Origin of the sequence: Cupriavidus mimosae (assembly GCF_023952485.1) — a bacterium.
Classification (GTDB): domain Bacteria; phylum Pseudomonadota; class Gammaproteobacteria; order Burkholderiales; family Burkholderiaceae; genus Cupriavidus; species Cupriavidus taiwanensis_C.
Window position 1 is genome coordinate 57,028 of sequence record NZ_JALHRY010000020.1, and the last position, 40,674, is coordinate 97,701.

The following is a 40,674-nucleotide window of genomic DNA, read 5'->3' on the forward strand; positions in this document are numbered from 1 at the left end:
GCGGCCGCAGCGGCGGCTGGTACAGCACGAAGTCGCCGTAGCGCTGCACCAGGTAATCCTTGATGGCGGCGTCGCTGGCGCCATCACGCAGCTGCGCGCGGATCTGTCGGCGCAGGTCCACCGCCAGCTCGGCATTGGAGTCGGCCAGGGTCTGGTTCTGGCAGACCAGGCAGCGCAGTTCGCCGGAGAGCGCATGCACGCGCGCATCGAGCTCGGCTTCGCTCAGCGCCGCCGCGTGCATCGTCACGCCGCAGAGCGTTACGGCGAGCAAGCAGCGCGCGTGGCTACGCATGGCCATCTCCCTGCCGCTGCAGTTGCTCGATCAGCGGGACCAGCTTGCGCTCCAGCACCTCGCGCGTGACCGGCCCGACCTGGCGGTAGCGCACCACGCCATGCTGGTCGATGACGAAGGTCTCCGGCACGCCGTAGACGCCGTAGTCGATGCCGACCCGGCCATCGGCGTCGACCAGCGACGCGGCATAGGGATCGCCCAGCCGCCGCAGCCAGTCGCGCGCGGCGCCAGCCTCGTCCTTGTAGTTGAGACCGTACAACGGCACCGGCGCGCGCGCGGCAAAGTCCACCAGCAGCGGATGCTCGGTGCGGCAGGCGGCGCACCACGAGGCCCATACGTTGAGCAGCCAGACCTTGCCGCGCAGGTCGGCGCTGGCGAGCGTGCGGCCTTCGGGCGCCAGCAGCGGCAGGTGGAACGCTGGCGCGGCCTTGCCCACCAGCGGCGACGGCAGCTCGCGCGGATCGTGGCGCAGGCCTGCGGCCAGCGCCACGGCGAGGGCGAGGAAGGCGGCCAGTGGCAGCAGGAAGCGCGTCATGCCGGGGTCTCCTCGCGGACCGAGCTCAGTGCCGGCACCGCCGGTGCATCGGCAGGGGCCGGTGCGTTGAGCGGGCCGGCGGCGCGGCGCCGCAGCCGGTAGCGCTTGTCGCAGACCGCCAGCAGGCCGCCCAGCGCCATCAGCACGCAGCCGGCCCAGATCCAGCCGACAAAGGGCTTGACGTGGATGCGCACGGCCCAGGCGCTGCCGTCGGCGTCGTTGCCGACATGCTCGCCCAGCGCCACGTAGAGGTCGCGCGTCGCGCCGCTGTCGATCGCCGCCTCGGTGGTGGGCATGTCCTGGCTGCGGTAGATGCGGCGCTCGGGATGGAGCACCGCCACGCGCCGGCCGTCGCGCGAGGCCACCAGCGTGCCGCGCAACGCGTCGTAATTGGGGCCGCCGGCTTGCGTCACGCCGGCAAAGCGGAAGTCGTAACCGCCCACGCTGACGCTGTCGCCGGCGCGCATCGGCAGCTCGCGCAGGCTTTCCTGGCCGGACACCAGCGTCACGCCGGCGATAAAGACGCCCACGCCGGCGTGCGCCAGCAGCATGCCCCAGTAGCCGGGCGTAAACTGGCGCAGCCCCGCCAGCCGGCGGCCGCGCTGGTGCTGCAGCCGCGCCGCTACGCTAGCCACTGCGCTCAGCACGCTCCAGGCCGCCAGCAGCAGCCCCAGCCCGCTCAGCGCCGAGGCATTGCGCAGCGCCAGCAGCAGCCCCGCGCCGAGCGCGGCGCTGGCAACCGCGGCCCAGCGTAGCCGGCGCGCCATGCCGGGCAGGTCGCCGTGGCGCCAGCGCGCCAGCGGCGCCGCGCCCATCAGCAGCACCGCGGGCGCCATCAAGGGCACGAACACCTGCTCGAAATAGGCCGGACCGACCGAGATCTTGCCCAGTCCGAGCACATCGACCAGCAGCGGGTAGAGCGTGCCCAGCAGCACCGTGGCGGCGGCCACCGCCAGCAGCACGTTGTTGGCCAGCAGCATCGACTCGCGCGACACCGCCGCAAACTCCACGCGGCGCGCCAGCGCCGGCGCGCGCCAGGCATACAGCGCCAGCGCCAGCCCGGTCACCAGCCCCAGCAGCGCCAGGATGAAAATGCCGCGCTTCGGGTCCACGGCGAAGGCGTGGACCGAGGTCAGCACGCCCGAGCGGACCAGGAAGGTGCCGAGCAGGCTCAGCGAGAAGGTGAAGATCGCCAGCAGCACGGTCCACGCGCGAAACGCGCCGCGCTTTTCGGTGACCGCCAGCGAATGCATCAGCGCGGTGCCGGCCAGCCAGGGCATGAACGAGGCGTTCTCGACCGGGTCCCAGAACCACCAGCCGCCCCAGCCCAGCTCGTAGTAGGCCCAGGCGCTGCCGAGCATGATGCCCAGCGTCAGGAAGGTCCAAGCCACCGTGGTCCACGGCCGCGACCAGCGCGCCCAGGCCGCGTCGACACGCCCGGCCAGCAGCGCCGCCACGGCAAAGGCAAAGGTCACCGAGAAGCCGACGTAGCCCATGTACAGCAGCGGCGGGTGGAACACCATGCCGGGATCCTGCAGCAGCGGGTTGAGGTCGCGGCCCTCCATCGCCGGCGGCAGCAACCGCACGAACGGGTTGGAGGCAAACAGCAGGAACGCCAGGAAGCCGGCGCTGATCGCGCCCATCACCGCCAGCACGCGGGCCACCGCGGCCAGCGGCAACTGCCGGCTCCATACCGACACCGCCAGCGACCACAGCGCCAGCATCAGCGTCCACAGCAGCATCGAGCCCTCGTGTCCGCCCCACACCGCGGCGATGCGGTAGGCCAGCGGCAGTGCGCTGTTGGCGTTGGCGGCGACGTAGCGCACGCTGAAGTCGTGGTCGACGAAAGACCAGGTCAGCGCGGCAAACGACAGTGCCACCAGCCCGCATTGCACGCGCGCGGCGGGGCGCGCCAGCGCCATCCATGCGAGCCGGCCGCGCGCCGCGCCGGCCAGCGGCACCACCGCCTGCACCAGCGCCACCAGCAGCGCGACGATCAGCGTGAAGTGGCCCAGTTCGGCGATCACCGGCGCACCTCCTGCGTGGCCTTGGTGCCGGCCACGCGCGGGTTCGCCTGACCGGCCTGCTTCAATGCATCGGCGGCCTCGGGCGGCATGTAGTTTTCGTCGTGCTTGGCCAGCACCTCGCTGGCGATGAAAGTGCCGTCCGCGCGCAGCTGGCCGCGCGCGACCACGCCCTTGCCTTCGCGGAACAGGTCGGGCAGCAGGCCGCGATACTGCACTGGCACCTCGCGCGCGGTATCGGTCACGACGAAGCGCACCGTCATGCCGTCGCCCTCGCGCCGGATCGACCCTGGCGCGACCAGTCCGCCCAGCCGGAAGCTGCGCGCCACCGGCGCCTCTTGCGCGGCGACCTGGCTCGGGCTGAAGAAGAACACCAGGTTGGCGCGGAAGGCATTGAGCACCAGCGCCGCCGCGATGCCGCAGCAGGCCATGCCCGCGGCCAGCAGCCCGAGGCGGCGCTGGCGCGGCGTCATCGCTCGGCTTCCCGATCCCGCTGCCGGCGCGTGGCCCGGCTGCGGCGCGCCAGCAGCGCCAGCTCCAGCCCCAGCAGCAGCGCACTCACGCCGAACGCACCGGCGATGAAGGTGCCGTGGCGCCCATCGGTCAGCAGCGCGGGCAGCATAGAGGCCAGGGTCATGCGCGGTCTCCGTCAGCCATGGCCGGGCCGTGCGGCACCTCGCCATGTTCGCGCAGGATGCAGCGCACGCGCACCAGCGCCACCGCCACCGTGTACAGCCAGCACGCCAGCGTCATCAGCAGCATGCCGGCCAGCATGGTGGCGGCCATCGACGGCGCCGCGGTCAGGCTGACCGAGGCCCCCTGGTGCAGCGTGTTCCACCACTGCACCGAGAAATAGATCACCGGTATGTTGACCACACCCACCAGCGCGAGCACCGCGCAGGCGCGCTCCGCGCGGCGCGGCTCGTCGATGGCGGCTTCCAGCGCGATAAAGCCCAGGTACAGGAACAGCAGGATCAGCTCGGAGGTGAGCCGCGCGTCCCACACCCACCACGTGCCCCAGGTGGGCTGGCCCCACAGCGCGCCGGTCCACAGCGCCAGCACGGTGAAGAGCGCGCCGGTCGGCGCCAGCGCCGACGCCATCATCGACGACAGCCGCGTGCGCAGCACCAGCGCCAGCGCGCAGTAGCCCGCCATGACCAGGTAGATCAACATCGACATCCATGCCGCCGGCACATGGATGAAGATGATGCGGTAGACCTCGCCCTGCTGCGCGTCGGTGGGCGCGACGCCGAAGCCGACATACAAGCCGGCGAGCGCGAATGCCGCCGCCGTGGCGAAGCACCACGGTGCCATGCGTCCGGCCAGCGGATAAAAGCGCACCGGCGCGGCATAGGCCAGCCAGCCGAGGCGTGCGCGCGCCTGTGGCGGGATGCGCCGTGGCGCGGATGGCACGGATGGCAGCGGCTGGCTCATGCCGGGGTCTCCATGGCAATGCGCAGGCCGGCGGCGGCGGCCAGCGGGCACAGGAACAGCGACAACGCCAGGCACGCGCCCAGCAGCGAGAACTGCGCCGTCACGTCGAGCCCGGCATCGGCGGCAGCCGCGGCGCCGGCGCCGAACACCAGCACCGGCACGCACAGCGGCAGCACCAGGATGCACAGCAGCACCGCGCCGCCGCGCAGGCCCAGCGTCAGCGCCGCGCCCACTGCGCCGATCAGGCTCAGCGCCGGCGTGCCGACCAGCAGCGATGCGGCCAGCAATAGCGTGGTGCCAAACGGCAACCCGTATTGCTGCGCCAGCAGCGGCGTCAGCACCAGCAGCGGCAGCCCGCTGGTGAGCCAGTGCGCGGCGATCTTGGCCAGCACCAGCAGCGCCAGCGGATGCGGTGACAGCAGCAGCTGGTCCAGGCTGCCGTCGGCATGCTCCTGCGCGAACAGGCGCGACAGCGACAGCATCGAGGCCAGCAGCGCCGTCACCCACAGGATGCCCGGCGCCAGCGCGCGCAGCTGCTGCGGCTCCGGCCCGAGCGCCAGCGGGAACAGGCTCGCGGCCATGACAAAGAACACCACGCCGCCGAGCATGCTGCCGCGCCGCCGCCACGACAGCGAGACATCGTGCGCGACGATGGCGGCGAAGGTGCCCGGCATGCCGGTCATGCCCATCATGCACCCGCTCCGTCCAGGCGCAGCACCGCGCCGCCGCCGGGCAGCAACTGGTGCGTGGCGATCACGGCCATGCCGCCAGCGGCCAGATGCGCGTCCAGCTGGCGCTGGAAGCGCGCGCAGCTGTCCGCATCCAGCGCGGTCACCGGTTCATCCAGCAGCCACAGCGTGCGCGGCGCCAGCGCCAGCCGCGCCAGCGCTACGCGGCGCCGCTGGCCTTGCGACAGCGTGCGCACCGGCACGTGCGCGACGCGCTCCAGCCCCTGCGCCGCCAGGGCGCGCGCGACGCTGGCGGCGCGCTCGCCGGCGTCGGCATGGCGGCCAGCATGGTGGCCAACGAGGCGGGCAGCAAAGCGCAGGTTCTCGGCCGGGGTCAGGTCGATGTCGATGCCGTTGGCGTGGCCGAGGTAGGCCATCGCCTGCTGGAACTCCGGGTCGGCGGCGCGCAGCGGGCGGCCATGCCATTGCAGCGTGCCGGCATCGGCGCTGGCCAGGCCGCACAGCACGCGCAGCAGCGTGGTCTTGCCGCTGCCGTTGGCGCCCAGCACCTGCAGCAGCCCGCCCGGCGCCAGGCCGAAGTCGATCCCTTGCAGGACCGTGCGGCCGGCACGCGACACCGCCAGGCCGCTGGCGCTGAGCACGGGCGCGGCGGCAAGCGTCATTTCGCCTCGGCCTTCGACATGTCCGGAAGTTGGTGGGCGATGCCCTTGTGGCAGTCGATGCAGGTCTTCTCCTTGTTGGCCAGGTAGGTCGAATGCATGGCCTGCGCGCGCGGGCTCTGCCGGGTGAAGTCCATCGACTGGTAATCGTGGCAGTTGCGGCATTCCAGCGAATCGTTGGCCTTGAAGCGGGCCCACTCGTGCTGCGCCAGCGTGAGCCGGTGCGCCTGGAATTTCTCGCGCGTGTCGACGGTGCCGAAGATCTTGGCCCAGACCTCCTTGGACGCCTGCATCTTGCGCGCCATCTTGGTGGTCCAGTTGTGCGGCACATGGCAGTCAGAGCACTTGGCACGCACGCCGCTGCGGTTAGTGAAATGGATGGTGCCCTGCAGCTCCTGGTAGACGTTGTCGCGCATCTCGTGGCAGCCGGTGCAGAACTGCTCGGTGTTGGTCAGCTCCAGCGCGGTGTTGAACGCGCCCCAGAACACCACGCCGGCGATAAAGCCGCCCAGCGTCAGGAAGCCCAGGCTGAAGTAGGCGCTGGGCCGGTTGATGGTTCGCCAGTAACGCTTGATCAGGTCGAGCATGGCGCGCATCCGCTAGTTGGGCGAGCCCTTGGCGCCGGGCTTGCGCTTGAGCATCTGCTCGACATCGATGAAGCTGTTGCCCACCAGCGGCTTGGCGTCCGCCTGCGGCACGTGGCACTGCGTGCAGAAATAGCGGCGCGGCGACACTTCGGCCAGCACGTTGTTGTCGCGGTCCATGTAGTGCGTAATGCTGACCGGGATCGCCTGGGTCTCTTCGGTGCGGGTGCGCGCATGGCAGAACATGCAGCGGTTGAAGTCCTTGTCGACCTGGTAGCCGTCGATCTTGTGCGGGATGGTCGGCGGCTGCATGGTGTAGTTGCGGTTGCGGCGGATGTCCTTGTTCTCGGTCGGGTACAGGATCGGGGCCTTGGTCTCGTTGCCGATGGGCGTGTTGCCGCGCATGGCATCGACCAGCCCTTGCTGCTGCTGTTGCTGCTGCTGTGCGCGCGCCGGCAGCGGCAATGCCGCCAGAGCCGCCAGCAGCAGCGTGAGCAAGGCCAGCAGTGGCACCCAGGATCGACTCGGTTTCATGGCGTCTCCTGTTGTATCGGCCGCGCTAGACCTTGACGATCTTGACCGCGCACTTCTTGAAGTCGGTCTGCAGCGAGATCGGGCAGGTCGCGTCGAGCGTGACCTTGTTGATCAGCTGGCTGGCGTCGAACCACGGCACGAACACCAGCCCGCGCGGCGGCGCATCGCGCCCGCGGGTCTCCAGGCGCGAGCGCATGCTCCCGCGCCGCGACACCACTTCCACTTCCACGCCGCGGCGCAGGCCCATGGCCCTGGCGTCCTCCGGGTGCATGAATACCACCGCGTTGGGGAAGGCGCGGTACAGCTCGGGCACGCGGCGCGTCATCGAGCCGGAATGCCAGTGCTCCAGCACGCGCCCCGTGACCAGCCAGTATGGATACTCCTTGTCGGGCGATTCGGGGGGCGGCTCGTAGGGCAGGGCGAAGATCACCGCCTTGCCGTCGGGGTTGCCGTAGAACTGGTAGCCGGTGCCGGCCTTCACGTAGGGATCGCTGCCTTCGCGGTAGCGCCAGCGGGTTTCCTTGCCGTTGACCACCGGCCAGCGCAGGCCGCGCGCCTCATGGTAGGCGTCGAACGGCGCCAGGTCGTGGCCATGGCCGCGGCCAAAGGTGGCGTATTCCTCGAACAGCCCCTTCTGCACGTAGAAGCCAAAGGCCTTGGCCTCGGCGTTGTTGTACTCGGTGCTGACTTCCTTGAGCGGGAACTTGTCGACCTGCCCGTTGCGGTAGAGCACGTCGAACAGGGTCTTGCCGCGGTATTCGGGCTTCTTCGCGATCAGGTCGGCGGGCCAGACGTCCTCGACCTTGAAGCGCTTGGAAAACTCCATCAGCTGCCACAGGTCGGAGCGCGCCTCGCCCGGCGCATCGACCAGCTGGTGCCAGAACTGCGTGCGGCGCTCGGCATTGCCGTAGGCGCCTTCCTTCTCGACCCACATCGCGCTCGGCAGGATCAGGTCGGCCGCGAGCGCGGTGACGGTGGGGTAGGCGTCAGACACCACGATGAAGTTGGCGGGATTGCGGTAGCCCGGCAAGCCCTCTTCCATCAGGTTGGCCGCCGCCTGCATGTTGTTGTTGACCTGCACCCAGTACGCATTGAGCTTGCCGTCCTTGAGCATGCGGTTCTGCAGCACGGCGTGGTAGCCCGGCTTGTCGGGAATGGTGCCCGCCGGCAGCTTCCAGATGCGCTCGGCTTCTTCGCGGTGCTTGGGATTGGTCACCACCATGTCCGCCGGCAGCCGGTGCGAGAAGGTGCCGACCTCGCGCGCGGTGCCGCAGGCTGACGGCTGCCCGGTCAGCGAGAACGGGCTGTTGCCGGGCGTGGCGATCTTGCCGGTCAGCAGGTGCAGGTTGTAGACCATGTTGTTGGCCCAGCTGCCGCGCGTATGCTGGTTGAAGCCCATGGTCCACAGCGACATCACCTTGATGTTGGGGTCGGCATAGAGCTCGGCCAGCTGGTCGAGCTTGGCCTTGGGCACGCCCGACAGCTTGCTGACGGTATCTGCATCGTACTTGGCCACGAAGCGCGCGAAGTCGTCGAACGTGATCGGGCGCGAGGCGCCGGGATCGGCGGCGTTCTTGGCCGCCTTCTGCAGCGGATGCTCGGGACGCAGGCCATAGCCGATGTTGGTCACGCCTTCCTTGAACACCGTGTGCTTGTTGACGAAGTCCTTGTTGACCTTGTTGTTCTTGATGATGTAGTGGGCGATGTAGTTCATCATCGCCAGGTCGGTCTGCGGCTTGAAGATGATGGGGATGTCGGCCAGGTCGAAGGAGCGGTGGGTGAAGGTCGACAGCACCGCCACGCGGGTCTTGGGATGGCTCAGGCGCCTGTCGGTGATGCGGGTCCACAGGATGGGATGCATCTCGGCCATGTTCGAGCCCCACAGCACGAAGGCATCGGCAGCCTCGAAATCGTCATAGCAGCCCATCGGCTCGTCCATGCCGAAGGTGCGCATGAAGCCCTGCACCGCTGACGCCATGCAATGCCGTGCATTGGGATCGATGTTGTTGGAGCGGAAGCCGGCCTTGTACAGCTTGGACGCGGCATAGCCTTCCCACACGGTCCACTGGCCCGAGCCGAACATGCCCACCGCGGTCGGGCCTTTCTCTTTCAGCACGCGCTTGAACTGGCGCTCCATCTCGTCGAAGGCGCGCTCCCACGTGACCGGCGCGAATTCGCCGTTCTTGTCGTACTGGCCGTTCTTCATGCGCAGCAGCGGCCTGGTCAGCCGGTCCTGGCCGTACATGATCTTCGACAGGAAGTAGCCCTTGACGCAGTTCAGTCCCTTGTTGACCTCGGCCTGGGGGTCGCCGTTGGTGGCAACCACCTTGTTGTCCTTGACCGCCACCGTGACGCCGCAGCCGGTGCCGCAGAAGCGGCACGGCGCCTTGGACCACTTCAGCTTTGTGACCTCGCTGTCCGTGACAAAGTTGGCGGCTCCGGCCGGCAGCGTGACGCCGGCCACCGATGCCGTTGCGGCGACAGCGGTCTGCTTGATGAAATCGCGGCGGGAGAGGGTCATATGCCTGCCTCCTCGTTCATTGCTGGGTTCACGGCCTGGTGCATGGCCTCGGCATCTTCGTTGTGCTGGTAGACGAGCGCGGCCGACAGCACGCCGTCGAGCTGATGCAGAAAGGTCAGATGCGCGGCGATGGCGCGCGAGGTAGGCGCTTCGATGGTGACCACCAGCTTGCCGCTGTCGCTGGCGGCATGGATCTCGGCGCCGGCGATGGCGTCGATCGCCGCACGCACCTGCGGCAGCCTGGCGGGAAGTGCATGGACCACGATGCCGGCGATATGCCACTCTGCGTCCGTCGGCAGCGGCTGGATGGGGATGGCACGTCTTGCAGCGGGCATGCGCAAGCTCCGGTTCGATGCCGTTTCAGTCTGTGCTGCAGCTTGTTTTTATCAATTCAATGCCCCGGTGTCGCCGCTTGCGCAACACCAGCCTGCGTGGGCCGCCTAGTGGGACGGCGGTCCGCTGATCAACTGGGTCATCCAGACAATGAACCCATAGCCCGCGACGATGATGACGGACAGCACCGGCACCATGACCGCGGTCAGGAAAAGGAAACTGCGCAGTTCTTCTTGCTTGCGTTGGGGATCTTGGGTTTCACCGGTATCCATCGTCGTTGACGTCCTCGTCAAAAGGGATCAGGCGCGGCCCGATGTGTTACACCATTAAAGGAAGCGCAGGGCAAGGTGTCAAGACTGCACTTGCCCGCGCCAGCGCGCGCCGGCGCGAGATGCGGCATAGGCCGCGGCGCCGGCTGTGCGATGACCCGATTGCGGTAGCACGGGCCGGGCGCAGTGCCGGCCGGATATGTCGTCTAGTGATAGGTCACCACGACCAGGTAGGCGGGCGCCGCCCCTCGGCGGGCGGCGCGGGCGGGTTCCACGTTGAGCCTGGCGATGCCGATGCGCGCGGGTCCGGCCTGCCGCGGCGGGGTCACAGTGACCGGGGCCGAGAGCATCTGCCCGGACGGCTGCTGGCAACTGGCCTGCACCATGCCGGCGGAGGGCCGCAGTGCACAGGATGGATTGGTGATAGCCCCCAGAAACGTAATGGTGCCGGTTTGCGCTGCGGCGCTGCCAATCCCGGCGCTCCCCAGCAACGCGGCCGCGGCCAGCCGGCCGGTCAGGGCGGCGGCCTTCCTGCTCCGTTCAAGCGACATGTCTGACCTCACGATTGTTGGTGCGGCGCCGACGCGGGCCGCCTTTGTCATCGCGTTCCGTGCAGGCCCACCAATGCGCGTGTGGGCTGCATTCAGCATAGTCTCGCGTTCAGAGCTTGGTCAGCATTTAAGACAGTTTGGTGAAGTTGCCGCAGGGTCCGGCGATGGCCCCGTGACTACGCCGCGCCGCGCAGGAGCAGCCGCGAGCGGGCGAAGCCGGCATGGGTCCGCAGCGCCTGCATCAGCTGCTCGGACGGCGCGCGGTCCAGGTCAGTCACCACATAGCCGGTGTGGCCACGCGTCTGCAGGTGCTGGCCGGTAATGTTCACGCCTTCCTGCGCCAGCAGCGTGTTCAGCGCCGCCAGCGCGCCGGGCGCGTTGCCGTGCACGTTGAGCAGGCGCGCCGGCGCATGCAGCGGGCCGGGATCGACCTCGGGAAAGTTGACCGCGCCGATGGTGCCGCCGGTGGCCAGAAAGTGTGCGAGCTTGGCCGCGACCTCGGTGCCGATGTTCTCCTGCGCTTCTTCGGTGCTGCCGCCGACGTGCGGGGTCAGCAGCACGTTGGGCAGGTTCTGCAGTTCGCTGGTGAACGGGTCCTGGTTGGTCTTGGGCTCTTCCGGGAACACGTCGATGGCCGCGCCGCCCAGGCGCTTCTCGCGCAGCGCCGCGGCCAGCGCGGCGATGTCGACCACGCTGCCGCGCGAGGCATTGATCAGGATCGCGCCCGGCTTGAACGCCGCGAGGATGTTGGCATCGATCATGTTGCGCGTGCGCGGCGTGGCCGGCACGTGCAGCGTCACCACCTCGGCCTGCGACACCGCTTCTTCGAGCGAGCCCGCGGCGCGGGCCGACCCGTGCGAGAGCCGCGCCAGCACATCGTAGTAGACCACGCGCATGCCCATCGATTCGGCCAGCACGCCTACCTGCGAGCCGATATTGCCGTAGCCGACGATGGCGATGGTCTTGCCGCGCGTCTCGAACGCGCCTGCGGCGCCCTTGGCCCATTTGCCGGCATGCGCGAGCGTGTTCTTCTCGGGGATCCGGCGCAGCAGCATCACCGCTTCGGCAACTACCAGTTCGGCCACCGAACGGGTGTTGGAAAAGGGCGCGTTGAAGACCGGAATGCCGGCGGCGGTGGCCGCGTCCAGGTCGACCTGCGAGGTGCCGATGCAGAAGCAGCCGATCGAGAGCAGTCCGGGCGCGCTGCGGATATCGTCCGCGCGCAGGTGGGTGGCGGAGCGGATGCCGACCACGTCGTGGCTGGCCAGCACCTGGCGCAATTCGGCTCCGGCCAGCGCGCCGGTGCGGCGCTCGACCTGCAGCCCGGCTTCGGCCAGCCGGGCGTTGGCGCTCTGGTGGATGTTCTCGAGCAGGATGGCTGTGGTCACGTTGGTTTTCCGCATGGAGGGTTGGCGGACATTGCCGCATCGCCTCCATTCTGCGCGCAAAACGGTGGCGGGGCCGGGGAGCCCCTGCTGCCGGCATTGGCACCGGACGCGGCTTCCGCGTCAGCCGTCAGCGCGCGCGGCGCGCGTCGCCGCCAAGCGGATCGACGATGATCATGGTCTGGCGCAGCACGCCGGCGTTGTCGAAGTAGCAGCTGAAGTGCGCCGTCTGCAGGCCGTCCTTATACATGCGCCAGGACCAGGCTTCACGCTGCATCAGCGGGTAATACTGCACCGGCTCGCGCGGCAGGCCGAAGTGCTGCTGCACGTCCTGCTTGGTCCAGACCCCGACCTGGGCGCGATAGATCTCGGCTTCGGTCAGCATCTGGCGGTAGCGGGTCAGCCGGCCCGCGGCATCGAAATCTGCAGCGTAGACCTCATGGCCGAAGGGTTGCCGCGACCACAGCCAGCGGGTGGTGCCATCGGCCAGGCGGTGGGTTTCGGTGGGTGGTCCGAAAGTCTGGCGCACGGCGCTTTCTGGGCTGCCGATCATCTGCTGGCCGGTCTGCTCCGGCTGCAGCGTGGCACAGGCGCCGAGCAGGGTGGCGGCTATGCAAAAGAGGCTGAGGTGACGGCGGGGCAGGGACCGGGGTGGCATGGCGCGCTCCTGCAAGAAGGGGTATCCGCAGCCGCCATTGTCCGGCTGCCGGCCCGCCCGGCGCAACCGGCTCAGCCCGCACAACCTGGGCAACAACCCGGCCGGCACGCGGGGGCCGGCACGCGCCGGCTTAGCAGCGGCCCTTCTTGGCCTGGCCCGGCGGGCAGAACGACTCGTTGCCGTACGGGTCGATGCGGCAGTTGCCTTTCTTGGCCTGCCCCGGCGGGCAGCCCTGCGGGCCGCCGCCGTAGGTGTCATATGGGGCTACCACGCAGCCGCCGAGCAGCGCGCTGCACGCGACCAGAAGGGCCAGGACGGATTTCATTGCATTCTCCTTGTTGTGGGGGATTCCATTTGCGACAGGAGAATAGATTGTGCCAGCGGCATTGTCTGTAAGGAATCGTGAAGACCGGTGGCGCTACATCCGGAACACCACCCCCAGCCAGACGCTGCGCGGCGCCCCCGGCGCCACAAACAGCGCGCTGGCGGCGTCGCCCGGCGCCACGTGCGGCCGCACCAGGCTGCCGCCGGGAAAGACGTCGTTGGCGATCTGGCCATAGGTCTCGTAGCGCCGGTCGAGCAGGTTGGCCACGCGCGCGTAGATCTCGAAGCGCTTGCTGACCTGATACGCCGCGCGCAGGTTGATGGTGGCGTAGCCCGGCGTGCTCCAGTCGGCGGCCTGTGGCGCTGCGCCCGCCTGCGGGTCGCTGCGCAGGCCGTCCTCGTTGCCGCTGGAGACGGAGCCCGACACCGCCACCACGTCGGCGCCCAGCACCAGCCCGGGCAGCGCCTGCCAGTCCGCGCCCAGCTTGAGCGTATGGCGCGGCAGTCCCGCCATGCGCATGCCCGGGCGGATCTCGATGGTGCGTTCGCCGGCGGCCAGCGCGCCGGCGGACTGGTAGGTGGCCTGCAGGTAGCTGTAGGCCAGCCGCAGCGTGACCGGGCCGAGGCGGTGGCGCGCGCTCAGGTCGAGCCCCTGATTGCGGGTGCGGTCGAAGTTGGCGAAGTAGCCGAGTTGCGTGTTCGGCGCGCGCACGAACAGGATGTCGTCGTGGTTGTCGATGCGGTAGAGCGACGCCGTGAGCTCGGTGTGCGGGCGCGGGTGCCAGCGCACGCCGGCCTCGAACGAATGCGACACCACCTGCTTCAGGTAGGGATCGGCCTGCAGGCCCGCCGGGAGCCGGCAGGGCCGTTCCGGGTCGGCGCAGCCGAGCTCGAGCACGGTCGGCACCCGGTTGTTCTGCGCATAGCCGCCGAACACCGTGACGCCGCCGCCCAGCTTCTGCGCCAGCCCCAGCGCCGGGTTCAGGCGGCGATAGGTGAAGCTTTCGCGCGGCTGCTCGCTGCCGTCGCTGTTGCGCAGCGTATTGCTGACGGTGACATGGTTCCAGCGCGCCGACGCGGTCAGGAAGGTGGTGGGCGTCAGCGACCAGGTATCGGACAGGTACAGGCCCAGCGTGCGCGCGTTGCCGCTGAGGCCTGAGAACAGGGCGTTGGCCGCGGCAGGGTCGGCGACCACGCCGCGGTCGTCGGTGAAGCTGCCGGGCTGGGCGTATTGCGAATAGGTGAGGCGACTGCGGTCGAGCGTCAGGCCGGCATTGAGCACGTGATGTTCGCTCTCCCGCGCCAGGCTCAGCGCCATGCCGGCGGTCTGCTGCCGCATATGGCTGGTGTTGAGCACCGCCGGGTGCAGCGCCGCGCCTTCGGCGCGGGTCATGCCGCAGTCGCCGCCGCGCGGGCTGCCGTCGGCGTCGAAGCCATCCTCGCAGTCTTCGGCATAGGCCTCGTAGTCGGGGTTGACGTCGCCGTTGGCGGTGTCGCGGCGGCTGTTGCGCACATAGGCCATGGCCGCGGCGCTGGTCTTGTCGTCGAACCAGTGGCGGCCGTTGAGCGCGGCCTGCGTGACCTGGTTGCGGGTCTGGTCGGGATAGGTGTAGACCGCGCGCCGGTTGGCCTGGTACAGCTCGGGCAGCGTGCCGCCGTCAGCCGCGCGATAGCTGGGCACCAGGCCGTTGCCGGTCAGCGTGCTGCGCCCGTGCAGCACGGACACGTCCCAGCTGCTGGTGGCGCCGGCGTAGCCCGCCTTGGCAAAGACATTGCCGAGCCGGCCCTCGGAATGGTCGCGCCAGCCGTGCTCCTGGAACAGCGTGCCGGCGGCGAACGCGTGCCAGCCGCCGTCGCTGCGCACGCCGGCGGAGAGGTCGGCGCGCTTGCGGGCATGGCTGCCGTAGGACAGGTCGGCAGTGAAGCCGGGCGAGTCCAGCCCCGAACGCGTGGTCATCGCCAGCGCGCCGCCGAGGGTGTTGAGGCCATAGGCGGGATTGGCGCTCGACACCAGCGACGCGCTCGCCAGCGCCGCTTCCGGAATCATGTCCCAGCTCACCACGTCGCCGAACGGCTCGTTGACGCGGATGCCGTCCAGGTACACCGACAGCCCCTGCGGCACGCCGGGGATCGATGACGCGCGGAAACCGCGGTAGGTGATGTCGGTCTGGAACGGGCTGCCCTGGATGTCGTTGACGTTGACGCCGGCGAGGTGGCGGTTCATGTAGTCGGCCAGGTTGCCGGCGCGCGCGCCGCCAAGCTCGCTGCCGCGCACGGTCTGCACGGTATAGGGCACCAGGTCGCTGGCGACGCCGATGCCGGGCAGCGGCGCGGCGGCCACCACCAGCACTTCGGGCAGCAGCGTACTGTCCTGGTTTGGCGCAACAGTGTCCTGTTGCGCCACAGCGGCACGCTGGCACAGCAGCGTGATCAGCGCGGACAGCACCGCGGCGCGGCGGCACGGGCGGGCTGCGACGGCGCGCGGAAGTCGGGGTGGCCGCTGTCCTGGCGGTGCAGGGCGCGGGATGGCTGGCATGGTCGGTCTCCTCGGGATAGCGGCGCATGCCTGCATCGGGCCGCGCCTGTGGGCAGGGCTTCAGCAGTTTTCGTACCGGCCAGCAGCGTTGGCCTGCGCCCTGTCACAAAACAGGACAAGGGGGCGTAGCCATCAGCGGGACAGTGTTCCATCACGGCACAGTGCTGCGCGGCGCATCGCAGCACGCGTCGCTGCGAGGCGGCGGCCGGCAGCCGTGCAGCGCCGGCCCGGCAAGGTCCGCGGGGATGCGGCATGCCGTGTTGCATCGCACATGGTATCGGCCTTGCTCTGTCACACCGCATCCAACCCGGTCCGGTGCTTTGCCATGTTCCGTTGCCTTGCCTGCCTGCTGTCGATGTGCCTCGGCCTGTTGCCGGCGGGCTTCGCGCGGGCCGAGGGCGCAGCCGCCTATCCGTCGCGTCCGGTCACGCTGGTGGTGCCGTGGCCCGCGGGCGGCGCCACCGATATCTCGATGCGCATCCTGGCCGAGCTGGCCGGGCGCGAACTGGGGCAGCCGATCGTGGTGGAGAACCGGCCCGGCGCCGGCGGCACGCTGGTGGGCGGCCTGCTTGCCGCCGCGCGCCCGGACGGCTACACCATCGGCCAGCTGCCGCTGACGGTGTACCGGTTCCCGCACCAGCAGAAGACCGCATGGCAGCCGCTGCGCGACATCCAGCCGGTGCTGATGATCTCGGGCTATACCTTCGGCATCGTGGTGCCCGCCGACAGCCCGTGGCGCTCGCTGCGCGAGCTGATCGCCTGGGGCCGGGCGCACCCGGGCCAGCTGACCGTGGGTTCCACCGGCATCGGCACCACCGCCCACCTGGCGATGGAGGACGTGCTCGGCCGCAGCGGCGTGCGCTACCTGCATGTGCCGTACCACGGCACCGCCGACCAGATGCTGGCGGTGGCCAACGGCTCGCTGATGGCGGGCGTCAATTCGACCGGCTTCGCTCCCTTCGTCGAGGCCGGCAAGCTGCGCCTCTTGGCGGTGTTCAGCGCGCAGCGTTCGGCGCGCTGGCCCGAAGTGCCGACCGTGGCCGAGCTGGGCTTTGCCGATGCGGTCCACAACTCGCCCTACGGCATCGGCGTGCCGCGCGGTACCGATGCCGCCATCGTCAGGCGCCTGCACGACGCGTTCCGCGCCGCCATGCAGCAGCCGCGCCATCTTGCCGAGCTGGCCCGCTACGACCAGGAACTGACCTACCTTGGTACCGCGCAATATGAAGCCTTCCTGCGCCAGGCCTGGGAGACCGAACGGACCTTTGCCGTGCGCGCGGGCACGGCGCGGGCGAAGGAGCAGCTATGAGCGCGCTGCCAATCCAGCAAGCGCCGGCGCTTGCTTGCGACGCGGTGCGCAAGGCGTTCGGCGGGCGCGTCGCGCTCGACGGGGTTTCGCTGTGCGTGCGGCGCGGCGAGTTCGTGGCGCTGCTGGGGCCCAACGGCGCGGGCAAGACCACGCTGTTCCAGATCCTCAGCGGCCTGTTCATCGCCGATGCCGGGCAGGTCATGGTGATGGGCTGCGACATGCGGCGCGACCCGGTGCGCGCGCTGGCGCAGCTGGGCATCGTGTTCCAGCAGCCCGCCATCGACCTGGACCTGCCGGTGCTGGCCAACCTGCGCTTCCATGCCGACCTGCATGGCCTGCCGCGGCGCGAGGCGACGCAGCGGATCGCGCGCCTGCTGCAGGCCTTCGGCCTGGCGCCGCGCGCGCAAGCGCCGGTGCGCGAGCTGTCGGGCGGCAGCCGGCGCAAGGTCGAACTGGCGCGCGCCTTGCTGCATGAGCCGGCCATGCTGCTGCTCGACGAGCCGACGGTGGGACTCGACCCGGCCTCGCGCGTGCAGCTGCTGGCCGAGACCCGGCGGCTGGCGCGGCACGCCGGCGCCGGCGTGCTGTGGGCGACCCACCTGGTGCAGGAGGTGGAGCAGGCCGACCGCGTGATCGTGCTGGACCGTGGCGCGGTGCGCTTCGACGGCACCCCGGCCGCGCTGCTGGGCGTCACCGCGGCCGCGACGCTGGAAGCCGCTTTCCTCGCCATGACGCCGTCGGTCAGCCGCGCGGCGCAAACGGAGCTCACCACATGAAGCCGATGCCATCCCCCGCCTGGCTTGCCGGCGCCTGGCTGCTCGCCACCGCGTTGCTGGTTGCCGCCGGCCTGGCCGAGGGCGCGCAGGGCGGCCAGGGTGGCCCCGGGCGCGCCGCCACCGGCCAGGTCTTTGTCTCCAGCGAAAAGGACGACGCGCTGACCGCCTACGCTGCCGCCAGCGGCCAGCAGCTGGCGTCGTGGCGCCAGTGCCGGCGGCCGCGCCACCTGCAGCTGTCGCCGGACCGCGCGCGGCTGTACGTGGCCTGCAGCGACGACCACCGCGTCGACGTGGTCGACGTCGGCACGCGCAAGACCGTGGCGTCGCTGCCCGTGGGCGACGACCCCGAGCTGTTCGATCTCAGCCAGGACGGCCGCACGCTCTACGTGTCGAATGAAGAGAACGCGCTGCTGTCGGCCTACGACACCGGCTCCGGCAAGCGCGTGTTCGCGGTCGCGGTGGGGGAGGAACCGGAGGGCGTCAGGGTCAGCGCGGACGGACGGCAGGTGTACGTGGCTTCCGAGGTGGCTAACCTGGTCCACGTGGTCGACGTCGCCACGCGCAAGGTGGTGCGCAATATCCGCGTCGGCAACCGGCCGCGCCGGCTGCTGCTGGTGCGCGGCGGCAAGGAGCTGTGGGTCTCCAACGAGCTGTCGGCCAGCGTCAGCGTGATCCGCACCGATACGCTGGAGGTGGTGCAGACCATTGCCTTCGCGCCGCGCGGCATGCGCGCCGAAGACGTGACCCCGGTCGGGATGGCGGCGCGCAGCGACGGCAGCCACGCCTATATCGGGCTGGGCCGCGCCAACCATGTCGCGGTGGTGGAGGTAGCGTCGCGCCGCGTGCAGGACTACGTGCTGGTGGGACGGCGCGCATGGGGGCTGGCGCTGAGCCGCGACAACGCCCGGCTCTACGTCGCCAACGGGCTGTCCGACGATGTCAGCGTGGTCGACACCGCCAGCCGCAAGGCGGTGGCCACGCTCAAGGCGGGCCGCGTGCCGCATTCGGTGGCGATCGATGACTGAGCGGGCGCTGGCCGCGCTGGCCTTTACGCTTGCGGCGGCGCTGGCGTCGCCGCTGCATGGCGCGGAGGTGCGCGTGGCGGTGGTGTCGCTGGCCGACGATGCCCGCCACGCGCCGCGGCGGCTGGCGCAGCGCTATCCCGACCAGCCGCAGGGCAGCGCGCTCGACGCCGCCCAGGTGGCCGCGGCGGAAGCGCGCTTTGCGCTGGAGGCCGCGGGCCAGTCGCTCCGGGTCGAGGCGCAGCAGGCGCGCACCGAAGCCGAGGTGGCCACGCTGGTCGCGGCGCTGGCGCGACAGGGCACGCGCTACATCGTGCTCGACCTGCCGGCGGCCGCGGTCCGGGCCGCGGTGGGCGCGGTCAGGCCGGGCGAGGCCCTGCTGTTCAATGTCTCGGCCGACGACGATGCGCTGCGCGGCTCAGGCTGCGCGCCGGTGCTGCTGCATACGCTGCCCAGCCTGCGCATGCGCGCCGATGCCCTGATGCAATACCTGGCCGCGCGCAAGTGGCGCCGCGCCTTGCTGCTGAGCGGCCCGTCCCCGGCCGACGCCGCGCAGCGAGAGGCGCTGCTGGGCGCGGCGCGGCGCTTCGGCATCGCCTGGAGCGCGCAGCGCGCATTCCGGCTGTCCAACGATCCGCGCGAGCGCGACCAGGCCAATGTCAGGCTGCTGACCGGTGGCGCGGACTACGACGTGGTGGTGGTGGCCGACGCCGACGGCGAGTTCGCGCGCGGCCTGCCCTACGCCACGCAGCTGCCGCGCCCGGTGGTTGGCGCCAGCGGGCTGGGCGCGCAAGCCTGGCACTGGACCTGGGAGCGCAACGGCGGGCCGCAGCTCAACCGGCGCTTCGCCCGCGCCGCGGGCCGGCCGATGACCGGCTACGACTGGGCTGCCTGGGTCGCGGTCAAGGCCATTGCCGAAAGCGTGGTGCGGCAGCCCGCTGGCTTCGCCGCGCAGGCGCAGGCGCTGGCCGCGGGGCAGGTGGTGGTGGACGGCTTCAAGGGCCCGCCGCTGTCGTTCCGGCGCTGGGACCGCCAGCTGCGCCAGCCGCTGATGCTGGCGCACCCGGACGGCGTGACCGGCACCGCGCCGGTCGAAGGCGTGCTGCATCCGAAGAACAACCTCGACACCCTGGGCGCCGACGAAGCCGACACCGCGTGCCGCGCGCCGACCTGACCCCATGACCATGCCCACCACCCTGCCACCGTCGATGCGCCATCGCTGGCGCGCACTGCGCGCGGTCTGCGGCCGCGAACTGCGCAAGTACCTGCGCCAGCCCGGGCGGCTGTTGTCGTCGCTGGTGCGGCCGCTGCTGTGGCTGCTGGTGTTCGCCGCAGGCTTCCAGAACGCGCTGGGGGTCGCGATCGCACCGCCGTACGACAGCTACATCGAATACCAGGTCTATGTCGCGCCCGGGCTGCTGGGCATGATCGCGCTGTTCAACGGCATGCAGTCGTCGCTGGCGATGGTGTACGACCGCGAGATGGGCGTGATGCGGCTGCTGCTGACCGCGCCGCTGCCGCGCGGCTGGCTGCTGGGCTGCAAGCTGGCGGCGGGCACGCTGCTGTCGCTGCTGCAGATGGCGGCGTTCCTGCTGGTGGCGGCGGGCTTCGGCATCCGTTTCGCGCCGCTGCACCTGCTGGCCGGGCTGGGCGCGATGACGCTGGCGGCGCTGATGCTGGGCGCGCTCGGCCTGCTGCTGTCGGTCCATGTGCGCCAGCTGGAGAATTTTGCCGGCACCATGAACTTCGTCATCTTCCCGATGTTCTTCATCAGCTCGGCGCTGTATCCGCTGTGGCGCCTGCAGGAGTCAGGCGCCGAGGCGGTGTACCAGCTGGCGCGGCTGAACCCCTTCACGCATGCGGTCGAGGCGATCCGCTTTGCGCTGTACGGGCAGCTGGCGCCGCACAGCGTGGCCATCGTCGCGGCCAGCGCGGTGGTGTTTTTCGCGCTGGCGCTGCGCGGCTACGACCCGCAGCGCGGCATGGCGCGCCGCGCGCAACCGGCATGACCGGCCACCGGCAGGGCCTGGCGTTGCTGGCGCTGGCATGGCTGGCGCTGTCTGTTGCGACGGTGTCAGCTGCACCGGGCGCCGGTGCCGGCATCGTGCACAGCGATCCGATGCAGTCGCCGCAATGGGCCTGGATCCACAAGGAGCTGCTGCAGCAGGGCCCGGTGGTGTTCGACAGCCGCGTGCGCGTGACCGGGCCGGCCTTTGCCGAAGACCCGATGCGCGTGCCGATTGCCTTCGACGCGTCGGCGCTGGGCGAGGTCGAGCGCATCGTGGTGGCGGTGGACCGCAACCCGATCCGCCCGGTGCTGGCGTTCGAGCCGCTGCGGGTGCGGCCGTCGCTGTCGTTCCGCTTCAAGCTGGAGCAGGCCTCGCCGGTGCGGGTGGCGGCGCGCACGCGCGACGGCACCTGGCATGTCGGCAGCGCGTGGGTCGACGCCGGCGGCGGTGGCTGCACCGTGCCGGGCGCGACCCGCCGCGATGGCAGCTGGAGCCGCACCCTCAACCGGGTCGAGGCGCGCGTGTTCCCTGGCCTGGGTCACGGCCAGGACCAGGCCGGCGCGCGCGTGCGCCTGCGCGTGATGCACCCGATGGACACCGGCCTGGTCGCCGGCATCCCGGCGTTCCATCTCGAGACCCTGGTGCTGGCCGACGCGGCGCGGCAGCCGCTGTTGCGGCTGACCCTGCACGAGCCCGTGGCGGAGAACCCGATCTTCTCGTTCGACCTGCGCGAGGCGGTGGTGCCCGGCATGACCGTGGCCGGCCACGACAACAACGGCAACCGCATCGCGGCGCGGGTGTCGCCATGAAGCGCGTATTGCCGTCGCTGCTGCTGTGGCTGGCCACTGCTGCGGTCTCCGCGGCGCCGGCGCAGCCGCCCGACTACCGCCTGGCCCCGCGCGAGATCGCCGCCGGCGTGTGGCTGCTGGAAGGCGCCAATGCCGACTTCGCGCCGGCCAATGGCTGCAACATCATCAATACCGCCTTCATCGACACCGGCGACGGCGTGGTGGTGATCAACACCGGCCCCTCGCGCGAGTACGGCGAGCAGCAGCGCCGCGCCATCGCCGCGCTGACCGGCGCGCCGGTACGGCTGGTGCTGAACCTGAACCTGCATCCCGACTACTTCTTCGGCAACCAGGCCTATGCCGACGTGGGTGCCAGCGCGCTGCCCGCCACCATCGACGGCGCGCGCCGCGAGGGGGCGGCCTATGCCGACAACCTCTACCGCCTGTGCGGCGACTGGATGCGCGGCACCGAGCCCGCGCCGCCGCTGCACGCGCTGGAGGCCGGCACACGGACGATCGGGCGCCGCACGCTGGAACTGATCCGCCTGGAAGGCCATACCGACGCGGACCTGGTGCTGCTGGACCGCGCCGCCGGCATCGTCTTTGCCGGCGGGCTGGTGTTCCGCGAGCGCATTCCGACCACGCCGCACGCGCATATCGGGCGCTGGCTCGACAGCCTGGCGCGGCTGCAGGCGCTGATGGCGCACAGCGGGGCGCGCCTGCTGGTTCCGAGCCACGGCCCCGCGCTGGGCGGCACGGAAGCCATCGCGCAGACGCGCGCCTACCTGCAATGGCTCGACGCGCGCCTGCGCGAGGCCGCGGCGCAGGGACGCGACCTGGCCGAGGTCATGGCCATGCCGGTGCCCGAGCCCTATGCGCGCTGGGGCGCGCTGCCGGCCGAGTACCTGCGCAACGTGATCCATCTCTACCCGGCGCACGAAGAAGCCGCGCTGGGCCAGTGACGGGACCAACGGTGTCTGTTCAATTCTGGCGCAGCTGCAACGCAGTGTTGCACGCTGGCGCGGGCCGCAGCCGTGCGGCGGGCTTGCAGGGCGCGTGATCGGGCCCCGCGCCACTGGCATGGGATTTGCCATTTGCGTGCTGGTGTGTGGCGCAGTGGCGCACCAGCGAAATCGAAAACAAGAGAGGAGATGGCAATGAGGACCTTACGAGTAGGGCTGGCAATTGCGACAACCGCGGCGGCAATCGCGGCCGCCGCGGCGAGCGTTGCCGCGCAGGCGGCGGTAAGCGACGCCATGATCGAGAACGATGCGAAGTCCCCCGGCGACGTGCTGTCGTGGGGCATGGGCCCGCAGGGGCAGCGCTATTCCACGCTGGCGCGCATCAATACCAAGAACGTGGGCCGGCTGGTGCCGGCGTGGTCGTTCTCGTTCGGCGGCGAAAAGCAGCGCGGGCAGGAATCGCAGCCGCTGATTCACGACGGCAAGATGTTCGTCACCGCGTCGTATTCGCGCATCTATGCGCTCGACGTGAAGACCGGGCGCAAGCTGTGGAAGTACGAGCACCGCCTGCCCGAAGGCATCATGCCGTGCTGCGACGTGGTTAACCGCGGTGCGGCGCTGTACGACAACCTGGTGATCTTCGGCACGCTCGACGCGCAGCTGGTGGCGCTGGACCAGAACAGCGGCAAGGTGGTGTGGAAGGAAAAGCTGGAAGACTACGCGGCCGGCTACTCGTATACGGCCGCGCCGCTGGTGGCCAAGGGCCTGGTGCTGACCGGCATCTCGGGCGGCGAATTCGGCGTGGTCGGCCGCGTCGAGGCGCGCGATGCCAAGACCGGGCAGCTGGTGTGGTCGCGGCCGGTGGTCGAAGGCCACATGGGCTACAAGTACGACAAGGACGGCAACAAGACCGAGATCGGCATGACCGGCACCCAGAACGCCAGCTGGCCCGGCGAGACCTGGAAGACCGGCGGCGCGGCCACCTGGCTGGGCGGCACCTATGACCCGGCCACCGGCCTGGCCTACTTTGGCACCGGCAACCCGGGCCCGTGGAACAGCCATATCCGCAAGGGCGACAACCTCTACTCTGCCTCGACCGTGGCGCTCGATCCCGCCACCGGCAAGATCGTCTGGCACTACCAGAACACGCCCAACGACGGCTGGGATTTCGACGGCGTGAACGAGTTCGTCACCTTCGACCTGGACGGCAAGCGCATGGGCGGCAAGGCCGACCGCAACGGCTTCTTCTACGTCAACGATGCCACCAGCGGCAAGCTGGTCAATGCCTTCCCGTTCGTGAACAAGATCACCTGGGCCAGCGGCATCGACCTGAAGAGCGGCCGCCCCAACTACGTCGCCGAGGGCCGTCCCGGCGACCCGGCCGCCGCCAACGGCGAGAAGAAGGGCAAGTCGGTGTTCGCGGCACCGGGCTTCCTGGGCGGCAAGAACCAGCAGCCGATGGCCTACAGCCCGCAGACCGGCCTGTTCTACGTGCCCGCCAACGAGTGGGGCATGGACATCTGGAACGAGCCCATCAGCTACAAGAAGGGTGCCGCCTTCCTGGGCGCGGGCTTCACCATCCAGCCGCTCAACGAGGACTACATCGGCTCGCTGCGCGCGATCAACCCCAAGACCGGCAAGATCGTCTGGGAGGTCAAGAACGGCGCGCCGCTGTGGGGCGGCGCCATGACCACCGCCGGCGGGCTGGTGTTCTGGGGCACGCCCGAAGGCTACCTGAAGGCCGCCGACGCCAAGACCGGCAAGGAGCTCTGGCAGTTCCAGACCGGCAGCGGCGTGGTCGCGCCGCCGGTCACGTGGGAAGAGAACGGCGAGCAGTTCGTCGCCGTGGTCTCCGGCTGGGGCGGCGCGGTGCCGCTGTGGGGCGGCGAGGTGGCCAAGCGCGTGAATTTCCTCGAGCAGGGCGGCTCGGTGTGGGTGTTCAAACTGCACAAGAGCTGAGGGAATCAACGGTGATTCAGCTCCGCGTACATGGCATCGCAGCGGCGATGCATGGCGTGCGCGGGGCTCGGTCGCCACGGTATCGGGATACAGGTATGAAGAAAGAATGGATGGCGCTGGCTGCGGTTGGCGCGATGTTGCCGGGCGCGGCGCTGGCCGCCACGGCAGCGGAGATGCAGGCGCTGGCGGACAAGAGCGGTTGCTTTTCCTGCCATGGCATGCAGTCGAAGCTGGTGGGGCCGGGGTTTGCCGAGGTGGCGGCGCGGTACAAGGGCGACAGCCAGGCGGCCGCTTCGCTGGCGAAGAAGATCCGGGAGGGCGGCAAGGGGGCATGGGGCCGGATCCCGATGCCGCCGCATGGAAATCTGGGAGAGGACGATGCGAAGAAGCTGGCGGAGTGGGTGCTTGGGGTCGGTTGAGCGGGGGCGGGGCGTGGGCGGCGGACGCTGCGTCGGACGCGGGGCCGTCGCGACCGTGGGCGGCCGGCGCAAGATTCGCCTGCGGCGGCGCCGGCGCTGACTCAGGGGCGGTTGGTTGGTTTGTCGTGCTTGGCGGGCGTGGCTGTTTCGCCGGCGCAGCCGGCGACCTACTTCTTGGCCGAGCGCCAAGAAGTAGGCAAGAAACGCGTCGCCTGTGCGGCTGGCAATCAATTCCGCGGCGTTGGTGGTTCGGGCGGTGGTGATTTCCGTTTGGCGTGGGTGCCCGTTCGAACCTGCTAACGCTATGTGAGTCAGGGACAACGCCTTCGATCCCCCACTTTTGAACGATCCCAACAGGGTGTAGGCAACCTGCTGCGGGCGCTATTGGTGGGACGCCTTCGGCTGCGCTGCGCGCGCTCCCAATCTTAGGTCTACTGCTCGGGCACGGAGTGCGTCGCTGCGCTGGCACGCGTTGTCGCGGGCGATACCTCAGGCCTTTCGTGCCCGCTTGTCCGCGATGAGCCCAATCTCAACGAGTTGGCATCGCTGCGAAACACCATCGGATACTCGCGCGCTTGCGCCACCGCCAGCCGCCCCTCCAACGCGATCTCGCGCAGCCGCCCATGCCCGGGCGCCTTGGCGCAGGCGGGGTCGGTCGCGGCGGCATCGCCGGTGACCAGGAAGGCCTGACAGCGGCAGCCGCCAAGATCTGCTTCGCTGTGTTCGCACGAGCGGCACGGCTGCGGCATCCATTGCGTGCCGCGAAAGCGGCGGAAGGCGTCGCTGTGGTGCCAGATGTCGTGAAGGGTTTCGGTCCTGACATCGGGCAGGACCAGGTCCGGCAGCATGCGGGCCGCGTGGCACGGCAGCGCGGTGCCGTCCGGCGCCACGCCCAGGAAGGTGGTGCCCCAGCCGTTCATGCATTTCTTCGGCCGTTCCTCGAAATAGTCCGGCACCACGAACAGGATCTGGCATTGCCGGCCGATGCGCGCGCGGTACTGCCGCACCACGGCCTCGGCCTCGATCAGCTGTTCCCGGGTCGGCATCAGCGCCAGCCGGTTCTCCCAGGCCCAGCCGTAGTACTGCGTATTGGCCAGCTCCAGGTACTCGGCGCCCAGCTGCAAGGCCAGCTCGATGATGGTGCCGACATGCGGCAGGTTATGCCGGTGCAGCACGCAGTTCATCACCATCGGATAGCCGTGCGCCTTGATCAGCCTGGCCACGCGCTGCTTAAGCTCGAACGTGCGCGTGCTCGACAGGAAATCATTGAGCTCGCGCGTGGAGTCCTGGAACGACAGCTGGATATGGTCCAGGCCCGCCTCGCGCAGCGCCGCCAGGCGGGCATCGGTCAGGCCCACGCCGGAGGTGATCAGGTTGGTGTAGAAGCCCAGGCCGCGCGCATGGCGCACCAGCGTCTCCAGGTCCTTGCGCAGCAGCGGCTCGCCGCCGGACAGGCCCAGCTGCACCGCGCCCAGCGCGCGCGCCTGGGTGAACACGTCGCACCACTGCGCGGTATCCAGTTCCTGCGCATGGCGGGCATAGTCGACCGGATTGGAGCAGAACGCGCAGTGCAGCGGGCAGCGGTAGGTCAGCTCTGCCAGCAGCCACAGCGGCGGGCCGGGCGGCGCGGGCTCAGACCAGCCAGCCGCGTTCGGTGGCATGTTTGACAAAGGCATGGACCTCCGGCGCGATGCCCTGCACGCCAAAGGCGGCCTGCAGGTCGTCGATCAGCATGTCAAGGGTATGGTTGCCGTCGCAGCGCTGCAGGATCGCGGCGGCGCTGTCGTTGAGCGTGACCATCCCCTCCGGATACAGCAGCACCCAGCTTTGCTGCGAGTCTTCCCACTGCAGGCGGAAGGTGCGGTGCAGGGTCGGGGTGGCGAGGTCTTGCGTGCCGGCGGTCATGGCTGGGCCTGCTGGATGGCATCGAGCATCGACCACAGCACGTCGAGCTTGAACTGCAGGATGTCGAGGGCGCGCTGCTGCTGCGCGGCGCTGCGGAAATGGTCCAGCGTCACGCGCAGTCCGTGGTCGACGTCGCGCTGCGCCAGCGGGATGCGCGAGCGGAAATAGTCCAGTCCGCCGGCCTCGATCCACGGGTAATGCGTGGGCCAGCCGGCCAGCCGCTCCTGGTGGATCTTGGGCGCGAACATCTCGGTCAGCGACGAGCACACCGCTTCCTGCCACGGCGCGCGGCGCGCGAAATTGACATAGGCGTCGACGGCGAAGCGCACGCCGGGCAGCACCTGCTGGTGGCGCAGCAGCGCGTCGCGTTCCAGGCCGACGGCCTGGCCCAGCCGCAGCCAGGCCTCGATGCCGCCGGGCTGGGTCTCGGTGCCGTCGTGGTCGAGAATGCGCACCACCCACTCGCGGCGCGTGGCGCGGTCGGGGCAGTTGGACAGGATCGCGGCATCCTTGAGCGGGATGCTGGCCTGGTAGTAGAAGCGGTTGGCCACCCAGGTGCGGATCTGCGCGGGCGTGCATTGGCCGGCCGCCATGCGCTGGTTGAACGGATGGTGGATGTGGTAGCCGCTTTCGCGGGCGCGCAGGCGCGCCTCGAATTCGGCCGGGGTCCAGGCAACGGTTGCTGTCATAGCGCGATTTCCATGCCGTCGTAGGCCAGCTCGATGCCGTGCCGGGCCAGCTCGGCACGCTCCGGCGAGTCTTCCGCCAGCACCGGATTGGTGTTGTTGATGTGGATAAGGATCTTGCGGCGGGCGGGCAGGCGGTCCAGCACTTCGATCATCCCGCCCGGCCCGGACAGGGCCAGGTGGCCCATGTCGGCGCCGCTGCGCGCCGAGAAGCCCAGCATCTGCATTTCATCGTCGCGCCAGAAGGTGCCGTCGACCAGCACCACGTCGGCGCGGCGCAGCTGCGCGAACACATGGTCGTCGACCTGGCCCAGCCCCGGCGCATAGAAGGCGCTGCGGCCGCTGCGGCGGTCTTCGATGCGCAGGCCGATGTTGTCGCCGGGCTGCGGCGCGTGGCGCCTGGGCGAGTAGGGCGGGGCCTTGCTTTGCAGCGGGACCGCGGTCAGCGCCACGCCATCCAGCGGCGGCACCGAGAACGCGGTGCCGTCGCAGGGCAGCGCGTGGCACTGCAGCCCGCAGTAGTGCGACAGGACGCGCGTCAGCGGGAACGCCCCGGCCAGGTCTTCGAGCACGCTGGCGCTGGCATAGAGCGGCAGCGCGCGGCGGTGCTCGCGCAGCATCAGCAGGCCGGTGACGTGGTCGATCTGCGCGTCCATCAGCAGCACCGCGGCAATCGCGGTGTCGCGCCCGGCGCGGGCAGGTTGCAGCGCGGGGGTCTGGCGCAGCTGCTGCAGGATGTCGGGCGAGGCATTGACCAGGATCGCATCCGGGCCATCGCCGCACAGCGCGATCGACGATTGCGTGCGCGGGGTGGCGCGCACGGTGCCGCGGCGCACGCCGTCGCAGTTGCGGCAATTGCAGTTCCATTGCGGGAAGCCGCCGCCGGCGGCCGATCCCAGTACCCGGATGGTTGTCATGGCGCGAGCGCTCGAGGTTGGATCACGGCTGCCCCGCGCACAGGCGCCATACCGGCAACCACCGGCGGCGCCCGCCCGCGGAACGTCGCGGCCGGTCAGCGGTTGGCGATATACATGGTGATTTCAAAGCCGAGCCGCAACTCGGTGTAGGCGGGGGTGGTCCAGGTCATGTCGGTCTCCTTGGGTGGCATGGTTAGTGATTAGCGTCGCGGCATGGCAGCGTGTCTGCCGCAATGCCCGGAAAGGCAACAACCATGCCCGACGCAACCCTGGACCACACCGTCTTCCACCTGCGCACGCCCGACGCGCAGCGCCTGCATGTGCGGCTGGGCGGCCCGCCGCACGGCGAGCCCTGGCTGGTCCTGCACGGCGGGCCGGGCAGCGGCTGCGCCGCGTCGATGGCGGCATGGTTCGACCCGCAACGGCACCGCGTGGTGATGCCTGACCAGCGCGGCGCCGGCCGCTCGACTCCGGCCGGCGGCGTGCGGCGCAACAACGTCGGCGCGCTGCTGGCGGATCTGGAGCAGCTGCGCGCGGCCCTTGGCATCGCGCGCTGGGGCGTGGTGGGCGGATCGTGGGGCGCGGCGCTGGCGCTGGCCTACGCCGCGCGCTATCCGCATGCGGTCGCGGCGCTGGTGTTGCGCGGCGCCTTCCTGACCGGGCGCGACGACGTGCTGGGCCTGTTTGCGCCGCGCCCCGGCGCCGGCCTGCTGCGCCGCGCCGCGCCGGCGGGCGAGCGGCTGCCCGAGGCGCGCGCCCGGCTGCTGACGGTGTCCCGACTGTTGCAAAGTGGGACGGCTGTTCAAAAACGGGACACCGCGGCGGCGTGGCGCCGGCTCGAGCTGGACCGGCTCGGCCTGCGCGGCGTAGCACAGGGACGCCGGCAGTCTGCGCGCGAGCGGCTGGCCACGGTACGCAAGTACCGCATCCAGGCGCACTACCTGCGCCACCGCGCCGGGCTGGGCAAGCCCGCCTTGCTGCGCGCGGCGCGCGACATCGCCGCGCATGGCCTGCCGGTGACGCTGCTGCATGGCCGCGCCGACGCGGTCTGCCGGCCCGCCAATGCCCTGCGGCTGCAGCACGCCATGCCGGCCGCGCGGCTGGCATGGGTCGACGCCGGGCACCTGGCCGACGGCGCCATGCGCGATGCGCTCGCGGACGCGATCCGCGCCAGCGCCTGGCAGCGCTGATGATTGCCACCCGGCGCGATTTCCTCGGGGCCACGCTGGCGCTGGCCGTCGATGCCTGGCGGCCGGCCGCCGCGGCCAGCGCACGGGTGATGCTGGACCCGCTGCACCGGGGCGTCTACGTCGCCCGCGCCGCCAATGCCGAAGCCATGCGCGCCAACGCGGGTGCGGTGGTGCCCAGCCTGGTCCATGTCACGCGCGCGGGGGTGCTGGTGGTCGATCCCGGGCCGCAGGGGGCGTGGGGCAGGGCGCTGCTCGGCGCGATCCACGCGCTGACGCGGCAGCCGGTGCGCTGGGTGGTCAACAGCCACGCCCATCCCGAGAACGTGCTGGCCAATGCCGCCTTTGCCGGGCTGCGGCCGCGGCCGCAGTTCCTGGCTTCGGCGGCCACCGCCGCGTTGATGCGGCAACGATGCACCGACTGCCTGGCCCGGCTGGGCGCGCAGCTCGGGCACGCGGCCATGCGCGGCACCGCGATCGTGTTGCCGGAGCCAGTGCTGCAGCACGGCGCCTGGCTGCACACCGGCGATACGGCGTGGCAGGTCCAGGTGCATGCGCCGGCCCACAGCGCCTCGGATACCGTGCTGTACGCGCCGCAGTTGCGGCTGCTATGCGCGGGCGGGCTGGCGTACCGGGATCGGGTGCCGGAGATGCAGGAGGCGTCGCTGCAAGGCTGGCGCCAGGCGCTGCGGGAACTGATCGCGCTGCCGGCGGACACCGTCGTCGCCACCGCAACCGGCACGCCCGCGCAGACACTGGCGCCGACGCTGGCCTATCTCGATGCGCTGGCGCACGGCATTGGCGCCGCGCTGGCCGCGGGGCGCGATGCATCGCAAGCGGCCGACGCCGTGGCGGCGGCGCCGTTCCGCCACTGGCGCCATTTCCCGACGCGCCATCCGCTGAACCTGCAGCGCGCCTGGCGCCAGCTCGAAGACGCGTGGATGCAGGGCGAGCCGCCGGCCTGAACCGGCGGCCTGGCGCGCGGGCGCGAGTCAGCCGCCCTGGTGCGGCAGCCCGCGCGCTTCCTCCATCTTGCGGTAGACCGTGTTGCGCGAGATCCCCAGCGCCTTTGCGGCCGCCGAGATATTGCCGTTGTGCGCCTTGACCGTGGCCACGATCGCCATCGCCTCGACCTCGGCCAGCCGCGTGGGCTGCGTGCCGTGCGCCATCGCCACGGCCGGCGCGGCCGCGGGCACGGGTGGCTGCGCCTCGCGCAGGTCGTCGAGGAAGTCGTCGGGCAGGTGCTCCTCGGTGATCTCGGCTTCGCCCTCGGCCATCAGCCGCGCGGTGCGCAGCAGGTTGCACAGCTGGCGGATATTGCCCGGCCAGTGGTAGCGGCGGAACAGCGCCATCACCGCGTCGCTGATGCGGGGCGCGTTATCGTCCGCACCGTCCGCACCGGCCGCGCCGCCGCCGTGGCCCTGGCGCAGCAGCTTGCCGGCGACCACGTCGAGGTCGCTGCGCTCGCGCAGCGCCGGCAGCCGCACCACCAGCCCGTTGAGGCGGTAGTACAGGTCTTCGCGAAACTGGCCGCTGGCAACCAGGTCGCGCAGGTTGCGGTTGGTGGCGCACACCACCGAGACGTCGATGTGGATCACCTTGCTGCTGCCCAGCGGCGATACCGCGCGCTCCTGCAGCGCGCGCAGCAGGCGGCCCTGCAGGTGCAGCGGCATGTCGCCGATCTCGTCGAGAAACAGCGTGCCGCCGTTGGCCAGCAGCATCTTGCCGATGCCGCCCTTCTTGCGCGCGCCGGTGAAGGCGCCTTCCTCGTAGCCGAACAGCTCCGACTCGATCAGGTTTTCCGGGATCGAGGCGCAGTTGACCGCGATGAAGGGGCCGGTGCGGCGCCCGCTGTCGGCATGGATGGCGCGCGCCATCAGCTCCTTGCCGGTGCCGGTTTCGCCCAGAACCATCACCGGGATGTCCTTGCCGATGACCTTGCGCAGCTTGCCGATCACGGCGCGGATCTGGGCGTCGCCGGTGTCCAGCTCATCCAGCCCCGGCGAGGGCGCGGGGCCCGCCGCCAGGCTGCGCGGCACGCCGGTGGCGCCCATGCCTGCATGGCGCGCCTCGGTGCCGCCGGGCAGCGCCGTGGCCGGGGTTTTCCATTCCACGCGCGCGCTGACCTTGACGCCGCTGGGCAGGTGCAAGGGGACGATGCCCGCGTGCGCCGCGCGCGCCGCGTCGAACAGCTGCGACATCGACAGCCCGAACAGCGACGAGAAGGTATGCGCCTGCAGCGCGCCGATGGACAGCCCCAGCTGGAACTGCCCGCTGCGGTTGGCCGACAGGAAGCGCCCGCCCGGCGTGAACGAGACGATGCCCTCCACCAGCGTGCCGAGGAACTCGGCGCGCGAATGGAAGCGGATGCACACCATGTCGCGGAAGGCGTTGCCGAACAGCTGGTTCTCGATCATCTGCGCCGACATCCGCACCAGCGCCATGGTGTGCTTGTGGAAGCCACGCTGGTCGCCGGTCACGTCCAGCGCCCCCACGGTCTTGCCGTAAGGGTCCAGGATCGGCATGCACGAGCAGGTCAGGAACTGGTTGGCCTCCAGGTAATGGTCGGCGCCGTGGACCAGCGTGGCGCGGTTCTCGGCCAGCGCCGTGCCGATGGCGTTGGTGCCGCGGCGCGCCTCCGACCACTCCGAGCCCGGGCGCAGCGAGATCTTGTCGGCACGGGCAAGGAAGTCGTCGTCGCCCATGGCGTGCAGGATCAGGCCGTCGGCGTCGGTCAGCACGATCATGCTCTGGGTGTCGACGATCTGGTCGTGCAGCGTCTCCATCACCGGCAGGGCATAGGTGAACAGCGACTGGCTGCGTTCGATGCGGGTCTTCAGCTCGCTCTGCAGCACCGGGCAGAAATCGGGCGATTCATAGGGGCGCAGGCCATAAGACTCCGAGCGCTGGTGGGCCTGGGCAATCAGCTCGGCACGCTCGTGCTGCCCGGTATCACCGGGGGCGTCCGCGCGCGGATGCGGATCCGGCTGGATGGTCATGTCTCGGTCTCCTTGTGGAAAATCCGCCCGCGATCTTTGCGCGGGTCGCCGCCGGCCGCCCAAGGGCGGGCTCGACAGTGTTGCGTGGTGAAGCAAAACACTTGCCAGGGTGTGGCATTCCGGGACACCGCTGCCGCGCGGCGGCGTTGCCCGGGCGGATTTTGCCCGGCAAATGCGGCACTTCGACGGTATTTGTGCCGCGCCGCCGCGTTGGTATGGCTCTTGCGGAAACGGGACAAACAAAACCCAGCCCCATCACTGTAGGAGACATCCATGAAAACGCAGCGCCGCCTGCTCGCCTTGCTCGCGCTTTGCGCGTCCCTGACCGCTTTTTCCGCCGGCCCGGTGCTGGCCCACGGCGATGTCACGCCCCAGGCCGTCGACACTAAAGCGTTACCACAGCTGGGCGACGAATGGCGTCCGGACAATCCCTACCGCACCGGCGATGCGCACAAAGAGGCGCTGCGCATCGGCTCGTCGGCGTACAACCAGAACTGCGCGCGCTGCCACGGGCTCGAGGCCGTGTCGGGCGGCATTGCCCCCGACCTGCGCAAGCTGGACGGCGACTGCGTCGCCCTGGCCGACGCCAAAAAGAAGCAGGCCTGCCTGAGCGAGATCTCGCAGTTCTACACCACTACCGTGCGCAAGGGCCGCACCCGCGACGGCCGCGTCTACATGCCGCCGTTCGACGGCGTGCTGAGCCAGGAGGCGGTCTGGGCCATCAAGACCTACCTGGAATCGCGCCACGAGTAAGCGCCGCGCCAACGCCATCGATGCCCGCCGGTCCCCTTCGTCCAACTGGAGCAATGCCATGCCTGACAGCCCTGTCCGCGGCCCACGGCTTACCTTTTCCGTCCTGCCGGCGCCGTCGGCGCGGATGCTGCGCTGGCTCGGCTGCATCCTGCTGTCTGCCGCCGGCTTGCTCGGCGTGTCGCCGGCGCATGCCGACCTGGCCCGGATCCGCCAGGCCGGCACGCTGAAGGTGGCGGTGTACAAGGGCCTGCCGCCGTTCTCGTCGCTGGCCGGCAGCCAGTACGCCGGCATCGACGTGGCGCTGGCGCAGGCGCTGGGCAAGGCGCTGGGCCTGTCGGTGGCGCTGTTGCCGTTCGATGCCGACGAGAACATGGCCGACGACCTGCGCGCGATGGTCTGGCGCGGCCATTACCTGGGCTACGGACCGGCCGACGTGATGCTGCACGTGCCGGTCGACCGCGCCTTCATGCGCGCCAACGACAAGGCGCTGATCGTCGCCCCCTACTACCGCGAGAGCTTCGTGCTGGTGCGGGACCGCGAACGCGTGCCGGAAGTGCGCGGCCTGGAAGACCTGGCCGGCCACCCCACCGGCGCGGCCGCGGGCTCGGCCGGGGCCAATGCGCTGTTGTCCGCCGGCGGCGGCGCGCTGCGTGACCGGGTCAGGATCTACCCCGAGCCCGGGCTGGCACTGCACGCGCTGTTCTCGGGCGAGATCGCCGCGGCGCTGGTGACACGCGCGCAGTATGAAAGCGCGCTCAAGGCGGGCGGCCACGCCGGCGGCCGCTATGCCGCCAGCGACATCAGCGCGCCGCTGCTGCCGCCGCGCGGCTGGGCCGTCGGCATGGCGGTCAAGGCCGGCGAGCGCGAGCTGGCCGAGGCGCTGCAGTCGGCGCTGGACACGTTGCGCGGTAACGGCGAGCTGGCCCGCATCTTCGGCGGCTACGGGGTGTCGATGCAGGCGCCGTGAAGCGGACGTTGTAAAGAATGCATGCGATCCGGCCTCGCAGGGTCGCCATGCTGGCGTGGGTCTGATGCGCCTACGGCTGCCTGGTGCGGCGCCAGTAGCGCCCTGGCGGCCCCATGGCGCCGCGCCTGCCATCGCCGCAGCACATGAGCGCAGCACACGGCCGCGGGCAGGAACGGGAATTGCGGGGGCAGGGCAGTATCACGACTGGGGATCGAGCGATGCCTTCCATTTCGTCGGTTCTGCTGTCCTCGCCCCGCGCGCTCTATGGGCTGCTGCGGGATACCGTCAACGCCTGGGTGGAAGACTACGCCCCCAGCATGGGCGCGGCGCTGGCCTACTACACGGTGTTCTCGATCGCGCCGCTGCTGCTGATCGTGATCTCGGTGGCGGGCGTGGTGTTCGGCCACGACGCCGCGCGCGGCGAAGTGGTGGCGCAGTTGCAGGGGCTGCTCGGCCCGGAAGGCGCCAAGACCGTCGAAGCCATGCTGCTCGCGGTCAGCAAGCCCGCGGCGAGCGCGCTGACCGCGGTGGTCGGCGTGGTGGTGCTGCTGGTCGGCGCGACCACGGTGTTCGCCGAGCTGCAGTCCGCGCTCGACCGGATCTGGGAGGTGCCCGAGCGGCGCAAGAGCTCCGGCCTGTTCGCACTGCTGCGGGCGCGGCTGCTGTCGTTCGGCATGATCCTGGGCATCGGCTTCCTGCTGGTGGTGTCGCTGCTGCTGAGCGCGGGGATCTCCGCGCTCAACCGCCTGTGGGGGCCCCTGTTCGGTGCCGAGGAGCTGATCGCCCATGTGCTCGACACCGTGGTCAGCCTGGTGCTGATCACGGTGGTGTTCGCCATGATCTACAAGATCATGCCGCGCGCCAAGGTGCGCTGGCCCGACGTCTGGCTGGGCGCGGCGGTGACGGCGCTGCTGTTCACGCTGGGCAAGTTCCTGATCGGCCTGTATATCGGCAAGAGCGGCGTCGCCAACGGCTACGGCGCCGCCGGGTCGCTGGTGGTGCTGCTGCTGTGGGTGTATTACTCCGCGCAGATCTTCCTGCTGGGGGCCGAGTTCACCTGGCAGTACGCACGCCGCTACGGTTCGCGCCGCCATGAGGCCGCGGCCGAACGCGAGCGCGAACTCGAACGCGCCAGGTCCCAGTCTCAGCCGCCGCCGAGCGCCACCGCGAACAGCGCCGAGATCAACGGGCGCTCCTTGCGCACCGCCAGGCAGCACAGGGAATAGTCGATCGACAGCAGCGGCTCGTCCACCGGCACCACCTGCAGCCCCGGCAACGGGATGCATTCGATCTCGGTGACGAAGCTCAGCCCCATGCCGCTCGCCACCGCATGCAGGATGGCCTCGCGGCTGTTGATCTCCATCACGCAATGCAGCGCCACGCCATGCTGCGCGCAGGCGCGTTCGACGCGGTCGCGCGTTTTCGAGCCGGCTTCACGCAGGATCACGGGTTCGCCGGCGAGGTCCCGCAGCGTGACCGTCGTGCGCCCGGCCAGCGCATGGCCCGCCGGCACTACCGCGACGATGCGTTCCCTGCGATAGGGCACGACATGCAGTCCCGCCACCGGGTCGGGTTCGGCGAGGATGCCGGCGTCGATGTCGAAGTCCTGCAGGCCACGCAGCACCGAGGCTTCCGAGCCGATGGTGACGGTCAGCTCCAGCGCCGCATGCGCGCTGCGGAAACTGCGCGCCAGCCCCAGCGCGATCGGCGGTGACACCGCGCCCACCCGCACCAGCCCGGTCTTGAGCTTGTGCGCGCTGTGCAGGAACTGCATGGCTTCCTCTTCCTGCCCGAACAGCCCCTGCGTGATCGCATAGAGTCGCTCGCCGGTATCGGTCAGGCGCACGCTGCGCCCGCTGCGCAGGAACAGCTCCACGCCGAAGCGCGTCTCCAGCGCCTTGACCTGGTCGGTTACGGTAGGTTGCCCGATATGCAGGTAATGCGCCGCGGCGGTGAAGCCGCCGGTGCGCGCCACCGCGTGGAAGCAGCGGATCGACTTGTAGTACTGGTGGAACATGGATCGGATTTGGGGGCTGGCCGCCGCGCAGGCGGCGTGTCCGGCGAGTCTCCCACAGCCGTGCGCCGATGCGTACAGGGTTTCCCCGAGGCCGGCGCGGCGCCGCGGCGATCCATCGGTTTTGGCGCACCCGGGCGTCAAAGATGCGATTGGACCGGGGCTTTGGCGTCTCCCACACTTCTGGCAACCAGGCGCGCGGTGCCGACCGCTGCCAACGCAACCCAGAGCCAGAACCGAGGAGACCCCATGACCCATGCCTACCACAACCCCGTGTCGATCCATTGCGGTGCCGGCGCGCTCGACCAGTTGCCGGCCTTGCTCCACGGCCGGCGCGCCGTGGTCGTGACCTTCCCGGAAGCGCGCGCGCTGGGACTGGTGGCGCGGCTCGAAGCATTGCTGGGCGCTGACCTGGCCGGGCTGATCGAAGACGTGCAGCCCAACCCCGACGTGGCGCATCTGTCCGGCCTGTACAACCGCTTCTGGGAACACGCTGACCGCTGCGATGCCATCGTCGCGGTCGGCGGCGGCAGCGCCATCGATACCGCCAAGGCGCTGATGGTCGGCACCCGCTCGGGCCGCTTCGACTCGCTGGTCAGCCTGCTGGCGAGCGGCAAGTCGTTCACGCCGGCGCAGGTCAAGCCGCTGATCGCGGTGCCGACCACCGCCGGCACCGGCAGCGAAGTCACGCCGTGGGCCACCATCTGGGATGCGGCGAACCAGAAGAAATACTCGCTGCACCTGCCGCAGACCTGGCCCGAGGCGGCCATCGTCGATGCGCAGCTGATGCTGTCGGTGCCGCGCGGCACCACCATTGCCACCGGCCTCGATGCGCTGTCCCATGCGCTCGAATCGATCTGGAACGTCAACGCCAACCCGATCTCCGACACCTTTGCGGTGTCGGCGGTCGAGGACATCTTCGAGACCCTGCCGCAACTGGTCCAGGAGCTGGACGACCTGTCGCTGCGCGAGCGCATGGCGCTGGCCGCACTCAAGGCCGGGCTGGCGTTCTCCAACACCAAGACCGCGCTGGCGCATTCGATCTCTTACGAAATGACGCTGCGCCACGGCCTGCCGCACGGCATTGCGTGCTCGTTCACGCTGCCGCTGGTGCTGGAAAAGGCGTGGGCGCGCCGCCCCGACCGCGACCGCACGCTGCAGCGGCTGTTCGGGCCGTCGCTGGCCGACGGGCAGCAGCGCCTGCGCGCCTTGCTGCAAGGGCTGGGCGTGAAGACTGAGTTTGCCGACTACGGCGTCAGCGATGACGAGGCCGGCGCCATGATCGCGCGTGCGCTGGACGGCGCCCGCGGCAAGAACTTTATCGGCGCCGTGCCTGCCTAGCTGTTCCCCCCGGGCCGGTGTTTACCCGGCCACACGAGCCCGACAGACGGGCCGACAATATAAAAGGAGACAACCATGGAAACAGCCGACCGCATCCAGGTGGGAGCGTTCGTCGCCCCGGCTGAGCAATCGTTCCGGCGCGCGCAGTGGCGGATGCTGCTGGCCGCGATGTTCTGCTATTTCTTTTTTTACACCGGGCGCCAGACCTTCGGCTTTGCCATCCCGGGGATCCAGCAGGAATTCGGCCTGTCCAAGGAGGTGCTGGGCTGGGCCTCGACCTGCCTGTTGTGGTGCTACGCGATCGGCCAGGCGATCAACGGCAACCTCGGCGACAAGTTCGGCGGACGCCGCGTGATGACTGCCGGCGCGATCCTGTCGTGCGCGGCCAACTGGGTGGTGAGCTTCGCCGTCGGCTTCAAGAGCCTGGCGATCCCATGGGGCATCAACGGCTACTTCCAGGCATTGGGCTGGGCCCCTGGCAGCCGGCTGCTGTCGAACTGGTGGGGCGCCGGCGAGCGCGGCAAGGTCTACGGCTTCTATGTGTTTGCCGCGGGCTGCGCTTCGGTGCTGTCGTTCGTGACCTCCATCCTGGTGGTCAATATCCTGCATCTGGACTGGCGCTGGATCTTCCGGCTGCCGGTGCTGCTGATGCTGCTGGGCGGCATCACCTTCTACCTGATCGTGCGCGAGCGGCCGGAGGAGTTGGGTTTCAAGTCGCCTGACACGGGCGCCGCCAATGCAGACGGTGCCGCCCGCGCTGCGCATGCCGAGACCGACGCGGATGAAAGCTCGTGGTCGCGCTACAAGGCGGTGCTGCGCAACCCGCGCCTGCTGATTGCCGGCCTGTCGATCGGCTTCCAGAACGCCGCACGCTATGGCCTGATCGTATGGGTGCCGGTGCACTTCCTGGGCAAGGACTGGAAGCATACCGACACGCTGATCGATCCCGCCTGGATCTCGGTGGCGCTGCCGGTGGGCATGGCGTTGGGAGCGCTCTCAAACGGGTGGATTTCCGACCGCCTGTTCGGCTCCAGCCGCAGCAAGGCCATCATGCTCTACATGGTCCTCGGTGCTGTCGCCTCGATGGTCATGTTCAAGCTGCCCACTGGCATGGGCGCCATCGTCGCGCTGTTCCTCGCCGGCTTCTTCGTCTACGGTCCGGCCTCGTCCTTCTGGGCACTGTGTCCGGACCTGGTCGGCGCGAAGCGGGCGGGTACCGCCACCGGCATCCTCAACTTCTTCTCCTACCTGCTCGCCGGCCTGGGCGAACCCCTGATCGGCCGCATGCTGGATCACTCGGGCAATACCTCGCTGGTGTTCCCGATCGTGGCGGCCAGCTGCATGATCAGCGCCGTGATCGCGGCCTTCATCCGCCGCTGAGCACGCCGGGCCGGCAAGGCGCCGGCCCGCCTGCAACGGCTGCTTCCTCTTCCATACATCGCATGAGACCCGCGAGGGCAAGACCAATGACCGCATTGCAACACATCCCCGAAATCCGCCACGAGGCGCTGCTTATCGCCGGCGAGAAGATCTACCGCGAAGACGTGATCGAGGTGACCTATCCCTACACTGGGGAAGTCATCGCCACCGTGCCCAGGGCCACGCTTGACGACGTGCGTCGCGCCTACCGTATCGCGCGCGACTATCAGCCCACGCTGACGCGCTACGAGCGCTACAAGATCCTGATGCGCGCCGGCGAGATCATTGCCTCGCGGCTGGACGAGATCTCTCGCACCATCACGCTGGAGTCCGGCCTGTGCCGCAAGGACTCGCTGTACGAAGTCGGGCGCGCCTCGGACGTGCTGCTGTTCGCCGCCAACCAGGCGCTGGTCGACGACGGCCAGGTGTTCTCGTGCGACCTGACCCACCACGGCAAGAGCCGCAAGGTCTATACGCTGCGCGAGCCGCTGCTGGGCGTGATCACCGCGATCACGCCGTTCAACCACCCGCTCAACCAGGTGATTCACAAAGTCGCGCCGGCGGTCGCCACCAACAACCGCATGGTGCTCAAGCCCAGCGAGAAGACCCCGCTGGCGGCCTACCTGCTGGCCGACATCCTGTACGAAGCGGGGCTGCCGCCACAGATGCTGTCGGTCATCACCGGCGACCCGCGCGAAATCGCCGACGAGATGCTGACGCACCCCGACGTCGACCTGGTCACCTTCACCGGCGGCGTGCCGATCGGCAAGTACATCGCGGCCACCGCCACCTACAAGCGGCAAGTGCTGGAGCTGGGCGGCAACGATCCCATCATCGTGATGGAAGATGCCGACCTGGAGGAAGCCGCCACGCTGGCGGCGAGCGGCTCGTACAAGAATTCCGGGCAGCGCTGCACGGCGATCAAGCGCATGCTGGTGCATGAGTCGGTGGCGGAGCGCTTTGTCGACCTGCTGGTGGCGAAGACCGAAGCACTCAACTACGGCGACCCGATGGACCCGAAGGTCGACATGGGCACCGTCATCGACGAAGCCGCGGCGATCCAGTTCGAGGCGGTGGTCAATGAAGCGATTGCCGCCGGGGCCACGCTGCGCTACGGCAATATCCGCCGCGGCGCGCTGTATTCGCCCACCGTGGTCGACCATGTGGATCCGGAGATGACGGTGGTGAAGCATGAAACCTTTGGGCCCGTGTCGCCGGTGATCCGTTTCAAGGATATTGATGATGCCATCCGGATTTCCAACGGCACCGCCTACGGGCTGTCGTCATCGGTCTGCACCAACCGGCTCGACTACATCACGCGCTTCGTGCGCGAGCTGAAGGTCGGCAGCGTCAATGTGCGCGAAGTGCCGGGCTATCGGCTGGAGCTGACGCCGTTCGGTGGCATCAAGGATTCCGGCCTGGGCTACAAGGAGGGCGTGCTGGAGGCGATGAAGACCTTCTGCAACACCAAGACCTACTCGCTGCCCTGGTAAGCAGCGCGCGCCGGCGGGGCAGTTCGTCCCTGCGCCGCCGGTACGTGGCGAGCGCCTCTACTGTGTCTCCGGGTAGTCGGGGCCCCGGCGTACTCCAGCACTGTCGTCCCCGGATTCTGGCCGCCCCATGGCGGCTTTTTTTTCCATCGGCGCCGCGTCCATTGCGCCATGACCGCACCATCCATGACTTCCCTCCAATCCATCCTGCACGAAGCCAGGCTGTTTCCGCCTGCCCCGCAAGCCAGCGCCAAAGCCGCCATTCCCAGCATGGAGGCCTACCAGACGCTGTGCGACGAAGCCGGGCGCGACTACGAAGGCTTCTGGGCCCGCCACGCGCGCGAGCTGCTGCACTGGAACAAGCCCTTCACCAAGGTGCTGGACGAAAGCAACGCGCCGTTCTACCAATGGTTCGAGGACGGCG

General features: G+C 69.9%; 43 protein-coding genes (1 of these 43 only partly in view). 18 read left to right on the top strand and 25 right to left on the bottom strand.

Annotated features, from left to right (window positions below; translation table 11 throughout):
- The 18 genes from MKD50_RS26980 to MKD50_RS27065 all read right to left on the bottom strand — a co-directional run.
- On the bottom strand, positions 1-292 hold the 5' portion of the coding sequence (locus tag MKD50_RS26980; RefSeq protein ID WP_305882095.1) for a cytochrome c-type biogenesis protein. It extends 182 nt beyond the left edge of the window; 292 of the gene's 474 nt are visible here — the first part of the coding sequence; it begins with the start codon at positions 290-292; its stop codon lies off the left edge, out of view.
- Entirely contained in the window at positions 285-827 is a 543-nt protein-coding gene (locus tag MKD50_RS26985; protein WP_252669441.1) for a DsbE family thiol:disulfide interchange protein, read from the bottom strand. Before MKD50_RS26985 ends, MKD50_RS26980 begins: the two co-directional genes overlap by 8 nt.
- On the bottom strand, positions 824-2,854 hold the full coding sequence (locus tag MKD50_RS26990) for a heme lyase CcmF/NrfE family subunit (RefSeq protein ID WP_252669443.1): 2,031 nt from the start codon (positions 2,852-2,854) through the stop codon (positions 824-826). The genes MKD50_RS26985 and MKD50_RS26990 overlap by 4 nt, the downstream gene beginning before the upstream one ends.
- The gene (ccmE, locus tag MKD50_RS26995) at positions 2,851-3,324 is read right to left on the bottom strand and encodes a cytochrome c maturation protein CcmE (RefSeq protein WP_115699967.1); all 474 of its coding nucleotides are present in this window, start codon (positions 3,322-3,324) and stop codon (positions 2,851-2,853) included. Before ccmE ends, MKD50_RS26990 begins: the two co-directional genes overlap by 4 nt.
- Positions 3,321-3,488 (bottom strand): heme exporter protein CcmD, encoded by a 168-nt coding sequence (gene ccmD, locus MKD50_RS27000; protein WP_252669445.1) that lies wholly within the window; start codon positions 3,486-3,488, stop codon positions 3,321-3,323. The genes ccmE and ccmD overlap by 4 nt, the downstream gene beginning before the upstream one ends.
- Positions 3,485-4,285 carry a heme ABC transporter permease gene (locus MKD50_RS27005; protein WP_115699968.1) on the bottom strand — a complete coding sequence of 267 codons (801 nt, stop codon included), beginning with the start codon at positions 4,283-4,285 and terminating at the stop codon, positions 3,485-3,487. The genes ccmD and MKD50_RS27005 overlap by 4 nt, the downstream gene beginning before the upstream one ends.
- Entirely contained in the window at positions 4,282-4,959 is a 678-nt protein-coding gene (ccmB, locus tag MKD50_RS27010; RefSeq protein WP_371925396.1) for a heme exporter protein CcmB, read from the bottom strand. The genes MKD50_RS27005 and ccmB overlap by 4 nt, the downstream gene beginning before the upstream one ends.
- Positions 4,960-4,973: 14 nt before the next feature.
- Positions 4,974-5,636, bottom strand: coding sequence for a cytochrome c biogenesis heme-transporting ATPase CcmA (gene ccmA / locus MKD50_RS27015; protein WP_252669447.1), 663 nt, complete (start codon positions 5,634-5,636; stop codon positions 4,974-4,976).
- Positions 5,633-6,220 (bottom strand): cytochrome c3 family protein, encoded by a 588-nt coding sequence (locus MKD50_RS27020; RefSeq protein ID WP_172582347.1) that lies wholly within the window; start codon positions 6,218-6,220, stop codon positions 5,633-5,635. The genes ccmA and MKD50_RS27020 overlap by 4 nt, the downstream gene beginning before the upstream one ends.
- Before the next feature lie 12 nt (positions 6,221-6,232).
- A complete protein-coding gene (locus MKD50_RS27025) occupies positions 6,233-6,751 on the bottom strand; it encodes a nitrate reductase cytochrome c-type subunit (protein WP_252669449.1) in 519 nt (172 codons plus the stop codon).
- A gap of 25 nt (positions 6,752-6,776) precedes the next feature.
- Complete coding sequence (napA, locus tag MKD50_RS27030) at positions 6,777-9,272, bottom strand: periplasmic nitrate reductase subunit alpha (RefSeq protein ID WP_115699972.1); 2,496 nt, start codon at positions 9,270-9,272, stop codon at positions 6,777-6,779.
- Positions 9,269-9,607, bottom strand: a complete 339-nt coding sequence (locus tag MKD50_RS27035) for a chaperone NapD (protein WP_115699973.1) — start codon at positions 9,605-9,607, stop codon at positions 9,269-9,271. The genes napA and MKD50_RS27035 overlap by 4 nt, the downstream gene beginning before the upstream one ends.
- A gap of 105 nt (positions 9,608-9,712) precedes the next feature.
- On the bottom strand, positions 9,713-9,877 hold the full coding sequence (napE, locus tag MKD50_RS27040; RefSeq protein WP_252669451.1) for a periplasmic nitrate reductase, NapE protein: 165 nt from the start codon (positions 9,875-9,877) through the stop codon (positions 9,713-9,715).
- A gap of 203 nt (positions 9,878-10,080) precedes the next feature.
- Positions 10,081-10,425, bottom strand: coding sequence for a hypothetical protein (locus tag MKD50_RS27045; RefSeq protein ID WP_240071832.1), 345 nt, complete (start codon positions 10,423-10,425; stop codon positions 10,081-10,083).
- Between the two features lie 176 nt (positions 10,426-10,601).
- Complete coding sequence (gene serA, locus MKD50_RS27050) at positions 10,602-11,828, bottom strand: phosphoglycerate dehydrogenase (RefSeq protein ID WP_115699975.1); 1,227 nt, start codon at positions 11,826-11,828, stop codon at positions 10,602-10,604.
- 112 nt (positions 11,829-11,940) lie between these two features.
- Entirely contained in the window at positions 11,941-12,468 is a 528-nt protein-coding gene (locus MKD50_RS27055; RefSeq protein ID WP_115699976.1) for a hypothetical protein, read from the bottom strand.
- Positions 12,469-12,598: 130 nt separating this feature from the next.
- A complete protein-coding gene (locus tag MKD50_RS27060) occupies positions 12,599-12,793 on the bottom strand; it encodes a hypothetical protein (RefSeq protein ID WP_115699977.1) in 195 nt (64 codons plus the stop codon).
- A 93-nt stretch (positions 12,794-12,886) separates the two neighbouring features.
- Positions 12,887-15,328 (bottom strand): TonB-dependent receptor, encoded by a 2,442-nt coding sequence (locus MKD50_RS27065; RefSeq protein ID WP_252669453.1) that lies wholly within the window; start codon positions 15,326-15,328, stop codon positions 12,887-12,889.
- Positions 15,329-15,653: 325 nt separating this feature from the next.
- On the opposite strand from MKD50_RS27065, the gene MKD50_RS27070 reads away from it, so the two are divergent.
- The 9 genes from MKD50_RS27070 (at position 15,654) to MKD50_RS27110 (ending at position 24,572) form a co-directional block, all read left to right on the top strand.
- Complete coding sequence (locus MKD50_RS27070; protein WP_252669455.1) at positions 15,654-16,637, top strand: tripartite tricarboxylate transporter substrate binding protein; 984 nt, start codon at positions 15,654-15,656, stop codon at positions 16,635-16,637.
- Complete coding sequence (locus MKD50_RS27075) at positions 16,634-17,413, top strand: ABC transporter ATP-binding protein (RefSeq protein WP_252669457.1); 780 nt, start codon at positions 16,634-16,636, stop codon at positions 17,411-17,413. Before MKD50_RS27070 ends, MKD50_RS27075 begins: the two co-directional genes overlap by 4 nt.
- The gene (locus MKD50_RS27080; RefSeq protein WP_252669459.1) at positions 17,410-18,438 is read left to right on the top strand and encodes a PQQ-dependent catabolism-associated beta-propeller protein; all 1,029 of its coding nucleotides are present in this window, start codon (positions 17,410-17,412) and stop codon (positions 18,436-18,438) included. Before MKD50_RS27075 ends, MKD50_RS27080 begins: the two co-directional genes overlap by 4 nt.
- Entirely contained in the window at positions 18,431-19,609 is a 1,179-nt protein-coding gene (locus MKD50_RS27085; protein ID WP_252669460.1) for a type 1 periplasmic-binding domain-containing protein, read from the top strand. The genes MKD50_RS27080 and MKD50_RS27085 overlap by 8 nt, the downstream gene beginning before the upstream one ends.
- 4 nt (positions 19,610-19,613) lie before the next feature.
- On the top strand, positions 19,614-20,444 hold the full coding sequence (locus MKD50_RS27090; RefSeq protein ID WP_252669461.1) for an ABC transporter permease: 831 nt from the start codon (positions 19,614-19,616) through the stop codon (positions 20,442-20,444).
- The gene (locus tag MKD50_RS27095) at positions 20,441-21,253 is read left to right on the top strand and encodes a quinoprotein dehydrogenase-associated SoxYZ-like carrier (RefSeq protein ID WP_240071840.1); all 813 of its coding nucleotides are present in this window, start codon (positions 20,441-20,443) and stop codon (positions 21,251-21,253) included. The genes MKD50_RS27090 and MKD50_RS27095 overlap by 4 nt, the downstream gene beginning before the upstream one ends.
- Positions 21,250-22,194 (top strand): quinoprotein relay system zinc metallohydrolase 1, encoded by a 945-nt coding sequence (locus tag MKD50_RS27100; RefSeq protein WP_252669462.1) that lies wholly within the window; start codon positions 21,250-21,252, stop codon positions 22,192-22,194. The genes MKD50_RS27095 and MKD50_RS27100 overlap by 4 nt, the downstream gene beginning before the upstream one ends.
- A gap of 195 nt (positions 22,195-22,389) precedes the next feature.
- On the top strand, positions 22,390-24,153 hold the full coding sequence (locus MKD50_RS27105) for a PQQ-dependent methanol/ethanol family dehydrogenase (RefSeq protein WP_115682892.1): 1,764 nt from the start codon (positions 22,390-22,392) through the stop codon (positions 24,151-24,153).
- 95 nt (positions 24,154-24,248) lie between these two features.
- On the top strand, positions 24,249-24,572 hold the full coding sequence (locus MKD50_RS27110) for a c-type cytochrome (protein WP_115699984.1): 324 nt from the start codon (positions 24,249-24,251) through the stop codon (positions 24,570-24,572).
- 431 nt (positions 24,573-25,003) lie between these two features.
- Here the strand turns inward: MKD50_RS27110 and pqqE are convergent, their stop codons facing one another.
- The 5 genes from pqqE to pqqA all read right to left on the bottom strand — a co-directional run bounded on the left by pqqE (position 25,004) and on the right by pqqA (position 28,250).
- The gene (gene pqqE, locus MKD50_RS27115; RefSeq protein ID WP_371925397.1) at positions 25,004-26,233 is read right to left on the bottom strand and encodes a pyrroloquinoline quinone biosynthesis protein PqqE; all 1,230 of its coding nucleotides are present in this window, start codon (positions 26,231-26,233) and stop codon (positions 25,004-25,006) included.
- Positions 26,205-26,477 (bottom strand): pyrroloquinoline quinone biosynthesis peptide chaperone PqqD, encoded by a 273-nt coding sequence (pqqD, locus tag MKD50_RS27120; RefSeq protein WP_012355511.1) that lies wholly within the window; start codon positions 26,475-26,477, stop codon positions 26,205-26,207. The genes pqqE and pqqD overlap by 29 nt, the downstream gene beginning before the upstream one ends.
- Positions 26,474-27,166, bottom strand: a complete 693-nt coding sequence (gene pqqC / locus MKD50_RS27125) for a pyrroloquinoline-quinone synthase PqqC (RefSeq protein ID WP_252669464.1) — start codon at positions 27,164-27,166, stop codon at positions 26,474-26,476. The genes pqqD and pqqC overlap by 4 nt, the downstream gene beginning before the upstream one ends.
- Positions 27,163-28,080, bottom strand: coding sequence for a pyrroloquinoline quinone biosynthesis protein PqqB (pqqB, locus tag MKD50_RS27130; protein ID WP_252669465.1), 918 nt, complete (start codon positions 28,078-28,080; stop codon positions 27,163-27,165). The genes pqqC and pqqB overlap by 4 nt, the downstream gene beginning before the upstream one ends.
- Before the next feature lie 95 nt (positions 28,081-28,175).
- A complete protein-coding gene (gene pqqA / locus MKD50_RS27135; protein ID WP_012355514.1) occupies positions 28,176-28,250 on the bottom strand; it encodes a pyrroloquinoline quinone precursor peptide PqqA in 75 nt (24 codons plus the stop codon).
- Between the two features lie 84 nt (positions 28,251-28,334).
- On the opposite strand from pqqA, the gene MKD50_RS27140 reads away from it, so the two are divergent.
- Together MKD50_RS27140 and MKD50_RS27145 are read left to right on the top strand one after the other, a co-directional pair.
- Entirely contained in the window at positions 28,335-29,270 is a 936-nt protein-coding gene (locus tag MKD50_RS27140; RefSeq protein ID WP_252669467.1) for an alpha/beta fold hydrolase, read from the top strand.
- Entirely contained in the window at positions 29,270-30,232 is a 963-nt protein-coding gene (locus MKD50_RS27145) for an MBL fold metallo-hydrolase (RefSeq protein WP_252669469.1), read from the top strand. Before MKD50_RS27140 ends, MKD50_RS27145 begins: the two co-directional genes overlap by 1 nt.
- 27 nt (positions 30,233-30,259) lie before the next feature.
- Here the strand turns inward: MKD50_RS27145 and MKD50_RS27150 are convergent, their stop codons facing one another.
- On the bottom strand, positions 30,260-32,266 hold the full coding sequence (locus MKD50_RS27150; protein WP_252669471.1) for a sigma-54-dependent Fis family transcriptional regulator: 2,007 nt from the start codon (positions 32,264-32,266) through the stop codon (positions 30,260-30,262).
- A 273-nt stretch (positions 32,267-32,539) separates the two neighbouring features.
- On the opposite strand from MKD50_RS27150, the gene pedF reads away from it, so the two are divergent.
- The 3 genes from pedF to MKD50_RS27165 all read left to right on the top strand — a co-directional run bounded on the left by pedF (position 32,540) and on the right by MKD50_RS27165 (position 35,212).
- On the top strand, positions 32,540-33,019 hold the full coding sequence (gene pedF, locus MKD50_RS27155; protein WP_115699990.1) for a cytochrome c-550 PedF: 480 nt from the start codon (positions 32,540-32,542) through the stop codon (positions 33,017-33,019).
- Between the two features lie 58 nt (positions 33,020-33,077).
- Positions 33,078-33,986, top strand: coding sequence for a substrate-binding periplasmic protein (locus MKD50_RS27160; protein WP_252669473.1), 909 nt, complete (start codon positions 33,078-33,080; stop codon positions 33,984-33,986).
- Positions 33,987-34,204: 218 nt separating this feature from the next.
- Entirely contained in the window at positions 34,205-35,212 is a 1,008-nt protein-coding gene (locus tag MKD50_RS27165; RefSeq protein ID WP_252669475.1) for a YihY/virulence factor BrkB family protein, read from the top strand.
- Here MKD50_RS27165 and MKD50_RS27170 read toward each other — a convergent pair.
- Complete coding sequence (locus MKD50_RS27170) at positions 35,131-36,003, bottom strand: LysR substrate-binding domain-containing protein (RefSeq protein ID WP_240071849.1); 873 nt, start codon at positions 36,001-36,003, stop codon at positions 35,131-35,133. The two genes, MKD50_RS27165 and MKD50_RS27170, sit on opposite strands and share 82 nt — an antisense overlap.
- A 246-nt stretch (positions 36,004-36,249) precedes the next feature.
- Between MKD50_RS27170 and psrA the strand changes: the two genes are divergently transcribed.
- The 4 genes from psrA to MKD50_RS27190 form a co-directional block, all read left to right on the top strand.
- Positions 36,250-37,341: an iron-containing alcohol dehydrogenase PsrA gene (psrA, locus tag MKD50_RS27175; RefSeq protein ID WP_115699994.1), complete on the top strand. Its 1,092-nt coding sequence runs from the start codon at positions 36,250-36,252 to the stop codon at positions 37,339-37,341.
- Positions 37,342-37,416: 75 nt separating this feature from the next.
- Positions 37,417-38,721: an MFS transporter gene (locus MKD50_RS27180; RefSeq protein WP_115699995.1), complete on the top strand. Its 1,305-nt coding sequence runs from the start codon at positions 37,417-37,419 to the stop codon at positions 38,719-38,721.
- Positions 38,722-38,807: 86 nt separating this feature from the next.
- Positions 38,808-40,253 carry a phosphonoacetaldehyde dehydrogenase gene (phnY, locus tag MKD50_RS27185; protein WP_252669476.1) on the top strand — a complete coding sequence of 482 codons (1,446 nt, stop codon included), beginning with the start codon at positions 38,808-38,810 and terminating at the stop codon, positions 40,251-40,253.
- Positions 40,254-40,436: 183 nt separating this feature from the next.
- The coding region (locus MKD50_RS27190) for an acetyl-coenzyme A synthetase N-terminal domain-containing protein (protein WP_305882096.1) at positions 40,437-40,674 on the top strand (238 nt) is incomplete at its 3' end.

What these genes read in the sequence shown, in the direction of transcription:
- phnY (WP_252669476.1), top strand. Translation starts at nt 38,808, where the DNA reads ATGACCGCATTGCAACACATCCCCGAAATCCGCCACGAGGCGCTGCTT.
- pqqC (WP_252669464.1), bottom strand. Translation starts at nt 27,166, where the DNA reads ATGACAGCAACCGTTGCCTGGACCCCGGCCGAATTCGAGGCGCGCCTG.
- MKD50_RS27035 (WP_115699973.1), bottom strand. Translation starts at nt 9,607, where the DNA reads ATGCCCGCTGCAAGACGTGCCATCCCCATCCAGCCGCTGCCGACGGAC.
- MKD50_RS27020 (WP_172582347.1), bottom strand. Translation starts at nt 6,220, where the DNA reads ATGCTCGACCTGATCAAGCGTTACTGGCGAACCATCAACCGGCCCAGC.
- napA (WP_115699972.1), bottom strand. Translation starts at nt 9,272, where the DNA reads ATGACCCTCTCCCGCCGCGATTTCATCAAGCAGACCGCTGTCGCCGCA.
- ccmA (WP_252669447.1), bottom strand. Translation starts at nt 5,636, where the DNA reads ATGACGCTTGCCGCCGCGCCCGTGCTCAGCGCCAGCGGCCTGGCGGTG.
- MKD50_RS27140 (WP_252669467.1), top strand. Translation starts at nt 28,335, where the DNA reads ATGCCCGACGCAACCCTGGACCACACCGTCTTCCACCTGCGCACGCCC.
- ccmB (WP_371925396.1), bottom strand. Translation starts at nt 4,959, where the DNA reads ATGCCGGGCACCTTCGCCGCCATCGTCGCGCACGATGTCTCGCTGTCG.
- pedF (WP_115699990.1), top strand. Translation starts at nt 32,540, where the DNA reads ATGAAAACGCAGCGCCGCCTGCTCGCCTTGCTCGCGCTTTGCGCGTCC.
- serA (WP_115699975.1), bottom strand. Translation starts at nt 11,828, where the DNA reads ATGCGGAAAACCAACGTGACCACAGCCATCCTGCTCGAGAACATCCAC.
- MKD50_RS27180 (WP_115699995.1), top strand. Translation starts at nt 37,417, where the DNA reads ATGGAAACAGCCGACCGCATCCAGGTGGGAGCGTTCGTCGCCCCGGCT.
- MKD50_RS27025 (WP_252669449.1), bottom strand. Translation starts at nt 6,751, where the DNA reads ATGAAACCGAGTCGATCCTGGGTGCCACTGCTGGCCTTGCTCACGCTG.
- MKD50_RS27105 (WP_115682892.1), top strand. Translation starts at nt 22,390, where the DNA reads ATGAGGACCTTACGAGTAGGGCTGGCAATTGCGACAACCGCGGCGGCA.
- ccmE (WP_115699967.1), bottom strand. Translation starts at nt 3,324, where the DNA reads ATGACGCCGCGCCAGCGCCGCCTCGGGCTGCTGGCCGCGGGCATGGCC.
- MKD50_RS27065 (WP_252669453.1), bottom strand. Translation starts at nt 15,328, where the DNA reads ATGCCAGCCATCCCGCGCCCTGCACCGCCAGGACAGCGGCCACCCCGA.
- MKD50_RS27055 (WP_115699976.1), bottom strand. Translation starts at nt 12,468, where the DNA reads ATGCCACCCCGGTCCCTGCCCCGCCGTCACCTCAGCCTCTTTTGCATA.
- pqqD (WP_012355511.1), bottom strand. Translation starts at nt 26,477, where the DNA reads ATGACCGCCGGCACGCAAGACCTCGCCACCCCGACCCTGCACCGCACC.
- MKD50_RS27145 (WP_252669469.1), top strand. Translation starts at nt 29,270, where the DNA reads ATGATTGCCACCCGGCGCGATTTCCTCGGGGCCACGCTGGCGCTGGCC.
- MKD50_RS27045 (WP_240071832.1), bottom strand. Translation starts at nt 10,425, where the DNA reads ATGTCGCTTGAACGGAGCAGGAAGGCCGCCGCCCTGACCGGCCGGCTG.
- MKD50_RS27085 (WP_252669460.1), top strand. Translation starts at nt 18,431, where the DNA reads ATGACTGAGCGGGCGCTGGCCGCGCTGGCCTTTACGCTTGCGGCGGCG.
- MKD50_RS26985 (WP_252669441.1), bottom strand. Translation starts at nt 827, where the DNA reads ATGACGCGCTTCCTGCTGCCACTGGCCGCCTTCCTCGCCCTCGCCGTG.
- MKD50_RS27090 (WP_252669461.1), top strand. Translation starts at nt 19,614, where the DNA reads ATGACCATGCCCACCACCCTGCCACCGTCGATGCGCCATCGCTGGCGC.
- MKD50_RS27150 (WP_252669471.1), bottom strand. Translation starts at nt 32,266, where the DNA reads ATGACCATCCAGCCGGATCCGCATCCGCGCGCGGACGCCCCCGGTGAT.
- MKD50_RS27070 (WP_252669455.1), top strand. Translation starts at nt 15,654, where the DNA reads ATGTTCCGTTGCCTTGCCTGCCTGCTGTCGATGTGCCTCGGCCTGTTG.
- MKD50_RS27170 (WP_240071849.1), bottom strand. Translation starts at nt 36,003, where the DNA reads ATGTTCCACCAGTACTACAAGTCGATCCGCTGCTTCCACGCGGTGGCG.
- MKD50_RS27165 (WP_252669475.1), top strand. Translation starts at nt 34,205, where the DNA reads ATGCCTTCCATTTCGTCGGTTCTGCTGTCCTCGCCCCGCGCGCTCTAT.
- MKD50_RS27060 (WP_115699977.1), bottom strand. Translation starts at nt 12,793, where the DNA reads ATGAAATCCGTCCTGGCCCTTCTGGTCGCGTGCAGCGCGCTGCTCGGC.
- MKD50_RS27100 (WP_252669462.1), top strand. Translation starts at nt 21,250, where the DNA reads ATGAAGCGCGTATTGCCGTCGCTGCTGCTGTGGCTGGCCACTGCTGCG.
- MKD50_RS27005 (WP_115699968.1), bottom strand. Translation starts at nt 4,285, where the DNA reads ATGAGCCAGCCGCTGCCATCCGTGCCATCCGCGCCACGGCGCATCCCG.
- MKD50_RS27080 (WP_252669459.1), top strand. Translation starts at nt 17,410, where the DNA reads ATGAAGCCGATGCCATCCCCCGCCTGGCTTGCCGGCGCCTGGCTGCTC.
- ccmD (WP_252669445.1), bottom strand. Translation starts at nt 3,488, where the DNA reads ATGACCCTGGCCTCTATGCTGCCCGCGCTGCTGACCGATGGGCGCCAC.
- MKD50_RS27160 (WP_252669473.1), top strand. Translation starts at nt 33,078, where the DNA reads ATGCCTGACAGCCCTGTCCGCGGCCCACGGCTTACCTTTTCCGTCCTG.
- psrA (WP_115699994.1), top strand. Translation starts at nt 36,250, where the DNA reads ATGACCCATGCCTACCACAACCCCGTGTCGATCCATTGCGGTGCCGGC.
- MKD50_RS27095 (WP_240071840.1), top strand. Translation starts at nt 20,441, where the DNA reads ATGACCGGCCACCGGCAGGGCCTGGCGTTGCTGGCGCTGGCATGGCTG.
- MKD50_RS27075 (WP_252669457.1), top strand. Translation starts at nt 16,634, where the DNA reads ATGAGCGCGCTGCCAATCCAGCAAGCGCCGGCGCTTGCTTGCGACGCG.
- napE (WP_252669451.1), bottom strand. Translation starts at nt 9,877, where the DNA reads ATGGATACCGGTGAAACCCAAGATCCCCAACGCAAGCAAGAAGAACTG.
- pqqB (WP_252669465.1), bottom strand. Translation starts at nt 28,080, where the DNA reads ATGACAACCATCCGGGTACTGGGATCGGCCGCCGGCGGCGGCTTCCCG.
- pqqE (WP_371925397.1), bottom strand. Translation starts at nt 26,233, where the DNA reads ATGCCACCGAACGCGGCTGGCTGGTCTGAGCCCGCGCCGCCCGGCCCG.
- MKD50_RS27110 (WP_115699984.1), top strand. Translation starts at nt 24,249, where the DNA reads ATGAAGAAAGAATGGATGGCGCTGGCTGCGGTTGGCGCGATGTTGCCG.